The organism is Streptomyces sp. JN8, assembly GCF_055808075.1.
Genome location: NZ_CM147852.1, coordinates 4,599,273 through 4,654,812, shown reverse-complemented (window position 1 = coordinate 4,654,812; position 55,540 = coordinate 4,599,273). Strand labels below are relative to the sequence as shown.

The 55,540-nt window shown below is 73.4% G+C and carries 53 protein-coding genes and 1 pseudogene (2 of these 54 only partly in view); 20 read left to right on the top strand and 34 right to left on the bottom strand.

The features are described 5' to 3' along the window. The 4 genes in view from nadC to ACY0MR_RS20585 are tightly spaced (each overlapping or abutting the next) and all read right to left on the bottom strand, a layout consistent with a single transcriptional unit that may run on beyond the window. Positions 1-422: the 5' end (the start) of a carboxylating nicotinate-nucleotide diphosphorylase gene (gene nadC / locus ACY0MR_RS20600; protein ID WP_361862671.1), read on the bottom strand. 601 nt of this gene lie to the left of the window's left edge; only the first 422 of its 1,023 coding nucleotides appear in the window; its start codon is at positions 420-422; the stop codon falls past the left edge of the window. Continuing rightward, the gene (locus ACY0MR_RS20595; RefSeq protein WP_388801355.1) at positions 423-2,117 is read right to left on the bottom strand and encodes an L-aspartate oxidase; all 1,695 of its coding nucleotides are present in this window, start codon (positions 2,115-2,117) and stop codon (positions 423-425) included. Next, the gene (gene panC / locus ACY0MR_RS20590; RefSeq protein ID WP_388801358.1) at positions 2,114-3,199 is read right to left on the bottom strand and encodes a pantoate--beta-alanine ligase; all 1,086 of its coding nucleotides are present in this window, start codon (positions 3,197-3,199) and stop codon (positions 2,114-2,116) included. Before panC ends, ACY0MR_RS20595 begins: the two co-directional genes overlap by 4 nt. Continuing rightward, complete coding sequence (locus tag ACY0MR_RS20585) at positions 3,196-4,161, bottom strand: Rossmann-like and DUF2520 domain-containing protein (protein ID WP_404085865.1); 966 nt, start codon at positions 4,159-4,161, stop codon at positions 3,196-3,198. The genes panC and ACY0MR_RS20585 overlap by 4 nt, the downstream gene beginning before the upstream one ends. Before the next feature lie 125 nt (positions 4,162-4,286). Between ACY0MR_RS20585 and ACY0MR_RS20580 the strand changes: the two genes are divergently transcribed. Next, entirely contained in the window at positions 4,287-5,477 is a 1,191-nt protein-coding gene (locus ACY0MR_RS20580; protein ID WP_388801362.1) for a threonine aldolase family protein, read from the top strand. A 147-nt stretch (positions 5,478-5,624) separates the two neighbouring features. On the opposite strand, the gene ACY0MR_RS20575 is transcribed toward ACY0MR_RS20580, so the two are convergent. Further along, entirely contained in the window at positions 5,625-5,837 is a 213-nt protein-coding gene (locus tag ACY0MR_RS20575; protein WP_388801365.1) for a hypothetical protein, read from the bottom strand. A 142-nt stretch (positions 5,838-5,979) separates the two neighbouring features. Here ACY0MR_RS20575 and ACY0MR_RS20570 point away from each other — a divergent pair. Then, positions 5,980-7,003 (top strand): annotated as a pseudogene (locus ACY0MR_RS20570) (DUF5937 family protein). A gap of 80 nt (positions 7,004-7,083) precedes the next feature. Here the strand turns inward: ACY0MR_RS20570 and ACY0MR_RS20565 are convergent. Both ACY0MR_RS20565 and ACY0MR_RS20560 read right to left on the bottom strand, forming a co-directional pair. Next, the gene (locus tag ACY0MR_RS20565; RefSeq protein ID WP_328944035.1) at positions 7,084-7,761 is read right to left on the bottom strand and encodes a response regulator transcription factor; all 678 of its coding nucleotides are present in this window, start codon (positions 7,759-7,761) and stop codon (positions 7,084-7,086) included. Between the two features lie 18 nt (positions 7,762-7,779). Beyond that, entirely contained in the window at positions 7,780-8,988 is a 1,209-nt protein-coding gene (locus ACY0MR_RS20560) for a sensor histidine kinase (protein WP_473554601.1), read from the bottom strand. Positions 8,989-9,085: 97 nt separating this feature from the next. Here ACY0MR_RS20560 and ACY0MR_RS20555 point away from each other — a divergent pair, with 97 nt between their 5' ends. Beyond that, positions 9,086-10,222 carry an SAM-dependent methyltransferase gene (locus ACY0MR_RS20555; RefSeq protein ID WP_473554598.1) on the top strand — a complete coding sequence of 379 codons (1,137 nt, stop codon included), beginning with the start codon at positions 9,086-9,088 and terminating at the stop codon, positions 10,220-10,222. 4 nt (positions 10,223-10,226) lie between these two features. Then, complete coding sequence (locus ACY0MR_RS20550) at positions 10,227-11,369, top strand: NADH-quinone oxidoreductase subunit D (protein ID WP_388801375.1); 1,143 nt, start codon at positions 10,227-10,229, stop codon at positions 11,367-11,369. Positions 11,370-11,520: 151 nt separating this feature from the next. Here the strand turns inward: ACY0MR_RS20550 and ACY0MR_RS20545 are convergent, their stop codons facing one another. From ACY0MR_RS20545 to ACY0MR_RS20525, 5 genes are all read right to left on the bottom strand, one after another. Then, positions 11,521-12,042, bottom strand: coding sequence for a GNAT family N-acetyltransferase (locus ACY0MR_RS20545; protein WP_388801378.1), 522 nt, complete (start codon positions 12,040-12,042; stop codon positions 11,521-11,523). Continuing rightward, entirely contained in the window at positions 12,039-13,112 is a 1,074-nt protein-coding gene (locus tag ACY0MR_RS20540) for a hypothetical protein (RefSeq protein ID WP_361853694.1), read from the bottom strand. Before ACY0MR_RS20540 ends, ACY0MR_RS20545 begins: the two co-directional genes overlap by 4 nt. 130 nt (positions 13,113-13,242) lie before the next feature. Then, the gene (locus ACY0MR_RS20535) at positions 13,243-14,247 is read right to left on the bottom strand and encodes an ABC transporter substrate-binding protein (protein WP_361853697.1); all 1,005 of its coding nucleotides are present in this window, start codon (positions 14,245-14,247) and stop codon (positions 13,243-13,245) included. A gap of 17 nt (positions 14,248-14,264) precedes the next feature. Next, the gene (locus tag ACY0MR_RS20530) at positions 14,265-15,017 is read right to left on the bottom strand and encodes an ABC transporter permease (protein ID WP_473554594.1); all 753 of its coding nucleotides are present in this window, start codon (positions 15,015-15,017) and stop codon (positions 14,265-14,267) included. Between the two features lies 1 nt (position 15,018). Further along, positions 15,019-15,705, bottom strand: coding sequence for an ABC transporter permease (locus tag ACY0MR_RS20525; RefSeq protein ID WP_388801390.1), 687 nt, complete (start codon positions 15,703-15,705; stop codon positions 15,019-15,021). 143 nt (positions 15,706-15,848) lie between these two features. Between ACY0MR_RS20525 and ACY0MR_RS20520 the strand changes: the two genes are divergently transcribed. Continuing rightward, a complete protein-coding gene (locus ACY0MR_RS20520; protein ID WP_473554592.1) occupies positions 15,849-16,850 on the top strand; it encodes an ABC transporter ATP-binding protein in 1,002 nt (333 codons plus the stop codon). Between the two features lie 6 nt (positions 16,851-16,856). Here the strand turns inward: ACY0MR_RS20520 and ACY0MR_RS20515 are convergent, their stop codons facing one another. Then, the gene (locus tag ACY0MR_RS20515) at positions 16,857-17,969 is read right to left on the bottom strand and encodes an alpha/beta hydrolase (RefSeq protein ID WP_388801396.1); all 1,113 of its coding nucleotides are present in this window, start codon (positions 17,967-17,969) and stop codon (positions 16,857-16,859) included. 165 nt (positions 17,970-18,134) lie between these two features. Between ACY0MR_RS20515 and ACY0MR_RS20510 the strand changes: the two genes are divergently transcribed. The 6 genes from ACY0MR_RS20510 to ACY0MR_RS20485 all read left to right on the top strand — a co-directional run bounded on the left by ACY0MR_RS20510 (position 18,135) and on the right by ACY0MR_RS20485 (position 22,988). After that, positions 18,135-19,979, top strand: a complete 1,845-nt coding sequence (locus ACY0MR_RS20510; RefSeq protein ID WP_473554590.1) for a phosphatidylglycerol lysyltransferase domain-containing protein — start codon at positions 18,135-18,137, stop codon at positions 19,977-19,979. Between the two features lie 28 nt (positions 19,980-20,007). Next, entirely contained in the window at positions 20,008-20,868 is an 861-nt protein-coding gene (gene folP / locus ACY0MR_RS20505; RefSeq protein WP_388801402.1) for a dihydropteroate synthase, read from the top strand. Further along, a complete protein-coding gene (locus ACY0MR_RS20500; RefSeq protein WP_388801405.1) occupies positions 20,865-21,341 on the top strand; it encodes a nuclear transport factor 2 family protein in 477 nt (158 codons plus the stop codon). Before folP ends, ACY0MR_RS20500 begins: the two co-directional genes overlap by 4 nt. 144 nt (positions 21,342-21,485) lie before the next feature. Continuing rightward, positions 21,486-21,845 (top strand): dihydroneopterin aldolase, encoded by a 360-nt coding sequence (gene folB / locus ACY0MR_RS20495; protein WP_015034453.1) that lies wholly within the window; start codon positions 21,486-21,488, stop codon positions 21,843-21,845. Next, positions 21,842-22,441 carry a 2-amino-4-hydroxy-6-hydroxymethyldihydropteridine diphosphokinase gene (gene folK / locus ACY0MR_RS20490; RefSeq protein WP_361853721.1) on the top strand — a complete coding sequence of 200 codons (600 nt, stop codon included), beginning with the start codon at positions 21,842-21,844 and terminating at the stop codon, positions 22,439-22,441. The genes folB and folK overlap by 4 nt, the downstream gene beginning before the upstream one ends. 61 nt (positions 22,442-22,502) lie before the next feature. After that, complete coding sequence (locus tag ACY0MR_RS20485; protein ID WP_388801410.1) at positions 22,503-22,988, top strand: DUF3180 domain-containing protein; 486 nt, start codon at positions 22,503-22,505, stop codon at positions 22,986-22,988. Between the two features lie 27 nt (positions 22,989-23,015). Here the strand turns inward: ACY0MR_RS20485 and ACY0MR_RS20480 are convergent, their stop codons facing one another. The 7 genes from ACY0MR_RS20480 to dacB form a co-directional block, all read right to left on the bottom strand. After that, complete coding sequence (locus ACY0MR_RS20480; RefSeq protein WP_404085888.1) at positions 23,016-23,546, bottom strand: SMI1/KNR4 family protein; 531 nt, start codon at positions 23,544-23,546, stop codon at positions 23,016-23,018. Between the two features lie 213 nt (positions 23,547-23,759). Beyond that, positions 23,760-24,365: a GTP cyclohydrolase I FolE gene (gene folE / locus ACY0MR_RS20475; RefSeq protein ID WP_073907919.1), complete on the bottom strand. Its 606-nt coding sequence runs from the start codon at positions 24,363-24,365 to the stop codon at positions 23,760-23,762. Between the two features lie 98 nt (positions 24,366-24,463). Then, positions 24,464-26,482 (bottom strand): ATP-dependent zinc metalloprotease FtsH, encoded by a 2,019-nt coding sequence (gene ftsH / locus ACY0MR_RS20470; RefSeq protein ID WP_388801416.1) that lies wholly within the window; start codon positions 26,480-26,482, stop codon positions 24,464-24,466. 173 nt (positions 26,483-26,655) lie between these two features. Next, positions 26,656-27,195: a hypoxanthine phosphoribosyltransferase gene (hpt, locus tag ACY0MR_RS20465; protein ID WP_043226634.1), complete on the bottom strand. Its 540-nt coding sequence runs from the start codon at positions 27,193-27,195 to the stop codon at positions 26,656-26,658. A gap of 41 nt (positions 27,196-27,236) precedes the next feature. Beyond that, a complete protein-coding gene (tilS, locus tag ACY0MR_RS20460; RefSeq protein WP_388801419.1) occupies positions 27,237-28,256 on the bottom strand; it encodes a tRNA lysidine(34) synthetase TilS in 1,020 nt (339 codons plus the stop codon). 209 nt (positions 28,257-28,465) lie between these two features. Further along, positions 28,466-29,614, bottom strand: coding sequence for a zinc-dependent metalloprotease (locus ACY0MR_RS20455; RefSeq protein WP_388801422.1), 1,149 nt, complete (start codon positions 29,612-29,614; stop codon positions 28,466-28,468). Positions 29,615-29,706: 92 nt separating this feature from the next. Then, entirely contained in the window at positions 29,707-31,110 is a 1,404-nt protein-coding gene (dacB, locus tag ACY0MR_RS20450; RefSeq protein WP_392867528.1) for a D-alanyl-D-alanine carboxypeptidase/D-alanyl-D-alanine endopeptidase, read from the bottom strand. Positions 31,111-31,212: 102 nt separating this feature from the next. Between dacB and ACY0MR_RS20445 the strand changes: the two genes are divergently transcribed. Next, positions 31,213-31,704: an inorganic diphosphatase gene (locus ACY0MR_RS20445; RefSeq protein WP_024758444.1), complete on the top strand. Its 492-nt coding sequence runs from the start codon at positions 31,213-31,215 to the stop codon at positions 31,702-31,704. 248 nt (positions 31,705-31,952) lie between these two features. Continuing rightward, positions 31,953-33,635 carry a threonine/serine exporter family protein gene (locus tag ACY0MR_RS20440; protein ID WP_388801430.1) on the top strand — a complete coding sequence of 561 codons (1,683 nt, stop codon included), beginning with the start codon at positions 31,953-31,955 and terminating at the stop codon, positions 33,633-33,635. A gap of 236 nt (positions 33,636-33,871) precedes the next feature. Here ACY0MR_RS20440 and ACY0MR_RS20435 read toward each other — a convergent pair whose 3' ends face one another. Beyond that, positions 33,872-34,585: a DedA family protein gene (locus ACY0MR_RS20435; protein WP_361857406.1), complete on the bottom strand. Its 714-nt coding sequence runs from the start codon at positions 34,583-34,585 to the stop codon at positions 33,872-33,874. Between the two features lie 151 nt (positions 34,586-34,736). On the opposite strand from ACY0MR_RS20435, the gene ACY0MR_RS20430 reads away from it, so the two are divergent. From ACY0MR_RS20430 to ACY0MR_RS20405, 6 genes are all read left to right on the top strand, one after another. Beyond that, positions 34,737-35,105 (top strand): YbjQ family protein, encoded by a 369-nt coding sequence (locus ACY0MR_RS20430; protein WP_148003620.1) that lies wholly within the window; start codon positions 34,737-34,739, stop codon positions 35,103-35,105. Between the two features lie 425 nt (positions 35,106-35,530). Next, entirely contained in the window at positions 35,531-36,817 is a 1,287-nt protein-coding gene (locus ACY0MR_RS20425) for an ion channel protein (RefSeq protein ID WP_473554582.1), read from the top strand. A 43-nt stretch (positions 36,818-36,860) separates the two neighbouring features. Then, positions 36,861-38,282: a glutamate decarboxylase gene (gene gad / locus ACY0MR_RS20420; protein WP_392206959.1), complete on the top strand. Its 1,422-nt coding sequence runs from the start codon at positions 36,861-36,863 to the stop codon at positions 38,280-38,282. 322 nt (positions 38,283-38,604) lie between these two features. After that, entirely contained in the window at positions 38,605-39,381 is a 777-nt protein-coding gene (locus ACY0MR_RS20415; protein ID WP_473554579.1) for an ATP-binding cassette domain-containing protein, read from the top strand. Beyond that, on the top strand, positions 39,375-40,673 hold the full coding sequence (locus ACY0MR_RS20410; protein ID WP_473554577.1) for a DUF7224 domain-containing protein: 1,299 nt from the start codon (positions 39,375-39,377) through the stop codon (positions 40,671-40,673). The genes ACY0MR_RS20415 and ACY0MR_RS20410 overlap by 7 nt, the downstream gene beginning before the upstream one ends. Further along, entirely contained in the window at positions 40,660-41,271 is a 612-nt protein-coding gene (locus tag ACY0MR_RS20405) for a hypothetical protein (protein WP_473554575.1), read from the top strand. Before ACY0MR_RS20410 ends, ACY0MR_RS20405 begins: the two co-directional genes overlap by 14 nt. A 20-nt stretch (positions 41,272-41,291) precedes the next feature. On the opposite strand, the gene ACY0MR_RS20400 is transcribed toward ACY0MR_RS20405, so the two are convergent. The 7 genes from ACY0MR_RS20400 to ACY0MR_RS20370 form a co-directional block, all read right to left on the bottom strand. Further along, a complete protein-coding gene (locus ACY0MR_RS20400) occupies positions 41,292-42,668 on the bottom strand; it encodes an exo-alpha-sialidase (protein ID WP_473554572.1) in 1,377 nt (458 codons plus the stop codon). 91 nt (positions 42,669-42,759) lie between these two features. Then, positions 42,760-43,524 carry an ABC transporter permease gene (locus tag ACY0MR_RS20395; protein ID WP_361857387.1) on the bottom strand — a complete coding sequence of 255 codons (765 nt, stop codon included), beginning with the start codon at positions 43,522-43,524 and terminating at the stop codon, positions 42,760-42,762. Beyond that, positions 43,521-44,501: an ATP-binding cassette domain-containing protein gene (locus ACY0MR_RS20390; RefSeq protein WP_404085900.1), complete on the bottom strand. Its 981-nt coding sequence runs from the start codon at positions 44,499-44,501 to the stop codon at positions 43,521-43,523. Before ACY0MR_RS20390 ends, ACY0MR_RS20395 begins: the two co-directional genes overlap by 4 nt. A 153-nt stretch (positions 44,502-44,654) precedes the next feature. Then, complete coding sequence (locus ACY0MR_RS20385; protein WP_392867540.1) at positions 44,655-45,269, bottom strand: PadR family transcriptional regulator; 615 nt, start codon at positions 45,267-45,269, stop codon at positions 44,655-44,657. A gap of 78 nt (positions 45,270-45,347) precedes the next feature. After that, on the bottom strand, positions 45,348-45,890 hold the full coding sequence (locus ACY0MR_RS20380; RefSeq protein ID WP_361861789.1) for a DinB family protein: 543 nt from the start codon (positions 45,888-45,890) through the stop codon (positions 45,348-45,350). Between the two features lie 104 nt (positions 45,891-45,994). After that, the gene (locus ACY0MR_RS20375; protein WP_388801450.1) at positions 45,995-47,452 is read right to left on the bottom strand and encodes an aldehyde dehydrogenase family protein; all 1,458 of its coding nucleotides are present in this window, start codon (positions 47,450-47,452) and stop codon (positions 45,995-45,997) included. A 101-nt stretch (positions 47,453-47,553) separates the two neighbouring features. Continuing rightward, positions 47,554-48,426 (bottom strand): helix-turn-helix domain-containing protein, encoded by an 873-nt coding sequence (locus ACY0MR_RS20370; protein WP_148003630.1) that lies wholly within the window; start codon positions 48,424-48,426, stop codon positions 47,554-47,556. A 306-nt stretch (positions 48,427-48,732) separates the two neighbouring features. Between ACY0MR_RS20370 and ACY0MR_RS20365 the strand changes: the two genes are divergently transcribed. Continuing rightward, the gene (locus ACY0MR_RS20365; protein WP_392206954.1) at positions 48,733-49,230 is read left to right on the top strand and encodes an ATP-binding protein; all 498 of its coding nucleotides are present in this window, start codon (positions 48,733-48,735) and stop codon (positions 49,228-49,230) included. 94 nt (positions 49,231-49,324) lie between these two features. Here the strand turns inward: ACY0MR_RS20365 and ACY0MR_RS20360 are convergent, their stop codons facing one another. The 6 genes from ACY0MR_RS20360 to ACY0MR_RS20335 all read right to left on the bottom strand — a co-directional run. Beyond that, positions 49,325-49,537 carry a DUF397 domain-containing protein gene (locus ACY0MR_RS20360; protein WP_173861569.1) on the bottom strand — a complete coding sequence of 71 codons (213 nt, stop codon included), beginning with the start codon at positions 49,535-49,537 and terminating at the stop codon, positions 49,325-49,327. Positions 49,538-49,769: 232 nt separating this feature from the next. Continuing rightward, on the bottom strand, positions 49,770-50,546 hold the full coding sequence (locus ACY0MR_RS20355) for a hypothetical protein (RefSeq protein WP_473554567.1): 777 nt from the start codon (positions 50,544-50,546) through the stop codon (positions 49,770-49,772). Continuing rightward, a complete protein-coding gene (locus ACY0MR_RS20350) occupies positions 50,543-51,292 on the bottom strand; it encodes a SigE family RNA polymerase sigma factor (RefSeq protein ID WP_473554565.1) in 750 nt (249 codons plus the stop codon). Before ACY0MR_RS20350 ends, ACY0MR_RS20355 begins: the two co-directional genes overlap by 4 nt. A gap of 142 nt (positions 51,293-51,434) precedes the next feature. Beyond that, positions 51,435-52,097 carry a hypothetical protein gene (locus ACY0MR_RS20345; protein WP_473554563.1) on the bottom strand — a complete coding sequence of 221 codons (663 nt, stop codon included), beginning with the start codon at positions 52,095-52,097 and terminating at the stop codon, positions 51,435-51,437. Between the two features lie 204 nt (positions 52,098-52,301). Further along, the gene (locus tag ACY0MR_RS20340) at positions 52,302-54,371 is read right to left on the bottom strand and encodes an FUSC family protein (protein WP_388801466.1); all 2,070 of its coding nucleotides are present in this window, start codon (positions 54,369-54,371) and stop codon (positions 52,302-52,304) included. Positions 54,372-54,554: 183 nt separating this feature from the next. Then, on the bottom strand, positions 54,555-55,540 hold the 3' portion of the coding sequence (locus tag ACY0MR_RS20335; protein ID WP_473554561.1) for a DUF2786 domain-containing protein. Its footprint extends 271 nt past the window's final position; the window shows 986 of its 1,257 coding nt (coding positions 272-1,257); its start codon lies beyond the right edge, outside the window; its stop codon occupies positions 54,555-54,557.

Here is a 55,540-nt window from a genome sequence, read left to right as displayed (position 1 = left end):
GCCCCGGCCTCGACGCGCTCGCCGTCCTCGACGTGCCGCTCGACCTCGAACGCGTCGTCGCAGACGATCGACAGGACGGCCTCGGCGACGCGCAGGCCGGCCACGACACCGGCCTCGCGGGCGGTGAAGTCGGCGGTGGCGACGGCGTCCTCGGGGACGGTCGCCACGGTCGTCACGTCGACGCCCCCGTCGAGGTCCTCGGCGATCGCGAGGTGGGCGATGTCCTCGACCTGCACGGGGTCCAGGCCGGCCGCCGCCAGGAGTTCGGCGAGCGCCGGGTCGAGCCCGCACTCGAACTCCTCGCCGCCGCCGCAGCCGCAGCCGTCGCCGCAGCCGCCTGCCTCCTCCTCGGAGGACACCGAGTTGATCTGGATGAGAGGGACGTCCACGGGCTGCGGACGGGCTTCCTCGGGCGTGCTCACTTACGGCTCCCTGGGTGCATCGGAGGTGGGGGGAAAGTCGTGCGTGCCGGTCGTCCGGACGTCGAGGGCCCGCTCCGGGGTGAGGCGGACGACGAGGTGCCGGCGCCAGTGCGGGTCGTCGCGGTCGGGGCGGTCCTCGCGCCAGTGGCAGCCGCGGGTCTCCTCGCGGCGGCGGGCGGCGGCGACCAGGACGCGGGAGACGCACAGCAGGTTGGTGGTCTCCCAGGCGTCGACGCCGGGCTCGCCGGCCTTGGTGTCGTCGCTGCCGCCCGCGAGGGCGTCGCTGTGCAGGGCGTCGAGGGCCTCGGCGGCCTCCCGCAGGCTGGCCTCGGAGCGCAGGACCCCGGCCCCGGCCGTCATGATCCGCTGGATACGGGTCCGGGCGCCGGCCACCGGCAGCGGCAGCGTCACCGGGGCCGCGTGCGGCACCGGGTCGCCCGCGGCGCGGGGGGCGGCCGCGGTGATGTCGTCGGCGATCCGCTCGGCGAAGACCAGTCCCTCCAGGAGCGAGTTCGAGGCGAGCCGGTTGGCGCCGTGGACGCCCGTACAGGCCACCTCGCCGCACGCGTACAGGCCGGGCACGGTCGTCCGGCCCCGCAGGTCGGTACGGACGCCGCCGGAGGCGTAGTGGGCGGCGGGGGCGACCGGGATCGGCTCCGTGACGGGGTCGATGCCGTGCGAGCGGCAGGCCGCGAGGATCGTGGGGAAGCGCTCCTCCCACATCTCGGCGCCGAAGTGGCGGGCGTCGAGGTACATGTTCTCGGTGCCGCGCTCCTGCATCCGGCGGGTGATCGCCTTGGCGACGATGTCCCGGGGCGCCAGCTCGGCGAGCTCGTGCTGCCCGACCATGAAGCGGACGCCGTCGGCGTCGACCAGGTGGGCGCCCTCGCCGCGCACGGCCTCGGAGACCAGCGGCTGCTGGCCCTCGGAGCCGGCGCCGAGGAAGAGCACCGTCGGGTGGAACTGGACGAACTCCAGGTCGGAGACCTCGGCGCCGGCGCGCAGCGCGAGTGCGACGCCGTCCCCGGTGGAGACCGCCGGGTTGGTGGTCGCGGAGAACACCTGGCCCATGCCGCCGGTGGCGAGGACCACCGCGGGCGCGTGGACGGCGCCGACGCCGTCGTGCTGGCCCTCGCCCATGACGTGCAGGGTCACGCCCGCCGTGCGGCCCTCGGCGTCGGTGAGGAGGTCCAGGACGAGGGCGTGCTCGATGGTGCGCACGCCCCGGTCGCGTATCGCCTCGACCAGGGCGCGGGAGATCTCGGCGCCGGTCGCGTCGCCGCCCGCGTGCGCGATGCGGCGGCGGTGGTGGCCGCCCTCGCGGGTCAGCGCGATCTCGCCGTCGGCGGTCTTGTCGAAGTCGGCGCCGGTCGCGATCAGCCGGCGGACGGCGTCGGGGCCCTCGGTGACGAGGGCGCGGACGGCCCGCTCGTCGCAGAGTCCGGCGCCGGCGACCAGGGTGTCGTCCAGGTGCTGCTCGGGGGTGTCGCCGTCGCCGAGGGCGGCGGCGATGCCGCCCTGGGCCCAGCGGGTGGAGCCGTCGTCGAGCCGGGCCTTGGTGACGACGACCGTGCGCAGCCCGGCGGCGGTGCAGCGCAGGGCGGCGGTGAGGCCGGCGACGCCGGAGCCGACCACGACGACGTCGGCTTCGATGGCCCAGCCGGGCGCGGGGGCGTGCAGCCGTATTCCGGTCACTGGGCGGCTCCGAACGTGGTGGACATGGGGGCTCCGAGGAGGAGGGGGGTGTTGTCGATCAGCCGCGTGGCGCCGACGCGCGCGGCGACGGCGAGGACGGCCTCCCCGTCGTGGTCGTCGGGCACCTCGGTGAAGTCGGCCGGGTCGACCAGGGCCAGGTAGTCGAGGACGAGCGGCGGCCGGGCCCGCGACGCGTCGTCGAGGACGGCGCGGGCCGCGGCCCGCACGGCGTCGGCGCCGCAGCCGTCGGCGGCCTGCGCCACCGCGTGGGCGTCGGCGGCGGCCCGGGCCTCGCCGAGCCGGGAGAGGGCGTCGGCGCGGCTCTGGGCGCCGGGCAGGGCCTCGGCACGCGCGCGGAGCGCCTCCTGGGCGGCGAGCCGGTCGCGGGCGGCGAACAGCGCGCCGGACAGCGCCAGGGCGGTGCGGCGCTCGTCGGCCGACAGGTAGCGGTTGCGGCTGGAGAGGGCGAGCCCGTCGGTCTCGCGGACCGTCGGCACGCCGACGATCTCGACCGGGAAGTTCAGGTCGCGGACCATCCGGCGGATCAGGGCCAGCTGCTGGGCGTCCTTCTGGCCGAAGAAGGCCAGGTCGGGGGCGGTGAGGTGGAGCAGCTTGGCGACGACGGTCAGCATCCCGTCGAAGTGGCCGGGCCGGGAGGCGCCTTCGAGGAGCTCGCCCATGGGGCCCGCGGTGATCCGGACCTGGGGCTCCCCGCCCGGGTAGACCTCGTCGACGGAGGGCGCGAAGACGGCGCTCGCGCCCGCGGCGAAGGCGACGTCGAGGTCGGCGTCGAGGGTGCGGGGGTAGCGGTCGAGGTCCTCGCCCGCGCCGAACTGGAGCGGGTTGACGAACACGGTGACGACGACGAAGCCCTGGTCGCCGACCCGCTCGCGGGCGGCCCTGACCAGGGAGGCGTGGCCCTCGTGGAGTGCGCCCATGGTCATGACGACGGCGTTCCCGCCGGGGGTCCCGAAGCGGGCCGCGGCGGCGTGGAGCTCCTCGGCGGTGCGGAGGAGCTCGGCCGGCTGGTGGCGGCGGTCGGGCCGGGCGCTCGCGGCGCGGTCGCGGTCGAGCGGGCTCATCGGTCGTCTCCTTGCGGCCCGTCGGCCGCTCCCGCGGCCCCGGTGGTGCCGGCCGGGGGCTCGGCGAGCACGCCCAGCAGGTCCTCGGCCAGCTCGGGCTTGAGCAGGCCGTGCGCGAGCGCGCGGTCGGCGGTCGTGCGGGCCATCGCCAGATAGCCGGCGACCGTGCCGGGGGCGTGCTTGCGCAGCTCGGTGACGTGGGCGGCGACCGTGCCGGCGTCGCCGCGCGCGACGGGGCCGGTGAGGGCCGCGTCCCCGGACCGCAGCGCGTTGTCGAGGGCGGCGCCGAGCAGCGGGCCGAGCATCCGGTCCGGGGCGGCGACGCCGGCCTTGTGCAGCAGTTCCATCGACTGGGCCACCAGGGTGACCAGGTGGTTCGCGCCGAGCGCCAGGGCCGCGTGGTAGAGCGGGCGGGCGTCCTCCGCGATCCACTCGGGCTCGCCGCCCATCTCGATCACCAGGGCCTCGGCCGCCAGCCGCAGCTCGTCCGGCGCGGTGACCCCGAAGGAGCAGCCGGCCAGGCGCTGGACGTCGACGGGGGTGCCGGTGAAGGTCATCGCGGGGTGCAGGGCGAGCGGCAGGGCGCCCGCGCGCCGGACCGGGTCCAGGACCCGGGTCCCGTACCGCCCGGAGGTGTGTGCGATCAGCTGTCCCGGCCGTACGGCCCCGGTGTCGGCGAGGCCCTCGGCCAGGCCGGTCAGTGCGTCGTCCGGCACGGTCAGCAGGACCAGGTCGGCGAGGGCGAGGACGCGGGCGGGCTCCACGACGGGGACGTCGGGCAGGAGCTCCGCGGCGCGGCGCCGGGAGGCGTCGGAGACCGCCGAGACGGCGACGGGCCGGTGCCCGGCGAGCCGGAGGGCGGCGGCGAGGGCGGGGCCCACGCGGCCCGCGCCGACGACGCCGACGGTCAGCCGGGCGGGTCGGTCCTCGGCTCGGGGCTCTGGCGCTGCGGGTGCGTTCACGGTGGGGGTGGCCTTCCGTTCCAGTCCTCGGCGGGTACCGGACGATTTCTGGTCATGCTACGCCAGCGTTTCGCGGCGCTCCGTGGCTGTCCACAGGGTGTGGGCGGTGGTGTGATGATCGGTCCATGGAACCTGTGGACGATGGGGGCACCGTGGACCCGGCGAACTCGGCGGAGGCGGACGAGGAAGCGGCCCGGCTGTACCGGGCGAAGGTCTGGGGCGGCGCCCGGCGGAAGCTGTGGCACACGTCGGTGGACGGCACCGTCGGCACGCGCCTGCGTGAGCTGGCCGACTGGGCCGAGGCCGGCGGCCGGGCCGACGGGCCGGTCGACACGTACGGGAACGGCCCGGTGGAGGAGCTGGAGGAGCGCGTCGCCGCGGAGCTCGGCCTCTCCGCCGCCGTGTTCTTCCCCACCGGGACGATGGCCCAGCAGGTGGCGCTGCGCTGCTGGGCCGGGCGGACCGGCAGCCCCGTCGTCGCGCTCCACCCGCTCGGCCACCCCGAGGTCCACGAGGGCGGCGCGCTCGGAGCCGTGTCCGGGCTCCGCACCGTCCACCCGACCGACGCCCCGCGGCTGCCGACGGCCGAGGAGGTGCGGGACCATCCGGAGCCGTTCGGGACGCTGATGCTGGAGCTGCCGCTGCGGGACGCCGGCTTCGTGCTGCCGTCGTGGGAGGAGCTGACCGCGGTGGTGGAGGCGGCCCGCGAGCGGGACGCCGTGGTCCACTTCGACGGGGCGCGGCTCTGGGAGTGCCCGACGCACTTCGGCCGCCCGCTCGCGGAGATCGCGGGGCTCGCCGACAGCGTCTACGTCTCGTTCTACAAGTCGCTCGGCGGGCAGTCCGGCGCCGTGCTCGCCGGACCCGAGGACGTCATGGCCGAGGCGCGGGTGTGGCGGCACCGGTACGGGGGCCTGGTCTTCCAGCAGTACCCGGCGGCGCTCTCCGCGCTCCGGGGCCTGGACGAGGAACTGCCCAGGCTGCCCTCGTACGTGGCCCACGCGCGCGTGGTGGCCGCGGCGGTCCGGGAGGCGCTCGCGGAGGCGGGCACCGGATGGTTCCGGGTCCACCCGGAGACCCCGCACACCCACCAGTTCCAGGTCTGGCTGCCGTACGGGGCCGAGGCCCTGACGGCGGCGGCCCTGGCCCAGACGGAGGAGACGGGCACGGTCCTCTTCCGCCGCTGGTTCGCCCCGGGCGCGGGCGGCCCGCCGGGGGTCGCCCTGACGGAGCTGACGGTGGGGGAAGCGGGCCTGGAGTGGACGGCGGAGGACGTCCGGGAGGCGGTGCGGGAGTTCGTGTCGCGGGTCGGGTAGCGGCCCACCGCGGTCCCGCGCCCGGCGGTCTGGGGCGCCCCAGGGCGGCGCGGCCGGTCCGTCAGCGGCCCCGGCGGCGCGGACGGACCGGCCGCGCCCCCGGCGGCGCGGCCGGTCCGTCAGCGCCCCCGGGGGCGCGTCGAGCCGTCAGCAGGCCCGGGCCCGGAGGCGCAGCAGTCGGCGCAGGGCGGTCCGGAGGCCGCCCCGGGCCGGCCGGCCCGCCAGGACCCGCTCGAAGCGGCGCCGGTCGCGGACCGCCCGCAGCACGGCGACGTCGTGGGTGCCGGGCGCCGGCGGGGCCGGCTCGCCGAGCTGCTCGGCGCGGTACGTGTCGAAGAGGTACTGGTGCAGCGCGTTCATGGCCCCACCGTGCGCCGCGGCCCGGCGCCGTGGCCCGTCGTTTGACGGGGGCGGTCAAACGGCGCCCGGGAACGCGCCGTCGATTGACGGGGGCCGTCAAACGACACGACAGCTCCGCCGGGCCACCCCGCACCATAGGGGGGTGAGCGTGACCATCGACATCACCGGACTGCCGCACGAGCGGATCGCCTTCTGCCCCTCGCCGCTGGCGGAGCTCGGCAACGCCCTGCACGCCCTCGCCGAGCCCGCGCACCACGCCCGGCTGCACGCCTGGACGACCGCCACCTCCGCGGCCCTGAAGCCCGAACTGGCGGACCGGCTGCACGAGGCCGACTTCATGTGGCGATCCAGCCGGTCCGACATCCTGCTGCCCGCCCGGCCCCGCGCGACCCTCGCCGAGGAGCTGGACGACCTCGACCGCATGGACGACGAGAAGTACGTGGGCTCGGCCCTGGAGATCTCCTGCGCGAGCCGCTACTCCGACGGCGCTCCCTCGCCCCTCGTCGACGAGGGGACGCGGCGGCGGGCGCTCGAACTGGCCACCGCGCGCGGTCCGCGCCAGGCCGCGTTCGTGGAGCGGATGCTCGCCGACCCGCCCGGTACGCGCGCGTGGATCCGGCGCCTCCTGGAGGACTGCGACGAGGCCTTCTTCGCCGACACCTGGCGCCGGGTCCGGGTCCAGCTCGCCGCCGACGCCCGCCACAAGACGGAGCTGATGCGCCGCAAGGGCCTGGCCGAGGCCGTCGCCGACGCGTCCTCCGCGATGGTCCTGGAGGAGGACGCGGAGGGCTCCCGGATCGTCGTCGACAAGCTGGCCCAGGCCCGTACCAGCGCGGAGGGCACCGGGGTGACGTTCCTGCCGACCGCCTTCGGCTGGCCGCACCTGTTCGCCCTGCACACCCCCGGCTGGCAGCCCGTGATCCAGTACCCGGTGCCCGCCCGCGACCTCGGGGGCGGCGCCCCCGTCGACACGGTCAAGCTGCGCCTGGAGGCGGTCGCCCACCCGATGCGGATGCGGCTGAGCCGCAGCCTGGCCCGCGGCTCGTACTCCGCGGAAGGCCGGTCTGATCACCACCCAGCGGCGCGGCCGGTACGTCCTGCACCAGCTGGACGTCGCCGTCGTCGCCCGCCTCGGCAGCGACTTCCTGGAGAGCGTCCTCCGCTAGCGGCCGCCCGACGGGGTCCCCGGGCGGTCCCCGGCGGGCTCCGGCCGGCCGGCTCAGCCGGAGCGGGGCGCCCCGTCCGCTCAGCCCGCCGCGCCGCCGCCCGCGCGGACCAGGCCCGTCTCGTACGCCAGGACGACGACCTGGACCCGGTCGCGCAGGCCCAGCTTGGTCAGGATGCGGCCCACGTGGGTCTTCACCGTCGCCTCGGACAGGACGAGACGGGCGGCGATCTCGCCGTTCGACAGGCCCTGCGCGACCAGCATCATCACCTCGCGCTCCCGGTCCGTGAGCCGGCCCAGCTCCTTGTGCTCGGGCTCCTTGCCCGAGGACGGCAGCATCGGCGAGAAGCGGTCCAGGAGCCGCCGGGTGGTCGAGGGGGCCACCACCGCGTCGCCGCTGTGCACCGAGCGGATCGCGCCGAGCAGCTCCGCCGGCGGCACGTCCTTCAGCATGAAGCCGCTCGCCCCCGCCTTCAGCCCCGAGAACGCGTACTCGTCGAGGTCGAACGTGGTCAGGATCAGCACCTTCGGCGCGTCCGGCTGCGAGCAGATCCGCCGGGTCGTCTCCACCCCGTCCAGCTTGGGCATGCGGACGTCCATCAGCACCACGTCGACCGCCGTCGCGCGCAGCACCTCCAGCGCCTCGACCCCGTCGCCCGCCTCCGCGACGACCTCCATGTCCGGCTGGGCGGCCAGCACCATGCGGAAGCCGGTGCGCAGCAGCACCTGGTCGTCGACAAGCATCACGCGGATGGACATCAGTTTCCTTCGGGGTCGTCAGTGAGCGGGCTTGAGAGGGAGCAGGGCGCTGATGCGGAAGCCTCCACCGGGGCGCGGTCCCGCGTCCAGCGTGCCGCCGACCATGCCGACCCGCTCCCGCATGCCGATCAGGCCGTGGCCGCGGCCGTCGGCTCCCCCGTCCTCGTACATCTCCTGCGGCGCTCCCCGGCCGTCGTCCTCGACGAGCAGGCCGAGGCCGTCGTCGAAGTACACCAGCCGGACGCTGGCGCCGACGTCGGGACCGCCGTGCTTGCGCGTGTTGGTCAGGGCCTCCTGCACGATCCGGTACGCGGTGAGCTCGACGCCGCTGGGCAGCGGACGGGGGCTCCCCTCGACCGCGAAGTCGACGGTCAGCCCGGCCCCCCTCACCTGCTCGACCAGGTCCTCGATCTGCTTCACGTCGGGCTGCGGCACGTACTCCCCGGCCTCCTGGTGCTCCCCGGTCCGCAGGATGCCGAGGAGCCGGCGCATCTCCGCGAGGGCCTGCCGGCCGGTGGTGGAGATGGTGTCCAGGGCCTGCTTGGCCGTCTCCGGGGAGGAGTCCATGACGTACGCCGCGCCGTCGGCCTGCACCACCATCACCGACACGTTGTGCGCGACGACGTCGTGCAGCTCGCGGGCGATCCGGGCCCGCTCGGCGGCGACCGCGACCTTGGCCTGGGCCTCGCGCTCCTGCTCCAACCGGGAGGCCCGCTCCTCCAGCTGCGCGAAGTAGGCGCGGCGGGTGCGGAGCGAGTCGCCGAGGACCCAGGCGAGCGCGAACGGCACGGTCATGATGACGGTGAAGAAGACCTGGGCGAGGCCCGACTGCGGGCCCTCCGCCGGCCATCTCAGCTGGGAGAGCGTCGCGGCGCAGAGCCCGCCGGCCAGCGCGAGCCGGGACGCCCAGCGCGGTCCGTCGTGCGCGGCGACGGTGTAGATGATCACGAGCATGGCGAAGTCGGCCGGGAAGGGCTGGAGGCCGAAGGCGAGCTGCGCCAGACCGAGGCCGACCGAGAGGAGGAGCATCTTCTCCGGGGCGCGTCGCCGCAGGGCGACGACCAGCGGGAAGAGCACCGCCACGAGGGCGTACCCGGCGGGGTGTCCCCCCATCGAGGTGCCCCCTGACGACACCACCCACAGCATGGAGAACCCCAGGAGGACGACCGCCCAGAAGGTGTCGACGCCCGTGGGGTGTCTGCGGATGAAGTCGTAAAGGCGCTGCACGTCACCCAGAGTAGGGAAGGGAGAAAGGTGCAGGGATCAACCGTGGGGTCGATCCTTGGCGCGGGACCCGTACTCCCCGAGGTGGAGACTGGGGCGCGTGACGGATGAGACGTGTCAGTGGCAGGGGTGGCGGCAGGCCACGGAACGGGCGCTGTACGGCCCGGGGGGCTTCTATCTGCGGCCCGAGGGGCCCGCGGGGCACTTCCGCACCTCGGTGCACGCCTCCCCGCTGTTCGCGGGGGCGGTGGCCCGGCTGCTCGCGGAGGTCGCCGAGGAGCTGGGGACGTCCGAGGTCGACCTCGTCGACGTGGGCGCCGGGCGCGGGGAGCTGCTGACCGGGGTCCTCGCCGCGGTCGCGGGCGGCGACGACACTCCGGGCGGCGCCCGGCGCGGCCCGCACGACCGCGTCCCGGGCGACACCCCGGCCGGCGTCGCCAGCGCCCCCGGCCGCGTCCCCGCGGGCACGCCCGGCATCGTCCCCGGCGGCCTCACGGTGCGGGCGTACGCCGTCGAGCGGGCGCCGCGGCCCGCCGGGCTCGATCCGCGCGTCGTCTGGACCGATCGGCTGCCCCGCGGCGTGCGCGGGCTGGTCTTCGCGAACGAGTGGCTCGACAACGTGCCGGTGGACGTGGCCGAGGCGGACTCCGCGGGCACGGCCCGGTACGTGGAGGTGCGCGAGGACGGCGCGGAGCGGCTCGGCGGTCCGGTCTCGGGCGCGGACGCGGAGTGGCTGGCCCGCTGGTGGCCGCTGGCGGAGCCGGGGGCGCGGGCCGAGATCGGCCGGCCGCGCGACGAGGCGTGGGCGTCGGCGGTGGCCTCGCTGGCGGCGGGCCGCGCGGTCGCCGTGGACTACGCGCACGTACGGGAGACCCGGCCGCCCTTCGGGTCACTGACCGGCTTCCGGTCGGGCCGCGAGGTCCCGCCGGTCCCGGACGGCGGCGGCGACGTGACGGCGCACGTGGCGCTCGACGCGTGCGCGGCGGCCGGCGGCGGGGACGGGCGGCACCCGGCCGAGCTGGTCACGCAGCGGGAGGCGCTCGGCCGGCTCGGGGTGTCCGGCGGCCGGCCGCCGCTCTCGCTCGCCTCCGCGGATCCCGCCGCCTACGTCCGCGCCCTCTCCTCCGCCGGGGAGGCCGCCGAGCTCACGGCCCGCGGCGGTCTCGGCGACTTCCTGTGGCTGACCCAGCGCGTCCCGGGCGGGGCGACGGAGCCGCCGGGGCAGGGGGGATACTGACCGCATGACGGAGACGACGGTCGGCATCGGCGGCGCGGCGGAGAGCACCGACATGGTGCTGAACATCGGGCCGCAGCACCCCTCGACGCACGGCGTGCTCCGGCTCCGGCTCGTGCTCGACGGAGAGGTCGTGCGGGAGGCCGAGCCGGTCGTCGGCTACATGCACCGCGGTGCCGAGAAGCTCTTCGAGGCCCGGGACTACCGGCAGATCATCATGCTGGCCAACCGGCACGACTGGCTCTCCGCCTTCTCGAACGAGCTCGGCGTGGTCATGGCCGTCGAGCGGATGCTGGGCATGGAGGTCCCGGAGCGCGCGGTGTGGACCCGTACGCTCCTCGCCGAGCTGAACCGGGTCCTGAACCATCTGATGTTCCTCGGCTCCTACCCCCTCGAACTGGGCGGCATCACCCCGGTCTTCCACGCCTTCCGGGAGCGCGAGGAGCTCCAGGCCGTGATGGAGGAGGTCTCCGGCGGCCGGATGCACTACATGTTCAACCGGGTCGGCGGCCTCAAGGAGGACCTGCCCGCCGGCTGGCTCGGCCGGGCCCGCCAGGCCGTCGCCGACGTCCGCTCGCGGATGGACGTGTACGACCGGCTCGTCCTCGGCAACGAGATCTTCCGGGGCCGTACCCGCGGGGTCGGCGTGCTGTCGCCCGCGTCGGTCCACGCGTACGGGGTCTCGGGGCCCATCGCGCGCGCCTCGGGCGTCGACTTCGACCTGCGCCGCGACGAGCCGTACCTGGCCTACGGGGAGCTGCGGGACACCCTGCGGGTCCCGGTCCGCCAGGAGGGCGACTGCCTGGCCCGCTTCGAGTGCCTGCTGGAGCAGACGCACAACGCGCTGGACCTCGCGGACGCCTGCCTGGACCGGATGGCCGAGCTGCCGCCGGGGCCCATCAACCAGCGGCTGCCGAAGGTGCTCAAGGCGCCGGAGGGCCACACGTACGCGTGGACCGAGAACCCGCTCGGCGTCAACGGCTACTACCTGGTGTCCAAGGGCGAGAAGACCCCCTACCGGCTGAAGCTCCGGTCGGCGTCCTTCAACAACATCCAGGCACTGGTGGAACTGCTGCCGGGAACGCTGGTCGCGGACATGGTGGCGATCCTGGGGTCGCTCTTCTTCGTCGTCGGCGACATCGACAAGTAGCGGGAACCCCCGGACGGGTCCCGGGCGGCGGCCCGGCCCGGCGGAGAGCCCGGGCGCGGGTGCGGGTGCGGCCCCGATCGCAGGTCCGTTCCCGGGCACGGGTCCGGGCCGCGGTCCCGTGCCCGGTCCCGGGCACGGGCACGGGCACGGGTCACCCGGGAGGCGGCCCTGCATCCGGCCGGGGCCGGTGCTCCCGGCGCATCACGACGTACTCACGCTCCTCCCGGCCGGGGCGGCGCCGGTCGGCCACCGTCCACCCCCAGCGGCCGTACCGGCCCGTCAGTTCCGGTACGTCGAGGGTCATCAGGAGGGCCGGTCCGGGCGCGGCGGCCGCGAGGAGCGCATCGTGGAGGCCGCGGCCGATGCCGAGGCCCTGGTGTCCGGGGGCGACGACGAGTTCGGCGAGTTCGAAGGCGGGCTCGGCGCCGGTCAGCACGGTGTCGGTCCAGCCGGCCGCGAACCCGAGGAGGGCGCCGTCGGCGTCGAGCGCGGCCACCGCGGTGAAGTCGTCCCGGCGGGCCGCCGAGTCGAGCAGCCGGTCCACGGTGCGCACCGCGCCCCGCGGCGGCTCGTGCCAGGGGGCGCCGCAGAAGGCCTGGGCGCACAGGGCGAGCAGTTCGTCGCGGTGGCCCGCGGCCTCACCGGCCGGGAGGTCGGTGAGGCGGTGGGTCACGAGTTCACCGCTCCGCGCAGCTCGGCCACGTCGAGCTGCTCGGTCTCGTCGTGCGCGGTCAGGTCGATGACCTGGCCGACCGCCTGCGCCGGGGCCTGCGGGGTGCCCGTGGGGCCGATCGGGGTGAGGAGCGGGGCGCCGAGCGCGGCCTGCGCCGCCAGCGCCTCCTCCAGGACCTCCTCGCCCACGACGTCGGCGAGGTCGGTGTGCTGCACGGCCTCGATCGCGGCGGCCGCCTTCTGCGTACCGAAGAAGTCGAAGCCGCCCTCGGGGCGGGCGACGGGCCTGCGGGCCGCGTACGGGACGATCGCGGACGCCGTCGGCACCGCCGGGACCCGCGGGGAGGCGGGCGCGGCCGGCGGGAGCGCGAGGGCGGAGGCGGCCGGGCGGCTGTGCTCGGTTCCGGCGGCCGCCGCGTGCTTCCCCTGCGGTTCCTCCGTCTCCCGGGCCCGCTCGGCGAGGTCCCGCGCGCGGGCGGCCTCGGCGGTACGGCGGGCGTGCTGCGCGGCGGCGTTGCGCGGCAGGTCGCGCAGGGCCAGGGCGGCGCGCCGGTAGGCCTCGGGTGTGGGCGCGGAGCTGCCGGCGGGCAGCGCCTTGACGTCCTCGGCGGCCGCGCCGGACTCCAGCGCCAGGACGCGGGCGCCCTCCAGGGCGCTGGCCCGCTCGGTCTCGGCCGTGGCGTACCGGCGGAGCAGGTCGGCGTGCTCGCCGCGCAGCCCGGCCAGCTCGACCCGCTTGGCGCGCAGCTTCGTGTCGAGCCGGGAGCGGAGCGCGCGGGCCTCTTCGAGGTCGGACTCCAGCTCGGCGACCCGCTCCTCGGCCTTCCACTGGTCGGCGGTGCGGGCGCGGTCGAGCTCGGCGACCCGCAGTCCGGCGCTCCGGTCCCAACTGCGCATGAGGACGGCACCGGTGACGGCGGCCGCGGCCGCCGCGGCGGCGAGCAGCCGGACGACGACCAGGTCACCGGGCAGCCAGGCGGCCGCGGCGCACACGACCGCGGCGCCGGCGACCGCGGAGGGCGGCAGCAGCTTGTGCAGAGGCGGGGAATGGCGGTGGCGTCCACGTGGCATGGCCTGAAATTTACCGTGCGTAGGCGGGGTGTGGGGCGTCGGCCCGGTAATCTCTTGGCCACTTCTCGCCACCGGAAGTGGATATCCGTCGTTCCGGTTCCGTTTCGAGCCGACGCCCCCCGCCCGAGGGCTACTTGTTGAGCAGCCCCTTCGTCTCCAGATACGCCTTGGCGACGTCCTCCGGCTTCGCCCGCTCGGCGTCGACCTTGCGGTTCAGTTCGGCGAGATCCGCTGTGGTGAGCACCTTGGTGATCTTGTCCAGGGCGGCGGCTATCTCGGGGGAGCCGGCGTCCTCGGCGTTGACCACGGGCAGCACGTTGTCGGCGTTCTGCAGCTTCTTGTCGTCCTCCAGGAAGACCAGCCCGTAGCTCTCGACGGTGGCGTCCGTGGTGGTCGTCAGGACCAGCTGGTCGACCCCGTCCTTCACGGCCTGCTTGGCCTGCGGGGTGCCGACGCCCTTGGGGTCGACCCCGGTCACGTCGATCCCGTACGTCTTCTTCAGGCCCGGGGCGCAGAAGGGCCGTACGGCGCATTCGTCACCGGCGGCGATCTTCACCTTGAGCTTCGAGGCGCCGAGATCGGAAAGCGTCTTCAGCTTGTTCTTCTCGGCGAATTCCTTGGTCACCGCGAAGGCGTTCTGATCGACCGCCCCGCCGACCGCGAGCACCTTCAGACCGCGCGGTTCGGCGAGCTTCCGCAGCGCCTCGACGGTGGCCGCCGCATCCCCGGAGGCGACCGGCTTCTCCTCGGGCGCCTTCGGCCCGTTCACCTTCGCGTTGAGGAATTCCGCGATGGTCGCCGCGTATTCGGGGACGACGTCGATCTCGCCCTTCTCCAGCGACGGCTCGTACAGCTCGCGATTCTTCACGGTGGTGATGGACACGGAGTATCCGGCGTCCCGCAGCGCCTGGGCGTACAGCTCGGCGAGCACCTTGGCCTCGGTGAAGGCGGCGGCGCCGACCACCAGCGAGCCCTTCCCGCCGCCGGAGGCGTCCGCGTCCCCGGCGCCCCCCGAGCCCTTCTTCTTGCCCTCCTCCAGGCTGTCACCGCCGCACGCGGCCAGTGCGACGGTCAGTGCCGCCGTCCCCAGCACCGCGCCCGCGATACGCGAGACCCTGTTCACGAGATCACCCATCCCCAGTCAGCTCTTGCTCAGTTGCTCGGTTGCCCGGTTGCTCTTGCCCGGTTGCCCGGTTGCCCGGTTGCCCGGTTGCCAAGCCGCTCGGATCGTTGGTCGAGCCGTCGCTCGACGCGCGGGAAGAACAGCCGGTCGGCGCCGACGAGGACGCCCTCCACCAGGAGGGCGAGCAGGGCCACGAGGACCGCTCCCGCGACGACCTGCGCCGTGTCGTAGGTGGCGAAGCCGGCCGTGATGATCCGGCCGAGGCCGCCCTGGCCGACCATCGCCGCGATCGTCGCCGTGGCCACCACCTGGACCGCGGCCGACCGGACCCCGGTCATCACCACCGGGCGCGCCAGCGGCAGTTCGACCTGCCGGAACAGCTGCCCGCCGGTCATCCCCATGCCCCGCGCGGCCCGCACCGCGGCCGGGTCCACCTCCCGCATCCCCACGTAGGCGTTGGTGAGCAGCGGGGGTATCGCGAAGAGCACGAGGGCCACGACGGTCGGCACGTACCCGGCGTTCCGCAGGGGGGACACCATGAACAGGGCGAGGACGGCGAAGACCGGGATCGCCCGCCCGACGTTCGACACGTTCACCGCGAGGGTCCCGCCCCGGCCGAGGTGGCCCAGCCAGAGGCCCAGCGGCAGCGCGATCGCGGCGGCGATCAGCAGCGCGGCCCCGCTCACGTACACGTGCTCGGCGAGGCGCTGCCCGACACCCTCCTCGCCCGTCCAGTGCGCGCCGGTGGTGAGCCAGCCCCAGGCGTCCGTCACCACGCCCATCTCACCCACCTCCCGGCGCGGTCCGTATCCGGGTCCACGGCGTCAGCAGCCGCTGGAGTCCCAGGAGAAGCAGGTCGGCGAGGACGGCGAGGAGCACGCACAGCACCGAGGCGGCGAGCATCTGCGCCTTGAAGAACGTGGGCAGGGCGTCCTCGATGAGGTTGCCGAGGCCGCCGCGGCCGACGACCGAGCCGACCGTCGTCAGCGCGATCGTGGAGACCGTCGCCATCCGTATCCCCGCCATCAGCACGGGCAGCGCCAGGGGGAGTTCGACCTCCCACAGCAGGCGCAGCGAGCCGTACCCCATGCCCCGCGCGGCCTCCCGGGTCTCGGCCGGCACGGCGGCGAGCCCCGCGAGCGTGTTCCGCACGAGGATCGTCAGCGCGTAGAGCACGAGGCCGGTCACCACCAGCGCCGAGGACAGCCCGAAGAAGGGCAGCAGCAGCGAGAACATGGCGAGCGACGGCACCGTGTAGAGCAGGGTGGTCAGTCCGAGGACGGGGCCCGCGAGGCGGGGTCTGGCCCGGACGAGCAGCGCGAGGGGCACGGCGACGGCGAGCGCGATCAGCACGGAGGCGACCGTGATTCCCACATGCTGGAGCGTGGCGTCGGTCAACTCCGCGGTGCGCGACCGCAGGTACTCGCCGCAGATCCAGTCGTTCGTGACCAGACAGTTCGGTGCGCTCATCCGTCCCTCCCCCCGGGTCGCCGATCTTCCGAACGCGTGTCTGACGACCCTAACCCCCGGCACCGACAATCCCCGAGACCCGCCACAATGCGGCAACACGCCCTTCACACACCCCCGGCATCCAGGGGCCAGAATGGGGAACCATGATCCGGTTCGAGCACGTGACCAAGCGGTATCCGGACGGCACGACCGCCGTCGACGACCTCTCGTTCGAGGTGGCGGAGGGCGAACTCGTCACCCTGGTCGGGCCGTCCGGCTGCGGCAAGACGACCACGATGATGATGGTGAACCGGCTCGTCGAGCCGACCGCCGGGCGCGTCCTCGTCGACGGCGAGGACATCGCCGGCGTCGACCCCGTCGGCCTGCGCCGCAAGATCGGCTACGTCATCCAGCAGGTCGGGCTCTTCCCCCACCGCACGGTCCTGGACAACACCGCGACCGTCCCCGCCCTCCTCGGCTGGAAGAAGGCCGCCGCACGCGCGCGTGCCGCCGAACTCCTCGACCTCGTCGGGCTCGACCCGGCCGTCTACGGCTCCCGCTACCCCGCGCAGCTCTCCGGCGGGCAGCGCCAGCGGGTCGGCGTGGCCCGCGCGCTCGCCGCCGACCCGCCGGTCCTCCTCATGGACGAACCCTTCGGCGCCGTCGACCCGGTGGTCCGCGAGCGCCTCCAGAACGAGTTCCTCGCGCTCCAGGCCACCGTCCGCAAGACCGTCCTCCTCGTCACCCACGACATCGAGGAGGCCGTCCGCATGGGCGACCGCATGGCCGTCTACGGACAGGGCCGCATCGAGCAGTTCGACACCCCGGCGACCGTCCTCGGCGCCCCCGCCACCCCGTACGTCGCGGACTTCGTCGGCAGCGACCGCGGGCTCAAGCGGCTCGCCGTCACCCCCGTCACGGAGGCCGACCTCGAACCCGTACCGGCGAAGGCCCCCGCGGCGGCCGGCGGGCCCGGGAGCGCGGACGGCGCCCCCGACCCCGTACCGCTCGGCACCTCCCTCAAGGACGCCCTCGCCGTCCTCCTCCAGCACGACACCGGCCGCCTCACGGTCACCGGCGCGGACGGCCGCCCCCTCGGCGTCCTCACCCCCGAGGGCGTCCACCGCGCCCTGCGCCGCGCGTCGGCCCCCGCCCCGGCCCCCTGAGCGGGCTCAGGTCGCGCTGAGCTTGCCGCTCATCCAGACCAGACCCGGCGGGATCTCGCGGTTCCAGGTGTTGAAGTTGTGGCCGCCGCTCTCCAGCGTGATCGACGAGACCCTCGCCGGGCTCTTCACCCGCTTGACGAACTCCAGCGTGCCCCGCCGGTTGCCCTCGCCCTGCTTCGACGTCGTCACCAGGAACGACGAGGCGCCCGGCGGCCGGTGGTCCAGGCTCCACAGCAGGTCGCCCCGCTTGCGCAGCCGGTCGTCCCCGTGGAACAGGTCGCCGGTCGTCACGTCCTCCGCCGCCCGGTAGTACGCCGAGAAGCCCGCCCCCGCGGCGAACCGGTCGGGGTGGTGCAGCGCGATCTTCAGCGCGCAGTACCCGCCCGTGGAGTTCCCCATGAACCCCCAGTTGCGGGGCTTCGTGCCCACCCGGTACGCCTCCGAGACCGCCTTCGGCAGGTCCTCGGCGAAGAAGGTCTCCGTCTGCGGGCCGCCCGGCACGTCCACGCACTCGGTGTCCCGCGGCGGCGCCACCGTCGGACGCAGCATCACCAGGATCATCGGCTGCATCCGGCCCTCCTTCGCCTGGAGGTACGCCGTCTTCGGGTACTTCAGCCCCTTGATCAGGTTCTCCGCCGTGCCCGGATACCCCGTCAGCACCACCGAGGCCGGGAAGGTGCGCTTCGCGTACGCGGGCTGGAAGTACTCCGGCGGCAGGTACACGTACGCCGGCGAGACGATCCCCGAGCGCTCCCCCGCCACCACGACCTTCTGTATCTGCCCGGCCGTCGCCGGCCGGCCGCCGCCCGGCACGTCGAGCCCCTGCCTCCCCACCACCCGCAGGTCCTTCGAACCGGCCGCGTGGTCGACCACCACGCCCATGTCCTGCTCCTGGCCGAACAGGTCCGCCCACGAGCCGTAGAACAGGAAGGAACGGTTCGCCGCGAGGCCCACCGCGGCGAACAGCGCGACCTGCGTCACCAGCAGCAGCCCTACCCGCCCCACCACCGCACGCCAGCCGCGACGCGCGAGCCGCGGCCACCACCAGACCGTGACGAGGAACAGCACCACGGCGAGCACGACCGCCACCACGAGAACTTTGTTGCTGGTGAGACCCATGGGACGACCGAGCCCTCTTTCCGAGATTTTCCTGTGAACCGATGAACCCGACCCCGTACGGCTCCGTCCTAGAAGGCGCACCAACCGGAACGGCCCGCCCCACGCGCCGCAGGGCCCGACCGGAGTCAAGGACCCTTCGCAGGACCACGGGAAGCACGGGAAGCCATGTCTGTCACAGTAGATGGGGACAAATCAGGATTGGTTCCGGTTCGGGTACGCCGGATTCTCCGCGGCCCCCGCCCCGAGAACGTCCCCGCCCTCGTCGGCACCGCCTGCACCCTGATCGGCCTCATCGACATCGCGGCCGGCGTCTTCCCCCGCTTCCGCGCCAGCCGCATGCACGCCGTCGCCGAAGTCCTCCCCGGCACCCTCGGCCCCCTCTCCGCCGCCCTCTCCCTCAGCGCCGGCGTCCTCCTCCTGCTCCTCGCCCACGGCCTCAAGCGCCACAAACGCCGCGCCTGGCGCGCCGCCGTCGTCCTGCTCCCCCTCGGCGCCACCGCCCAGTTCATCTGGCGCCACTCCGTCCTCGGCGTCCTCCTCTCCCTCGCCCTGCTCGCCCTCCTGCTCCGCCACCGCGGCGAGTTCGCCGCCCTGCCCGACCCCCGCAGCCGCTGGCGCGCCCTCGCCAACTTCGTCGTCATGGGGGCCGGCTCCCTCGCCCTCGGCCTCGTCATCGTCAGCGCCCACCCCCGCCGCGTCATCGGCAGCCCCAGCCTCACCGACCGCCTCGAACACGTCCTGTACGGACTCTTCGGCGTCGAAGGCCCCGTCGGCTACAGCAACGGCGTCGACTGGACCGTCGGCTACTCCCTCGGCGCCCTCGGCATGCTCACCGCACTCACCACCATCTACCTCGCCTTCCGCCCCGAGCACCCCGCCGCCCGCCTCACCGACGAGGACGAGGTCCGCCTGCGCGCCCTCCTCGACCAGCACGGCGGCCGCGACTCCCTCGGCCACTTCGCGCTCCGCCGCGACAAGGGCGTCGTCTTCTCCCCCAGCGGCAAAGCCGCCGTCTGCTACCGCGTCGTCTCCGGCGTCATGCTCGCCAGCGGCGACCCCATCGGCGACGTCGAAGCCTGGCCCGGCGCCATCGAACGCTTCATGGACGAGGCCAAAGCCCACTCCTGGACCCCCGCCGTCATGGGCTGCTCCGAGACCGGCGGCCAGGTCTGGACCCGCGAGACCGGCCTCGACGCCCTCGAACTCGGCGACGAGGCGGTCGTCGACGTCGCGGATTTCTCCCTCTCCGGACGAGCCATGCGCAACGTCCGCCAGATGGTCAAGCGCATCGAACGCAACGGCTACACCACCCGCGTCCGACGCGTCCGTGACCTCGACCCCGACGAGCTCGAAGCCGTCCGCCACGCCGCCGCCGACTGGCGCGGCACCGACACCGAACGCGGCTTCTCCATGGCCCTCGGCCGCATCGGCGCCCCCGGCGACGGCGACGCCGTCATAGCGACCGCCCACAAGACCGACCCCGACGGCACCCCCGACTCCCCCTACGGCGACCTCAAGGCGATCATCCACTTCGTCCCCTGGGGCCCCGACGGCATGTCCCTCGAACTCATGCGCCGCGACCGCTCCGCCGACCCCGGCATGAACGAGCTCCTCATCGTCGCCGCCCTCCAGGCCGCCCCCGCCCTCGGCATCGCCCGCGTGTCCCTCAACTTCGCCATGTTCCGCGCGGCCCTCGCCCGCGGCGAGAAGATCGGCGCCGGCCCCGTCCTGCGCGTCTGGCGCGGCCTCCTCGTCTTCCTCTCCCGCTGGTTCCAGATCGAATCGCTGTACAAGTTCAACGCCAAGTTCCGCCCCCGCTGGGAACCCCGCTTCGTCGTCTACCGCACCAGCCGCGACCTCCCCCGCATCGGCTTCGCCGCCATGCAGGCCGAAGGATTCGTGAACCTCGCACTCCCCCGCCCCTTCACCCGCAGGCGCCCCGCCCCGGCCCCCCGCCCCTGCGCCCACATCGTCCCCACCCCCTCCGAGCGCGAGGTCCGAGCGGCCTGACCCGGCCGCCGGGCCCTACGCTGGACACATGAGTACGACGATCGACCGGGGAACCGTCCGAGGCCTGCCGGAGTGGGACCGCTGCGCGGTCATGGGCGTGGTCAACGTGACCCCCGACTCCTTCTCCGACGGCGGCCGCTGGTTCGACACCACGGCCGCCGTCAAACACGGCCTCGACCTCGTCGCCCAGGGCGCCGACCTCGTCGACGTCGGCGGCGAGTCCACCCGGCCCGGCGCCAGCCGCGTCGACGAGGACGAGGAACTCCGCCGCGTCGTCCCCGTGGTCCGCGGCCTCGCCGCCGAAGGCGTCACCGTCTCCGTCGACACCATGCGCGCCCGCGTCGCCGCCCGCGCCGTCGACGCCGGCGCCGTCCTCGTCAACGACGTCAGCGGTGGCCTCGCCGACCCCGGCATGGTCCCCGCCGTCGCCGCCGCCGAGGTCCCCTTCGTCGTCATGCACTGGCGCGGATTCAGCCAGGACATGAACAGCCTCGCCGTGTACGACGACGTCGTCACCGAGGTCGTCGGCGAACTCCGCACCCGCCTGGAGGCCGTCGTCGACGGCGGCGTCGACCCCGACCGCATCGTCGTCGACCCCGGCCTCGGCTTCGCCAAACTGGCCCCCCACGACCTCGCCCTCGTCGCCCGCCTCCCCGCACTCCGCGCCCTCGGCCGCCCCCTCCTCGTCGCCGCCTCCCGCAAGCGCTTCCTCGGCCACGTCCTCACCCGTGAGGGCTCCGCACCGCCCCCCGCCCGCGAACGCGACGCCGCCACCGCCGCCGTCTCCGCCCTCGCCGCCCACGCGGGCGCCTGGGCCGTCCGCGTCCACGAGGTCCGGGCCACCGCCGACGCCGTACGGGTCGCCCGCGCCGTCGAGGGAGCCGCGTGACCCGCACCCCCGACGAAGCCGCCGTCGAAGCCGCCAACACCGCCTTCTACGAGGCGATGGAGACCGGCGACTTCGAGGGCGTCTCCGCCCTCTGGCTCGACGACGGCGCCACCCCCGTCACCTGCGTCCACCCCGGCTGGCCCGTCCTCACCGGCCGCGGCGAGGTCCTCCGCTCCTACGCCCTGATCATGGCGAACACCGAGTACATCCAGTTCTTCCTCACCGACCTGGAGATCTCCCTCGCCGGCCCCACCGCCGTCGTCACCTGCACCGAGAACATCCTCAGCGGCGGACCCGCCGAGGACGGCGCCGAACTGGGCCCCCTCGTCGGACAGCTCGTCGTCGCCACCAATGTGTTCCGCCACACACCCGAAGGCTGGCGGATCTGGTCCCACCACGCCTCCCCCGTCCTCGCCGACACCACCGACACCGCCGGGACAACGGACGAGGAGCCCGACGGCGACACCCCGTGACCCCTCCGCCACACCCGCCCACCGCGCCGCCCACGCCCCCGCAGGCAAGCCCTGTCGGCCCCCGCAGGTAGATTCGAGACCGGACACCCGGCCGTCCGCACCCGGCTGCGTGCCCACCGAACTACGACAGCAGGAGTGATTCGCGTGGATCGTGTCGCGCTGCGCGGCCTCAAGGCCCGGGGCCACCATGGCGTCTTCCCCAAGGAGCGCGAGGAGGGCCAGACCTTCATCGTGGACCTGGTCCTCGGCCTGGACACCCGCCCGGCGGCCGCCGACGACGACCTGACGAAGACCGTGCACTACGGCGTCGTCGCCGAAGAGGTCGTCGACGTCGTCCAGGGCGAGCCCGTCGACCTCATCGAGACGCTGGCCGAGCGCATCGCCCAGCAATGCCTCAGCCACGCCGGGGTACAAGAGGTGGAGGTCGTCGTCCACAAACCGGACGCGCCCATCACCGTGCCGTTCGACGACGTGACCATCACGATCACCCGGAGCCGACGATGAAGCCGATGCAGAGCGACCCCACCGTCCAGCCCGTACCGGCATCCGTCGTCGCCACCGTCGACGCCGCCGACTCGACGCTGTCCAACCCCCGCTGGGCCGTCGTGGCCCTCGGCTCCAACCTGGGCAACCGCCTGGAGACCCTCCAGGGGGCCGTCGACGCCCTCGCGGACACCCCCGGCCTCCGGGTCAAGGCCGTCTCCCCCGTGTACGAGACGGAGCCCTGGGGCGTCGACCCCGACACCCAGCCCTCGTACTTCAACGCCGTCGCCCTCGTGAAGACGACCCTGCCGCCCTCCTCCCTCCTGGAGCGCGCCCACGCCGTCGAGGAGGCCTTCCACCGCGTCCGCGAGGAGCGCTGGGGCGCCCGCACCATCGACGTCGACATCGTCGCCTACGCGGACGTCGTCTCCGAGGACCCCGTCCTCACCCTCCCGCACCCCCGCGCCCACCAGCGCGCCTTCGTGCTCGCCCCCTGGCACGACGTCGACCCCGAGGCCCAGCTCCCCGGCCACGGCACCGTCGCCGCCCTCCTCACCACCCTCGGCCACGACGGCGTCGCCCGCCGCACCGACCTGGAACTCCGTCTGCCCGAGTAGTCGTTACGCTCGGGGCAGACCGCCCCGCGGATCACGACCGACGACCAGGAGAAGGACACCGGTGAAACAACTGCGGCTGAAGGTGCTCGCCGGACTGTTCCTCGTCGCCGGCATCCTCTCCTGGGGTGCGGCCCGGCTCTGGGACTCGGTCGGCACCCTGCCCAGCGTGCCCATCGCGGCGCCGATCGTCCTGGCCGTGATCGCGGTCGTCCTCACCGCGACGGCCCTGTCGATCCGGGCCCGCCTCAAGGCCCAGCGCGAGCGCCGCCCCGGCGCGAAGGGCGTGGAGCCCCTGATGGCGGCCCGCGCGGTGGTCTTCGGCCAGGCGAGCGCCTTGGTCGCCGCCCTCGTCGCCGGCATGTACGGCGGCACGGGCGTCTTCCTCCTCGGCTCCCTCGACGTCCCCGCCCGCCGCGACCAGGCCCTCTACGCGGCCCTCTCGGTCGCGGCGGGCATCGCCGTCATCGCCGCCGCCCTCTTCCTGGAGCGGGTCTGCAGGCTCCCCGAGGACGACGACGAGAACGGCCCGGGCAAGGCCCGGGTCTAGCTCCCCGACCGGCGGGAACACCCGCGCTCAGCGGCAGAGCGCGTCGATACCCGCCGAGAATCCCGCGAACTCGGCCTGCGCCTCTCCGACGATCTCCCGAGCACCCCGGCGCGGCGTCGTCGCGAACCGCCCGGCCAACTCGGCCAGGTCCGCATCCGGGCGCGGCTCCCGCTCCACGTACAGAGCGGCCTCCATCGGCCCGTAGCCGTCGGCGAGCACCCACAGGAAGTCGGACAGGTTCCCGGCGACGACACCGCGCTCGCCCTCCGACCCCATGAACACCACGGGCTGCTCGGCAAGCGGCTGCCCGGGCCGCACACACCAGACCGCCGCGAGACCCCCAGTCCCGTCCTGCCCGAAGACCCGGAAGGCGTCCCCGTCGAGCGCGTGGTTGCCGGTCCAGTGCCGGAGCCAGTCGGTGGTCTCCTCGGCGGAGTCGAAGGCGCTGTACGGCTCGAAGTCGACGCCCTCGCCCTCGTCGCCGTAGTCGAACTCGATCCGGGCGACGGCGGCCAACGCGTCAGGAAAGCGGCGGTCGCCGCCGAACGTCTCGATCATGGCCGCAGGCTAGCCGCCCCCACTGACACCACCGGGCGCCGGCCCTTCACCGGGGCCCTACTCGTACCCGGGCCTGATCGTCAGCCGCTCCCGGCACAGCTTCCGCGCGTACGTCCATCTTGCCGGTCAGCCCGTACCCCATACCGGTCCCCCTTGATCAGCGATCCACTCCACTGATCGGGGACGGTATGGAGCAAGGGGGACAGCCCGCTACTAACGGGCCAATATCAGGGACATGGCCTCAGCACGGGTAGTAGCGTCACGAAGTTGACCACGTACCGCCGAGGTCGTCGTCTTGGCGCCGGGCTTGCGGATGCCTCGTACCGACATGCACATGTGCTCGGCCTCGATCACGACGATCGCGCCGCGCGCCTCGAGAATCCGCATCAGCGAATCGGCGATCTGCGTCGTCAGACGCTCCTGGACCTGCGGGCGCCGTGCGAAGACGTCGACCAGCCGCGCCAGCTTCGACAGGCCCGTGATCTTGCCGGTCTCCGCCGGTATGTAGCCCACATGGGCCACGCCGTGGAACGGGAGCAAATGATGTTCGCAGAAGCTAACGAGTTCGATGTCCTTCACGAGCACCATTTCGTCGTGCCCGAGATCGAAAGTCGTGGTCAGGACATCCTCGGGCTCCTGGCGCATCCCGGCCAGCAGTTCGCGATACGCGCGCGCAACGCGTGCAGGCGTCTTCTGCAGCCCCTCGCGGTCCGGGTCCTCGCCGACCGCGATGAGGAGCTCGCGTACGGCCGCCTCGGCGCGCTTCTCGTCGAACTCGCCGATCGTGCCCTCGCCGTCCAGCGTCACCGGGTCGGTCATCTCTGTGCCTCGTTCCGTCTGACTGATGTGCGCGAAATGCCGCGCCCCCACAGGCTAAAACCTGTGGGGGCGCGGCAGCCATTCCGGATCCGGAGGGGTCAGTCCTCCGGGTTGTCCACGGGGGCGATCTCGATGCCCTTCGTGGTGTCGACCGCGGGGGCCGCCGAGCCGTTCGCCGTGTTCGTCAGGGCGAGCTCCTTGGGGGAGAGCACCGGCGGACGCGTGGACGGGGTACGGCGGGAGGAGCCGGTCCAGGCCGGGCGGGCCGGGCGCTTGACGATGGGGGTGAAGATCTCGGCGATCTCCTCCTTGCCCAGCGTCTCCTTCTCCAGGAGGGCGAGGACCAGGTTGTCGAGGACGTCGCGGTTCTCGACGAGGATCTCCCAGGCCTCGTTGTGCGCGGTCTCGATGAGCTTCTTGACCTCTTCGTCGACCAGCGCCGCGACCTCTTCCGAGTAGTCGCGCTGGTGCGCCATCTCGCGGCCGAGGAAGGGCTCGGTGTTGTCCCCACCGAACTTGATCGCGCCGAGGCGCTCGGTCATGCCGTACTGGGTGACCATCGCGCGGGCCGTGGCGGTGGCCTTCTCGATGTCGTTGGCGGCGCCGGTGGTCGGGTCGTGGAAGACCAGCTCCTCCGCCGCACGGCCGCCCAGCATGTAGGCCAGCTGGTCGAGCATCTCGTTGCGCGTGGTCGAGTACTTGTCCTCGTCCGGCAGGACCATCGTGTAGCCCAGGGCGCGGCCGCGGGACAGGATGGTGATCTTGTGGACGGGGTCGGAGTTCGGCGAGGCCGCCGCGACGAGGGCGTGGCCGCCCTCGTGGTACGCGGTGATCTTCTTCTCCTTGTCCGACATGATCCGGGTCCGCTTCTGCGGGCCCGCGACCACTCGGTCGATCGCCTCGTCCAGTGCCGCGTTGTCGATCAGCTTCTGGTCGCTGCGGGCGGTGAGGAGCGCCGCCTCGTTGAGGACGTTGGAGAGGTCCGCGCCGGTGAAGCCGGGGGTGCGTCGGGCGACGGCGCCGAGGTCGACGTCCGGTGCGACCGGCTTGCCCTTCTGGTGGACCTTGAGGATCTCCAGTCGGCCCTGCATGTCGGGGCGGTCGACGGCGATCTGCCGGTCGAAGCGTCCGGGGCGCAGGAGCGCGGGGTCGAGGATGTCCGGCCGGTTGGTGGCGGCGATCAGGATGACGCCGCCCTTGACGTCGAAGCCGTCCATCTCGACGAGGAGCTGGTTGAGCGTCTGCTCGCGCTCGTCGTGACCGCCGCCGAGGCCGGCGCCGCGGTGGCGTCCGACGGCGTCGATCTCGTCGACGAAGACGATGGCCGGCGCGTTGGCCTTGGCCTGCTCGAAGAGGTCGCGGACCCGGGAGGCGCCGACGCCGACGAACATCTCGACGAAGTCGGAGCCGGAGATCGAGTAGAACGGGACCCCGGCCTCGCCGGCGACGGCGCGCGCGAGGAGCGTCTTGCCGGTTCCGGGGGGGCCGTAGAGCAGGACGCCCTTGGGGATCTTGGCGCCGACGGCCTGGAACTTGGCCGGCTCCTGGAGGAACTCCTTGATCTCGTGGAGTTCCTCGACGGCCTCGTCCGAGCCCGCGACGTCGGCGAAGGTGGTCTTCGGCGTGTCCTTGGTGATGAGCTTGGCCTTGGACTTCCCGAACTGCATGACGCGGGAGCCGCCGCCCTGCATCTGGTTCATCAGGAAGAGGAAGACGACCACGATGAGGACGAAGGGGAGGAGGGAGAGCAGGATCGAGACGAAGGGCGACTGCTTCGTCGGGGAGACGGTGTAGCCCTTCTCGATCTGCCCGGCCTCGAACTTCTCCTGCAGCTTGTCGGCCAGGTCGGCGCCCTGGGTGCCGATGTAGCTGGCCTGGACCTTGCTGCTGTTGTCGATCTTCTGGCCGTCGACGAGCTCGATCTTGACGATCTGCTCGTCACCGGTGGTGATCTTTGCCTGCTTGACCTGGTTCTTGTCGATCGCCTGGACGACCTTGCCGGTGTCCACCGTCTTGTAGCCCTCGGACGAGCCGACGACCTGCATCAGCACGACCACGGCGAGGACGGCCAGCACGATCCACATGACCGGCCCACGGAAGTATCGCTTCACGTCCATCCATACGGAGCGAGATCGCTCCGTCCCTCCTGCCCGTAGGAAAATGCTGCTGTGGGAGCTGCTAGGTGAAAAAGCTGTTCTTCGGACGGTACCTCAGCATCGTCGCCCGCGACCGCCTTCCCGTGGTTCAACGGGGGGGAAGGCGGTGCGGGTTCCCCGAACGGCCCTGGCGTTCAGCCGCCGTAGACGTGCGGGGCGAGCGTGCCGACGAACGGAAGGTTCCGGTACTTCTCGGCGTAGTCGAGGCCGTAGCCGACGACGAACTCGTTGGGGATGTCGAAACCGATCCACTTGACGTCGATCGCGACCTTGGCGGCCTCGGGCTTGCGCAGGAGCGTGCAGACCTCCAGGGAGGCGGGCTCGCGCGAGCCGAGGTTCGACAGGAGCCAGGACAGGGTCAGGCCGGAGTCGATGATGTCCTCGACGATCAGGACGTGCTTGCCCTTGATGTCGGTGTCGAGGTCCTTGAGGATCCTGACGACGCCGGAGGACTGGGTGCCCGCGCCGTACGAGGACACGGCCATCCAGTCCATGGTGACGGGGGTGGACAGGGCGCGAGCCAGGTCCGCCATCACCATCACGGCGCCCTTGAGGACGCCGACGATGAGCAGGTCCTTGCCCGCGTACTCCGCGTCGATCTTCGCGGCCAGCTCTGCCAGCTTGGCGTCGATCTCTTGCTTGGTGATGAGCACCGACTGGAGGTCGGTGCCCATGTCCTTCTCGTTCACCCGGGTCACTTTCGTTGCAGCGTGCGTCAGCCTTGCCGGATGACCAGTCTGCCACCCTGGCGGCGGGCTTCGACGCGGCCGGGCAGGTTGATGGCCCCCTGGCCGCGCCAGCCGGTGATGAGCCGGTCGACTTCCTCGATGTGGCGGGCGAAGAGCGAGCCGGCGGGCGCGCCCTCGGCGATGACGGCGCGGCGCAGGACGCGGCGGCGTACGGCGGGGGGCAGGCCGTGGAGTTTGGCGCATTCCAGGGCGCCCGCCTCGTCGCGCACGCGGGTCTCGGCGTCGGCGGCCCAGGTGTCGAGGGCGTCGGCGTCGTCGCGGGAGAGCTGGGCCGTTCGGGCGAGGGCTTCGACGACGCCCTTGCCGAGGGCCTTCTCGAGGGCGGGGAGGCCTTCGTGGCGGAGCCTGGAGCGGGTGTAGGCGGGGTCGCTGTTGTGGGGGTCGTCCCAGACGGCGAGTTCCTGTGCGACGCAGGCCTTGCGGACGGTCTGGCGGTCGAGCTGGAGGAAGGGGCGGCGGTAGCGGCCGGAGGCGCCGGAGATGGCGGCCATGCCGGAGAGCGAGCGGATGCCGGAGCCTCGGGCGAGCCCGAGCAGGACGGTTTCCGCTTGGTCGTCGCGGGTGTGGCCGAGCAGGATCGCGGCGGCTCCGTGGCGCTCCGCGGCGTCGTCGAGGGCCGCGTACCGCGCGTCGCGTGCGGCGGCCTCGGGGCCTCCTTCGCGGCCGACGGTGACGGCGACGGCCTCGGAGGGGGTGAGGCCGAGGGCGGTCATGCGTCCGACGACTTCGTCCGCGCGGGTGGCGGAGCCGTCCTGGAGTCCGTGGTCGACGGTGATGCCGCCGGCGCGGACGGGGAGTTTGCGGGCCTCGAAGGCGAGGGCGGAGGCGAGCGCCATGGAGTCGGCGCCTCCGGAGCAGGCGACGAGCACGAGGGGGGTGTGTGCGTCGCGTGCGGGGGCGGGGTCGGTCTGGTGCTCGGTGAGGACGTCGTGGAGTACGCGGCGGACCGCCAGGCGTATCGCCGCGACCGCAGGATGGGGACCCATGTCCGGTGCCCTTCGTGAATGGGGTTGGGGTGCCTCGGTCGGAGTCTTAACGGTCGGAAAGGGGGGTTCGGTCACTCAGAGTGCGTCGATGGTGACAGAAACCCGGCCGTTACCCGAGCATTGCACGCCTCACCCTTGGTCCAGGGTCCCTCGGATGGGTGATTGGCCGGGCGTTCCGACGTGTTCCTGCGTCGTGTGCCGCTCCAGTCTCACGAGTCTGCCTTACGGTGCACCCTCGCGATCCAGTCGGCGGGTGCGGCGATCTCGCTCTTGGTGGGGAGTGTGTTGGGGGAGGTCCAGACGCGGTTGAAGCCGTCCATGCCGACCTGGTCGACGACGGCGCGGACGAAGCGCTCTCCGTCGCGGTACTGGCGGAGCTTGGCGTCGAGGCCGAGGAGCTTGCGCAGGGCGAGGTCGAGGCGGGAGGCGCCGCGGGCGCGGCGCTGCTGGAACTTCTCGCGGATCTCGGCGACGGAGGGCACGACCTGGGGTCCGACCCCGTCCATGACGTAGTCGGCGTGTCCTTCGAGGAGGGACATGACGGCGGTGAGGCGGCCGAGGATCTCGCGCTGCTCGGGGGTCTGGACGAGTTCGACGAGGGAGGGGGCGGGTTCGCCCTCCTCGCCCTCGGGGCGTCCGCCGGCGAGGGTCTGGGCGGCCTCGCGGAGGCGTTCGACGACGGTGCCGGGGTCGACGTCGGTGGCGGCGAGGAACGACTGGATTTCGCCCTGGAGGTGGTCGCGGAGCCAGGGGACGGCGGTGAACTGGGTGCGGTGGGTCTCCTCGTGGAGGCAGACCCAGAGCCGGAAGTCGTGCGGGGAGACGTCGAGTTCCCGTTCGACGTGGACGATGTTGGGGGCGACCAGGAGGAGGCGTCCGCCGCCGTTGGCGCCGGCGGGGAGGTCGCGGGTGGCGGGGGCGAAGGTCTCGTACTGGCCGAGGATGCGGGAGGCGAGGAAGGACAGCAGCATGCCGAGTTCGACGCCGGTGACCTTGCCGCCGACGGCGCCGAGGACGGCGTTGCCGGGGGTGGTGGAGCGGCGGTCCTGCATCTTCCCGAGGAGGGGGGTGAGGAGTTCGCGGAAGCCGGCGACGTTGGCCTTGATCCAGCCCGCCCGGTCGACGACGAGGACGGGCGTGTCGGCGATGCCGGCGGGGTCGGTGCCCTCGGGGAACATCCGGGTGTAGGCGCGGACGTGTTCCTCGGAGGCCTTGGCGTGCCTGCGGAGTTCGGCGACGACCTCGCGGGCCTCGTCGCGTCCGACGTCGGGTCCGGGCCGCACGAGGCGGGTCGCGGTCGCGACCGCGAGGTTCCAGTCGACCATCCCTGATGTGCCTGCGCCACCGATGCTCGTCATGCGTCAACCGTACGGTCTCGAAGCCTGTTCGGGGTGGGTTCGGGACGGCTTCGGTGCGGGTCGGGCGGGGGCCGCGCGGGGGCGGGGGACGGTCAGTCCCGTGCGGCGAGGGCGGCGGAGAGCCGGTCGAGGGCGGGCTGCGCCTCGTAGGGGGAGGGGGTGCCGCCGGCGAGGAACGCGAAGGCGAGGAGGCGTCCGTCGGCGGTGACGACGGTTCCGGCGAGGGTGTTGACGCCGGTGAGGGTTCCGGTCTTGGCGCGGACGAGTCCGGCGCCCTCGGTGGCGGGCGCGGTGTCGAAGCGGCCGGCGAGGGTGCCGGTGAAGCCGCCGACGGGCAGTCCGGTGAGGAGGGGGCGCAGGGCGGGGCGGGCCGGGTCGGCCGCGCGGGTGAGGAGTCCGGTGAGGAGGGCGGCGGAGACGCGGTCGCGGCGGTCGAGTCCGCTGCCGTCGGCGAAGCGTGCTCCGGTGACGGGGAGGCCGAGGCGGGCGAGTTCCTCGCGGACGGCCGTGGCGGCGCCGTCGAAGCCGGCGGGCTTCTTGCGTGCGAGGGCGGTCTGGCGGGCGAGGGCCTCGGCGAGGTCGTTGTCGCTGTGGGTGAGGGTGCGCTCGACGAGGTCCGCGAGGGGGGCGGAGAGGGTGCGGGCGAGGGGGGCGGTCTCGGGGGTGCGGCCGGGGGCGGGGGTGCCGGTGACCTTGACGCCCGCGCGGGTGAGGAGGTCGGCGAAGGCGGCGGCGGTGTCGCCGGCGGGGTCGGCGGTGCGGGGGGCGGGACCGCTGTCGCTGCCGTCGAGGCGTCCTTCGTCGGTCATGAGGGCGACGACGGGGGCGATGTTCTCGTTGGGGCCGATGGGGTGGATGGCGGGGCCCTGGTAGAGGTGCGTGTCGTAGGTGAGGCGTACGGAGGTGTGGCCGCGGGCGGTGAGGGCGCGGGCGGTGGCGGTGGCGAGGGCCGTGAGGCGGGGCCGGTCGAGGGTGGGGTCGCCGCCGCCGGTGAGGGTGACGGTGCGGCCGTCGGGGGTGGCGGTGGCCGTGGTGGCGATGCGGTGGTCGGGGCCGAGGGCGGAGAGCGCGGCGGCCGCGGTGGCGATCTTGACGGTGGAGGCGGGGGTCATGGGGGTGGCGGCGCCCGCGCCGTAGAGCTGCTTGCCGGTGGCGGTGTCGACGACGGAGGCGGTGCGCAGCGGGCCGAGGCCGGGGTCGGCGAGGAGGGGGCCGAGGCGGGCGGCGAGGTCCGCGGGGGGTGCGGCGGGGGCCGGGGCGTGCAGGGCGGCGAGGACGCCGGGGGCGCTGGGGGCCGGGGCGGGGCGGCGGGGCGGGGCGGGTGCGGGGGCGGGGGCGTGATGTGCGCCACCCGCCGCCGGGGCGGCGGCGCGGGCCCGCTCCGCCGTACGCTGGCCCGAGTCCCACGGACCGGCTGCTGCCACCGCCACGGCGGCCAGGGCCAGTCCGAGGGCGGCGGAGCCCGCCGTGAGCTGCCACATCCTCGGCTCGGGCATTGCTGACCAGCCCCTTTCGCGATCACACACGTGCGTGAGGGACACTTAATCACCGCGCGTCGTCGCGAGCATTCACTTGTGTTGATTCAGGAGGAGCCACCCGTGGAGTTCGACGTTCTCATCGAGATCCCCAAGGGATCGCGTAACAAGTACGAGGTCGACCACGAGACGGGTCGCATCCGTCTGGACCGTCGTCTGTTCACGTCGACGGCCTACCCGACCGACTACGGCTACGTCGAGAACACCCTGGGTGAGGACGGCGACCCGCTGGACGCGCTCGTCATCCTCGACGAGCCCACCTTCCCGGGCTGCCTGATCAAGTGCCGCGCGATCGGCATGTTCCGCATGACGGACGAGGCCGGCGGCGACGACAAGCTGCTGTGCGTGCCGGCGACGGACCCGCGCATGGAGCACCTGCGGGACATCCACCACGTGGCCGAGTTCGACCGCCTGGAGATCCAGCACTTCTTCGAGGTCTACAAGGACCTGGAGCCGGGCAAGTCGGTCGAGGGCGCGGACTGGGTCGGTCGCGCCGAGGCCGAGGAAGAGATCGAGAAGTCGTACGCGCGGGCCAAGGAGCAGGGCGGCCACTGAGCCGGTCGCCCAGCCGGGCACGGGCCGGTCGCCGGGCCGGTGGCAAGCCGGGCACGAGCCGGTCGTTGGGCCGGTGACGAGCCGGTCGCCGGGCCGGTGACGAGCCGGCCGCTGAGCCCGTCTCCGGCCGAACCGGTCCTGTAGTGAACGCGTGAAGGCGGTGCACCCCTTGGGTGCACCGCCTTTCGCACATCCGCCGCACACTCATACTGGAATCCAAGATTCCCGGAGAAGGCGAGGCGGACAGAGTGGTGGCGGAGCCGGACGGCTCGAAGAACGGTGCGCGGAGGGTCGCCGAGGGGGCCCCTGAGGACCGGAAACCGCAGTCGGACGAGGCACGGAGCGCGTTCGTGCCACCGGCGGGGGTGGAACAGCCCGCCCCGCCGGAGGAGGAGCATCCGACCTCCGAGTTCGCCCTCCCCTCGGGCTTGTCGCCGGAGCCGCCGGCGGAGCAGGAGGGTTCCGCGTTCGCCACGCCGGCCACCTATTCGGCGAAGAACTCGCCGCCGGCCTTCACCCCGGCGTACGGGGTGCCCCTGGTGCGGTTGTCGCAGGACGCGCCGTGGCAGGACCGGATGCGGACCATGCTGCGGCTGCCGGTGGGTGAGCGGCCGGTCCCCGACGCGGCCCGCAAGGAGGACGAGAGCGGTCCCTCGGTGCCGCGCGTGCTCGACCTGACGCTGCGTATCGGCGAGCTGTTGCTGGCGGGCGGGGAGGGCGCGGAGGACGTCGAGGCGGCGATGTTCGCGATCTGCCGCTCGTACGGTCTGGACCGGGTCGAGCCGACGGTGACGTTCACCCTGTTGTCCGTCACGTACCAGCCGTCGCTGGTGGACGACCCGATCACGGCGAACCGGACGGTACGGCGCCGGGGCACGGACTACACGCGGCTGGCGGCGGTGTACACGCTGCTCGCGGACATCAACGCGCAGGCGCACGAGGTGACGCCCGAGGAGGCGTACAGGCGGCTCGCGGAGATACGGCGCAACCGGCACCCGTACCCGGGCTGGGTGCTGACGGGTGCGGCGGGCGTGCTCGCGGGCGCGGCGTCGGTGCTGCTGGGCGGTGGTCCGACGGTGTTCTTCGTGGCGGCGCTGGGCGCGGTGCTCGGCGACCGGCTCGCGTGGCTGTTCGCGGGGCGCGGCATGCCGGAGTTCTACCAGTTCCTGGTGGCGGCGATGCCGCCGGCGGCGATGGGCGTGCTGCTGACGATGCTGCACGCGGACCTGAAGCCGTCGGCGGTGATCACCGGTGGCCTGTTCGCGCTGATCCCGGGGCGGGCGCTGGTGGCGGCCGTGCAGGACGGTCTGACCGGTTTCTACATCACGGCCTCGGCCCGGCTCCTGGAGGTCGCCTACTTCTTCGTCGCGATCGTGGTCGGCGTGCTGTCGGTGCTGTACGTGGCCGTGCAGTTCGACGCGCAGCTGAACCCCGAGGGGGTGCTGCAGGCGGAGGAGCGACCGGTGACGCAGATCCTGGCGTCGATGGTGCTGTGCGCGACGTTCGCGGTCCTGCTGCAGCAGTCGCGGGCGACGGTGCTGTTCGCGACGCTGAACGGCGGTGTGGCGTGGGTGATCTACGCGTCGATAGCGGTGACCGCGGACGGGTCGACGGTGATGGCGACGGCGGTGGCGGCCGGTCTGGTGGGCCTGTTCGGGCAGCTGATCGCCCGCTACGAGCACACCTCGTCGCTGCCGTACGTGACGGCGGCGATCGGTCCGCTGCTGCCCGGTTCGGCGACGTACTTCGGGGTGCTGGCGATCGCCCAGAACAACCTGGACCAGGGGTTCGCGTCCCTGGCGAAGGCGGCGGCGCTGGCCCTGGCGATCGCGATCGGGGTGAACCTGGGAGGCGAGCTGGCGCGTCTCTTCATGCAGGCTCCGGCCACGGCCGCGGCCCGTCGGGCGGCCAAGCGGACCAGGGGCTTCTAGGGTCCGGGGCGGTGGCGGGTCCGGGGCGGCGGTCCGGGGTGGCGACGGTCCCTGGGCCGCGGGTCCGGGGCGGTGGCGGGTCCGGGGTGGCGACGGTCCCTGGGCCGCGGGTCCGGGCCGTTGGCGGGTCCGGGCCGGCGGCGGGTGCTCCGTTGCGCGGGCCGGGCTTCCGGACAGAGGAAGGGCCCCGCACCTCGTGCGGGGCCCTTCTTTCGTCCGGTCGGTGCGGTCCCGGGTCAGCGCTTGGCGTGCCGGCCGCGGGGCGGGTTGGGGGTGCCGGGGGCGTCGTGGTCACCGGGGCTGCCCTGCTCGCCCGCGGCCTGGCTCTTCTTCGACTGGGAGCGGGCCCGGAGGAACTCGATCACGATCGGGACCACCGAGATCAGGACGATGCCGACGAGGATCATCTCGATGTGCTCGTGCACGAAGTCGATCTTGCCGAGGGAGGCGCCGAGCAGGGTCACACCGGCGCCCCAGAGCACGCCGCCGATGATGTTGAACGTGATGAACGAGCGGTAGTTCATCCGGCTGACGCCGGCGATGATCGGCGTGAACGTCCGGACGATGGGCACGAAACGGGCCAGGACCAGGGACTTCGGGCCGTGCTTCTCGAAGAACTCGTGCGCCTTGGTGACGTTCTCCTGCTTGAAGAGCTTGGAGTCCGGCCGGGTGAAGAGCGCCGGGCCCACCTTGCGGCCGAAGAGGTAGCCGACCTGGTCTCCTATGATCGCGGCGGCCACGATCAGCGTGCACACCAGCCAGAGCGGGGTGTCGAGCTTCCCTGTGGTCACGAGGAGGCCGGTGGTGAAGAGCAGCGAGTCGCCGGGGAGGAAGAACCCGATGAGGAGTCCGGACTCGGCGAAGACGATGACGAGGACACCGATCAGACCGAACTCTCCGATCAGATAGTCCGGGTCCAACCAGCTCGGTCCGAGGGCAAGCGTGTTCACGGGTTCCGGGCTCCTGCGATCGGTGGGGGCATGGGGGACGGCTGGCCCCAAGCTATCAACGCGGGTCGGACGCGGCCGGTTCCACCCGGGGCCCACGGGATGCGAAGAAGTCCCGCGCCCCCGAGGCTGGGGGGCCAGGAGGTGTATGCCGATGGGCATCGAGGAGTACGGAGGCGGCCAGGGGTCGCACCCCGACGTACTGGTCGTGACGACGAACGACGTGCCGGGTTTCGAGGTGCGTCAGGTGATCGGTGAGGTCTTCGGGCTCACCGTCCGCTCCCGCCATCTGGGCAGCCAGATCGGTGCGGGGCTCAAGTCGATGGTCGGCGGGGAGCTGAAGGGTCTGACGAAGACCCTCGTGCAGACCCGCAACCAGGCCATGGAGCGGCTGGTCGAGCAGGCGCGGGCGCGGGGCGCCAACGCGGTGCTGATGTTCCGCTTCGACGTGACGGACGCGGCGGACGTGGGCACGGAGGTCTGCGCGTACGGCACGGCGGTGGTCATCGCCCCGCGCGGCTGAGCCCCGCGGCCGGGGCCGCGCCGGAACCCCCCGGCCGGCCCCGCGGGGGCGGCCGGGCCCGGCTGGGTCCGCGCCGGGCGCACGGGCGTGGACACACCATCCGGAGTACGCCGGTCCGACCGGAGGCGCGGGCGGCTCCACCGGCGTACGCGCCTCCGGTCATCGACGCGGGCGCCCCGACCGGCCCACGCCCCTCCAGTCATCGGCGCGGGCACCCCGACCGGCCTACCCGCCTCCGGCCATCGGCGCGGGCACCCCGACCGGCCTACCCGCCTCCGGCCATCGGCGCGGGCGCCCCGGTCGGCGGCGGGCCCGTCCGGCCCGGGTCGCGGAGGTCCACCGGTGGGTGACGCGCAGCGAGCTGTACGTCCGTTCGACCCGAATTTCGGGATGTTCTGCGGCATTTGCTCACTTATGGTGGGTCGGTGGCCACCGATCACGCTTCGCCCACTCCCCCCGCCGCCGACCCGACCCCGCTGCGGATCCTGCTCCCCCAGGTGCTTCCCGCGCTGGTGGTCGGCGTCATGGCGGCCCTGGTGTTCCTGGGGATCAGCGCCCTGGCGGACCAGCTGAAGGACGTCCTCTGGGACGACCTGCCGAGCGCGCTCGGGATCGGTGACTACTCCGCCCTCTGGATCATCGTCATGCTCACGGCGGCCGGCATCCTCTCCGGGCTCCTCATCTGGAAGTTCCCCGGACACGCCGGGCCGGACCCGGCGGCCGAGGGCCTCGGCGGGAAACCCCTGGCCCCCGGGATCGTCCCCGGTCTCCTGATCGCGGCCACGATCACGCTCGCCGGCGGGGTCAGCCTCGGCCCCGAGAACCCGATCATCGCGTCCAACATCGCCCTCACCTACTGGCTCGGCCGGAAGGCCGCCCCCGCCGTCCCGGGCGCCGCCTGGGTCGTCCTCGCCTCGTCCGCCACCATCGGCGCCCTCTTCGGCACCCCGGTGGCCGCCGCCCTCGTCATCTCCGAGGCCCTCGCCGGCACCCCGGGGCCCGGCTCGCTCTGGGACCGGCTCTTCGCCCCGCTCGTCGCCGCCGGCGCCGGGTCCATGACCACCCAGCTGCTCGCCGAGCCCACCTTCGACATGGGGCTCCCGCCGCTCACCGACCCCGGCTGGGGCGATCTGCTCTCCTCCCTGGTGATCGCCTCCGCCGCGGCCGCCTTCGGCCTCGCCGCCTGCTACCTCTTCCCCTACGTCCACGCCGCCTTCCGGCGCCTGCGCCACCCCCTGCTGATGCTGCCGCTCGGCGGACTCGTCCTCGGCCTGCTGGGCGCCGTCGGCGGGCAGCTGACCCTCTTCAAGGGCCTGGACGAGGTCAAGGAGCTCGCCTCCTCGATCGGCGGATGGTCCTCCGGCGAGCTCGCCAAGCTGGCCGTGGTCAAACTCCTCGCCCTCCTCGTCGCCTCCTCGTGCGGCTTCCGGGGCGGCCGGATCTTCCCCGCCGTCTTCATCGGCGCCGCCTTCGGGCTGCTCGCCCAGGCCCTCGTCCCCGAGGTCAGCCCGACGGTGGCCGTCTCCGCCGGGGTCCTCGGCGTGCTGCTCGCGACCACCCGGCAGGGCTGGATCAGTCTGTTCACCGGGGCGGTCATCGCCGGCTCCCCCGCCGTGATCGCCCTCCTCTGCCTGGCCTCCCTCCCGGCCTGGCTGATCGTCACCGGCCGTCCCCAGCTGCAACTCGACCAGCAGGGGCACGCCCTGCGCTGACCCGGCCCCTCTCGACGCGTCCCACCGCACAGAAGGAGTCCCCATGCCGCTCCACCAGGGTCCCGCCGCCTCCCCCGCCGAGCCCACCCGCCGCCTGGCTCTGAACCCCTTCTTCGGGGAGGCCGCCAACCCGGTCGGCGGCATGACCGAGGCCCCGCCCCACCACCGGCTCCCGGAGAACCCGCTGCCCCCGGCCAGCGCGTACCAGCTCGTCCACGACGAGCTGATGCTCGACGGCAACTCCCGGCTCAACCTCGCCACCTTCGTCACCACCTGGATGGAACCCCAGGCGGGCGTCCTGATGGCCGAGTGCCGCGACAAGAACATGATCGACAAGGACGAGTACCCGCGCACCGCCGAACTGGAGCGCCGCTGCGTCGCCATGCTCGCCCAGCTGTGGCACGCGCCCGACCCGTCCTCCGCCGTCGGCTGCTCCACCACCGGCTCCAGCGAGGCCTGCATGCTCGCCGGCATGGCCCTCAAGCGCCGCTGGGCCAAGCGGAACGCCGACCGCTACCCCGGCACGGCCCGCCCCAACCTGGTCATGGGCGTCAACGTCCAGGTCTGCTGGGAGAAGTTCTGCAACTTCTGGGAGGTCGAGGCGCGGCTGGTCCCCATGGAGGGCGACCGCTTCCACCTCGACGCCGAGTCCGCCGCGGCGCTCTGCGACGAGAACACGATCGGCGTCGTCGCCGTCCTCGGCTCGACCTTCGACGGGTCCTACGAGCCCGTCGCCGAGATCTGCGCCGCCCTCGACGCCCTCCAGGAGCGCACCGGTCTGGACATCCCCGTCCACGTCGACGGCGCCTCGGGGGCCATGGTCGCCCCTTTCGTCGACGAGGACCTGGTCTGGGACTTCCGGCTCCCCCGCGTCTCCTCCATCAACACCTCCGGTCACAAGTACGGCCTGGTCTACCCGGGCGTCGGCTGGGCCCTGTGGCGCTCCTCCGCCGAACTCCCCGAGGACCTCGTCTTCCGCGTCAACTACCTGGGCGGCGACATGCCCACCTTCGCCCTCAACTTCTCCCGGCCGGGCGCCCAGGTCGTCGCGCAGTACTACACGTTCCTCAGGCTGGGCCGGGAGGGCTACCGGGCGGTGCAGCAGACCTCCCGCGACATCGCCCGCGGCCTCGCCGAACGGATCGAGGCGATGGGCGACTTCCAGCTCCTCACCCACGGCGACGAACTCCCCGTCTTCGCCTTCACCACCGCCCCCGACGTCACCTCCTTCAACGTCTTCGACGTCTCCCGGAGACTGCGCGAACAGGGCTGGCTGGTCCCCGCGTACACCTTCCCCGCCAACCGCGAGGATCTGTCCGTCCTGCGGGTGGTCTGCCGCAACGGCTTCTCGGCCGACCTCGCGGGACTCCTCATCGAGGACCTGAACCGCCTGCTCCCCGAACTCCGCAGCCAGTCCGAACCGTTCACCCAGGACCTGGCCGCGGCGACGTCCTTCCATCACTAGAGACGACACGAACGTGACGGACTCCGCGCCGGTCGCGCGGTGAGATCACCGTGCGACCGGTAGCGGAGAACCACCCAAGCGGCGCATACGGACGCTCTTGATTCGACCTTTTAGGGGCGAATGACCCTCTCGACAGTGCCGGGACCTCCCAGCATTCCGCGACGCCCCTTCCCTCTCTGTGGACGCGCCGGACCGCGACCGCCGGTACGGCGAGAATCGCGGCTGCCGCAGTTCTGTCGCTTGCGGCCACCGGCATCGCCGCTCCGCGTACCAGTAGCCCGACTGGTACGGCGGGTGCCGCGGACATCAGAGAGAAGTTCCCATGGGGCCTGTTCCTGTCGCCCGACTGACCGCTCTCAGTCAGGGATACGGCGGTCAACGCGTGATCGAAGACCTCAGCCTGTCCATCCAGCCGGGCGTCACCGGCCTGCTCGGCCCCAACGGGGCCGGGAAGACCACGCTGTTCCGGACCCTCGCCACGATCGCGCCGCCGCAGAGCGGAGCGCTGGAGCTGTTCGGTGAGTCCGTCGACAGCGAGCGGCGCGCCCGAAGGGTTCGCCGGCGCATCGGCTACCTGCCGCAGGACTTCGGCTACTATCCGGCGTTCTCCATCACGGACTTCGTCCGATACTGCGCGTGGCTCCGTGAGGTCCCCCCGAAGGACGTCGCCTCGGCCACCGACAAGGCGCTCGCGGCGGTCCGCCTCTCCGACAGGTCGCGCGACCGCATGAAGTCCCTGTCCGGCGGAATGCTGCGGCGCGCCGGAATCGCCGCGGCGATCGTCGGCTCGCCTGCCCTGCTCCTGCTGGACGAGCCCACCGTCGGCCTGGACCCGGCGCAGCGTCTCGACTTCCGCGACCTCATCCGTTCGCTCGCCCGTGCGGGAACGGCCGTGGTGCTCAGCACGCACCTCGTGGAGGACGTGGGTGCCGCCTGCGACACCGTTCTCGTGCTGAACCAGGGCCGGGTGGTGCACCGCGGCACGCCGCGGCAACTGGCGGACCTGGCCGCACCTGCGGCCCCGGGCGACAGCCCGCTGGAGCGCGGCTACATGACCGTCCTCGGCGCCGGCCGGCCGACGAAGGAGACCGCGTGCTGAACACCTACCTCATCGAGCTGCGACGCTCCCCCCTCCTCACCGCCTTTCCCGTGATGATCGCCGTGGACCTCGCGGTCCTCTTCGGACGGTCCCAGTACTGGATCGGGGTGTGGCCGGAGGCAAGCGTGGCGGCGCAGATCGTCACGCTGTTCCTCGGGCCCGTGCTCGCCGGTGTTTCCGCCTGGCAGGCAGGACGGTCCTCACGCGCGGGGATGGCCGAGCTGCTGCGCGCGGCCGCACAGCCCGGCTGGCGCGTCGAGACCGCGCGACTGGGCGCCACGCTCACCCTGGGCTTCCTCGCCTACGGAGTGGGGTGCCTCACCGCGGCAGCCGTCTCGTTCGGTGATGCGGGGCCAGGCTTCCTGTGGCCTTCCTACATATCGCTGGGTGCGGCGACCCTCATCATCTTCGCCTCGGTCGGACACCTGGCCGGCCGATGGTGGCCCTCACCCGCGTTCACGCCGGTGGTCTGTGCCCTGGGCTGCTTCATCAGCATGCTCGCCCTGCCGTTCAAGTTCAACGTCCTCGCCGGGCCACCGGACACCCACGTCCGCCCCCTGCCCGTGGCCGTCCGTCTTCTGCTCGCCCTCGCGCTCGCCGTCCTCGCGGTCACCGCCCCGCCGCGGGCGAACAGGGTCGAGCGCCAGATGCCCCGCCGCCGTCTGCCGCTTCCCACGCGTGCCATCGCCCTCGGTTCGGCCGTGGCGGCCCTCGCCGCACTGGCCGCCGCACCCGCCGCCGGCGAACTGCGCGTGGAACGCCCGGCGTCGTCCGCCACACCCGTGTGCGAGCGCGCCGGCGGGTCCGCACCAGAGGTATGCGTCTGGCCCGAGCATCGAAAGTACCTGCCGGAGCTGACCAGGATGGCTCAGCGTCTCGCCCAGCCCACTCAGCCATGGGTCAAGACTCCTGAGGACTTCTACGAAGTCGGTCTCCGACGCGGCGAGCTGGGCGACCGCGGATTCGACATCGCCGAAGGGCATACGCGCACCGCGGCGATCGCCATGGCCGACCAGGTGTTCACCACCTCTCTCGGCCGATGCCGACCTCCTCTGAAGGAGCGTCGGGCCTGGCAGGCCATCGACAACCTTCACATGTGGCTGGAGTACCAGGCTGTGGGCCAGGATCCAGCCGTAGCAGACGAAGGCCTCCATCTCACCGGCATCGGAACCGCTCAGCACGAGGCCGGAGAGGCGGTCAGGCTCTCGCCCGCCGAACAGCGGAAGTGGATCGCGCAGGAGCGCAGCCATCTCGGCGAGAAGGCGTGGTGCGCCCCTGATGACTGGCAGTGATCTGCTCCGCTACGCGCGAGTGCACCGGGCCGCTGGAGTCGTCGCCGCAGCAGTGGCGGTCGCCCTCCTCTCGGCGCTCTTCGGGAACACCCGTATCGCGCTGCCCTCCATCGGGAGCGCGAGCCTCTCGTCCGGTGTCCCTTACCGTCAGGAGCTGCCGCTCCTCTCCGCCGTCTTCATCACGGCTGCCTTCGGCGGATCGATGGCTGCTCATGAGGCGTGCGGAGCGCCGGTGCTCCATCGCCTTCGGAGGGCCTATCTCGTCGCCTTGACCATGCTGGTCTGCCTGCTCTCCTTCGCCACCGAGTCACTGGCGGCCGGATCGGAGCAGGGCGTGGTCTTCGTCCGGTCCATCCTCATCTGGCTGGGCCTCGCACTCCTCTCCGTCAGCCTCTTCGGCGAGCAACTCGGCTGGGTCCTTCCCACCGCATCGGCTTTCGCCCTCATCTGGTATCCGCTGCACTGGTGGGACTGGACGGCCAATCCCGCGTTTGATCCGACGAGTTGGTGCATCGCCGGCCTGTCTCTTGCATGGGGTGCCGCTGCCACAGCCGCGACGCCCTGGCGGCGAAGATCCCTTCTCCGCGCACGAGCCTGACGCCCCGCCGCCCCCGCTCGTCAGTCGTCCGGCCGGGTGTCGCAGGCCAGGTGGAACGTCGACCAGCGGGCCCCGTCCTCGGTCAGCGCGTAGCCGCAGGGTGAGTCCTCGCGCAGGAGGCCCAGGGGGGTGCGGCGGGTGTGGTGGGAGCCGTCGGCGAGCCGGGCGAACGTCCGGCCGCCGTCGGTGCTCCGGTACCCGGAGTGCTCCGCACCGATCTCCACCCGGGCGCCGGGTCCGGGGACCGGCAGGCCGAGCAGCGTGCGGGGCTGCTCGCTCGGTCCCGTCGTCCACATCCGCAGCCAGGTCCTGCCGCCGTCCACCGAGCGGTGCAGCGCCCTCATCGGGTTCTTGACGGGCTCCCCGCCCCTCAACTCCCCCATCTCCGCCGCGTACACCGCGTCCCTGCCCACCGCCACCGCCGTGTACCGGCCGGGATCCGCGGTCGGGCCGGGCAGCCGGGTGACCGTCCAGCCGCGGCCCCCGTCCCGGGAGACGGCGACCGCCGCCCGCCCCGACCGCGGGTCCGTGCCCGAGACCCACCAGGAGCCGTCGGGCTCCGGCTGCTCCTGGGGGCGGGGGCGGTCGCCGAGCAGGGGCACCCGGGCCAGCGCCCGCCTCCTGCCGTCCTCCGGGGAGACCACCACGAGCCGGTGCCGCCGGCAGTCGTCCGGCAGGGCCCCGGACGGCTCGGCGCAGTCCGTGCCGAGCACCGCCCCGGCGGGTATCCCCTGGATGGTCCCGACCGTACGGGTGTCGCCCGCCCGCCAGGTCCGTCCGCCGTCCCTCGTGAACCACGTCCGGTCCCGGGGTCCGGCGCCGCCCTCCTCGACGAGCGCCCGGCCGGGGCCCAGGGCCGTCAGCTGCGAGGAGACGCCGTCGGTCCCCGTCACCCGGGGCAGCGGGGACCGCCGCAGCACCCATTCCCCCGCTCCGGCGTCCAGGACGGCCACGTGCTGCCGGCAGAAGCCGTTCTCCGGGGCCGCCGGGTCGCCGACGCAGGAGGCGAGCAGGGCGAACCCGCTGCCGTCCCGGGCGAAGCCCAGACTGTGCGCCCGCCCGGGCAGCCCCTCCGTCGAGGGGATCCTGGGCGGCGCCCCGAACAGCCCCGGATCCGGCTCTCCCGGCGGCCGCCCGCCGGCCGTTCCCGAGGAGCCCGGGCCCCCGGGGGAGACGGGCCCCGCCGAAGACCCCGCCCCCTCCGCAGAGTCCCGGCCCTCCGGGGAGGCCGGGTCCGACGCGGCGCCCGCTCCCTCCGGTGACCCCCGCCCCGCCGCGGCCCCCGGCCTCCCCGAACCCCCCTCCTCCCCTCCCGAGTTCGCTCCCGTGCACCCGCTCAGCACCGCCAGCACCAGCGCCACGACGGCGCCGACCGCTCCTCCCACGCCCCTGCGCATCGCACGTCCCCCTGTCCTCCCCGGGCGGTCCGCGGTGAACCGCTGCCTTCAATACACCGCTCACCGCCTCCGGGTTCCCACCTGTGCGCCGCTACTTCCCCAGCCGGCCGAACCTCCGTACCGCCAGCGGGAAGAAGACGGCGACCAGCGCCAGCGGCCACACCACCGCCGCCCAGACGTGGCCCGGCTCCCCGCCGGGGCCGCCGAAGAGGTCGCGGACCGCCGTCGCGGTCGCCGACATCGGGTTCCACTGCACCAAGGTGCCGAGCCAGCCCGGCATCGAGTCGGGCGAGGCGAAGGCGTTGGACAGGAAGCCGATGGGCCAGACCAGGATCTGCACCGCCTGCACCAGTTCGGCGCGCCCCGCGACCAGTCCGAGGAAGATCCCGATCCACAGCATCGCGAAGCGCAGCAGGAGCAGCAGTCCCAGCGCACCCAGGGTGTTCCCGAGGCCGCGGTCGGCCCGCCAGCCGATCGCGTAGCCGACGCCGACCATCACGAGCAGTCCCACCGCCGACTGGAGCATGTCGGCCGCCGCCCGCCCGACGAGGACCGCCCCGTCGGTCATCGGCATGGCCCGGAAGCGGTCGATGACGCCCTTGTTGAGGTCCTGCGTGACCGCCGTCATGGTGCCTTCGAGCCCGAAGACCATGGTCAGCGTGAGCATGCCGGGCACCAGGAAGTCGACGTAGTCCCCGTCGACGCTCCGGCCGCCGCCGACCAGGTAGCCGAACATCAGCAGCATCATCACCGGGAACACGAGCCCGACCAAGACCTGCACGGGCTGGCGCGCCCAGTGCGCCAGCTCCCGGCGGGTCATGGTCCAGCAGTCGCCCACCACGTACGCGGCGCTCATGCCGTCACCTCCTGTGCCACGGCCCGTCGCGGGGCCTCGTCCCGGTCCGTCAGGTGCAGGAAGACCTCGTCCAGGGTCGGTCGCCGCAGGGCGATGTCCTCCGCCTCGATCCCGGCCTCCCCCAGGGCCCGCACGGTCTCGGTGAGCGAGGCCATCCGGTCCGTCACCGGCGCGCTGAGCAGCCGCCGGTCGGCGTCCACGCGCACCCCCGCGCGTGGGACGGGCAGCAGCGCGGCCGCCTCGTCGAGCCGGGCCCCGTCCCGTACGACCACGTCGATGCGGTCCGCGCCGACCAGCGCCTTGAGCTCGCCGGGCGTGCCGTCGGCCACGACCCTCCCCTGGTCCACCACCGAGATGCGGTCGGCGAGCTGGTCGGCCTCCTCCAGGTACTGCGTGGTCAGCAGCACCGTCGTGCCCCCGCCGACGAGCGAGCGGACCGACTCCCAGACCTCACCGCGCCCGCGTGGGTCGAGTCCGGTCGTGGGCTCGTCGAGGAAGAGCACCTCGGGTTCCGTGATGAGCGAGGCCGCCAGGTCGAGGCGCCGCCGCATGCCGCCGCTGAACTGCTTGACCGGCTTGCGGCCGGTGTCGGTGAGGCCGAAGCGCTCCAGGAGCTCGTCGGCCCGGGTGCCCGCGCGCCGCGCGCCCAGGTGGTGGAGCCGCCCGAACATCTCCAGGTTCTGCCGGCCGCCCAGTTCCTCGTCGAGGGCCGCGTGCTGCCCGAGCAGCCCGATCCGCCGCCGCACCTCCCGGGCCTCGGTCCGTACGTCGTGCCCCGCCACCCGCACCAGCCCCTCGTCGTGGCGCAGGAGGGTGGCCAGGATCCGTACGGTCGTCGTCTTGCCCGCGCCGTTGGGCCCGAGCAGGCCGTGGACGGTGCCGCGCCGGACCGTGAGGTCGAGGCCGGCCAGGGCTTCCTTCTCGCCGTACCGCTTGCGCGCGCCCTCCACGAGGATCGCGTCCCCGGTCGTTCCCATGTCGTTTCCTCCCTGAATCGACTTAGTCAAATTTGATCAGTCGCCATCGCCGGAGCAAGGTATGCCCTGCGGGAGAGTTAGTCAAACTTGATTAGTTGGAGTCTCCGGTCAGTCCTTCTCGCCGGTCCCCGGTCCCGACCGCGCCGCGCCCGGTCAGGTCGCGTAGGGGTTCTCCTCGCCCTCCGCGAGGACCCCCACGAAGGGGTCGCCCTCCCCGGCGAACACGTACGCCCCGGCCTCGATCCGCTCGATCAGCCCGAGCGTCCACTCCTTGCCGGCGTCCGCCGAGTGGACCCACATGTGCATGATCTCGCCGATGTGCCCGAGCTGGCCGGGGCCGCCCTCCGGCGTGTAGTACTCGGTCACCGCGGCCCGCCACTCGTCCAGCGCCCGCACCCGCTGCCGCAGCAGCTCCGCGGCCTCCTCCCGGGGCAGGTCCACGATGAAGCCGATGCCCGCCGACAGGACGTCCATCTTCTGGTCGTACGTGGTCAGCGCCTCCCGCAGCAGCGCGAAGTACTCGTCGAGCCCCTGTTCCGTCAGCTCGTACTCGACGCGGGGCGGCCCGCCCACCGCGCTCGGCGCCACCTCGTGCGCGTGCAGCAGCCCCTGCTTCGCCATCTGCTTGAGCGCGTGGTAGATCGAGCCGGGTTTGGCGTGGGACCACTCGTGCGCGCCCCAGAACTCCAGGTCGTTGCGGACCTGGTAGCCGTGGGCGCGCCCGTGCTGCTTCACCGCGCCCAGGACCAGCAGCCGGATCGCCGACATCGCCGTACCTCCTAGTCAATTTTGACCAGGGTACGCGCGCGGTGGCGCCGGGCGGCGGCGCCGACCGCGCCGAGGGCCTCAGCCCCGGCCCTGCTCCGCCGCGATCAGTTCGAAGGACCCCTTGCCGTCCAGGGACTCGCGGATGACGTCCGCGTGCCCGGCGTGCCGGCCCGCCTCCTGGACCAGGTGGAGCAGCATCCAGCGGATCGAGACCCGTCCGCCCGCGGGGAACCACGGCGCCTCGGGCAGCGGGAAGGTGTCGTCCAGGCTCGGCACCGAACGGACGAACTCCTCGGTCTCCTTGGCCACGCCCGCCCAGAACTCCACGATCTCCGGGACGGTCTCCCCCTCCACCAGCCGGAAGCCCTCGCTCCAGGTCTCCTGGCTGCGCTGCCGCTCGTTCGGCTTCTGCTGCGCCAGCCGGAGCCAGTTCAGCTCGACCTCGGCGACGTGCTTGAGCAGCCCGGAGAGGCTGAGCTCGCTGGCGCTGGGCCGGCCGGCCGCCTGCTCCTCGGTGAGGCCGAGGAGCGAGCGGCGGATCGCGGCACGCTGGGCCTCGACGAAGTTGAGGAGCGCTCCGCACTCGTCGCCGTGGGTCTCCGTGGGAACGAGAGCCACCATGATGTCCGCCTTCCGTCGCCGAATCCTCGATGCCGTCCGGCCCGGGTGGCCCCGGACCTTCTCGACACCCCTCACGCTACGGACCCTTGCGGACAACTACTGTCCTAGAAGGGGAACCGGCTCCGGCCGTGCTGGATCGAGATCCACTTCTGGGTGGTGAAGCTCTCCACCATCGCCTCGCCGTTGAGCCGCCCGATGCCCGAGTGCTTCTCACCGCCGAAGGGCACGATCGGCTCGTCGTGCACGGTGCCGTCGTTGATGTGGATCATGCCGGTGTGGATGCGCTTGGCCACCCGCACACCCCGCTCGACGTCTCCCGTGTGGACGGCGCCGCTGAGGCCGTACGGGGTGTCGTTGGCGATGCGGACGGCCTCCTCCTCGCCGTCGAAGGGGACGATCAGGGCGACCGGCCCGAAGATCTCCTGGCCCAGGACCGCCGCGTCCGGGGCGAAGCCGGTGAGGACGGACGGGGAGACGAGGTTGCCGTCGACCGTGCCGTGCAGCAGGGCCGTCGCGCCGCCCGCGACCGTCTGGTCGACGAGCGTGGAGACGGCCTCGGCCTGCTGGGAGTTGATGAGCGGGCCGATGTGGGTGGCGGGGTCGGCCGGGTCGCCGACGCGCAGGGTCTTCACCTTCGCCACGAACTTCTCGGTGAACTCCTCCTCGACCGTCCGGTCGACGAGGATGCGGTTGGCCGCCATGCAGACCTGGCCCTGGTGCACGAAGCGGCTGAAGACGGCCGCGTCGACCGCGTAGTCGACGTCGGCGTCGTCGAGGACGATGAGGGCGCTGTTGCCGCCGAGTTCGAGGACGGCGTGCTTGAAGTTCTGCGCGCAGACCGTGGCGACGTGCCGGCCGACCTTGTCGGAGCCGGTGAAGGAGATGACCTTCGGGACCGGGTGGGTCAGGAGCGCGTCGCCGATCTCGGCGATGTCGGTGACGACGACGTTCAGCAGCCCGGCCGGCAGACCGGCCTCCTCCAGGACCTTCGCGACGAGGGTGCCGCCGCAGATCGGGGTGTTCTGGTGCGGCTTGAGGACGACGGCGTTGCCGAGGGCCAGCGCGGGGGCGACCGACTTGATCGACAGCAGGAAGGGGAAGTTGAACGGGGAGATCACGCCGACGACGCCGACCGGGACGCGGTAGACGCGGTTCTCCTTGCCGTCGACCGGGGACGGCAGGATGCGGCCCTCGGGGCGCAGTGCGAGCTGCACCGCCTCGCGCAGGAACTCCTTGGCGAGGTGCAGCTCGAAGGCGGCCTTGAGGCGGGTGCCGCCGAGCTCGGCGACGATCGTCTCGGCGATCTCCTCCTCGCGGTCCTCGACGATCCGCAGAGCCCGCTCGAAGACGAGCCGGCGGGTGTACGGGTTGGTCTCGGCCCACTCCGTCTGGGCGCGCTCCGCCGCGCGGTAGGCGCGGTCGACCTCACCGGCGGTGGCGACCGTGATCGACGCGAGCTTCTCCCCGGTGTACGGGTTGAAGTCGATGATGTCCCAGGAGCCGCTGCCGGGCTTCCACTCGCCGTCGATGTACTGGTGGGCCAGGTCGGTGAAGTGCGACATGGATCGAGACCCCTCTACCCGCTCTACTTCCGCACGGATGACAGAAGTGACGTCGAAACGCCGAATCGTCGGAACTGATGTCACGTCATCGTACTGATGTGTCAGATGAGTTGGAGGAGTCCGCGCAGAAGATCACGGCTTTCGGCCGGATCGGGCCCTTCCTTCTGCAGTCGCTCCATCACCCGCTGGTACTGGCCGACCTCCTCGCGCTTGTCGAGGTAGAGGGCGCTGGTGAGCTGCTCCAGGTAGACGATGTCGGAGAGGTCGGACTCGGGGAAGCTCAGCATCGTGAAGGCGCCGCTCTCGCCGGCGTGCCCGCCGAAGCTGAAGGGCATCACCTGGAGCGTGACGCCCGGGTGCTCGGAGACCTCGATGAGGTGCCTCAACTGGCCGCGCATCACGGACCGGTCGCCGTAGGGGCGGCGCAGCGCGGCCTCGTCGAGGACCGCGTGGAACTGCGGGGCGCGCTCGGAGACGAGGACCTTCTGGCGTTCGAGGCGGAGCGCGACGCGGCGGTCGATCTCGGCGGCGGGGGCGTCGGGCATGCCCCGGGTGACGACGGCCTGGGCGTAGGCCTCGGTCTGCAACAGGCCGTGGACGAACTGCACTTCGTAGACGCGGATGAGGGAGGCGGCGCCCTCCAGGCCGACGTAGGTCTGGAACCAGCCGGGCAGGACGTCGCCGAAGCTGTGCCACCAGCCGGCCACGTTGGCCTCGCGGGCGAGCCCGAGGAGCGAGCCGCGCTCGGCCTCGTCCCCGACCCCGTACAGCGTGAGCAGGTCCTCGACGTCCCGTGCCTTGAAGCTCACCCGACCCAACTCCATACGGCTGATCTTGGATTCGGACGCGCGGATCGAGTAGCCGGCCGCCTCGCGGGTGATCCCGCGCGACTCGCGCAACCGCCTCAGCTGTGAGCCCAGCAGGATGCGCCGCACCACACTCCCGCTCGCTCCGCCCGATTCGCCTGCGGTCACGGCTCCCAGCCTCCCCTTACGGTGTCGAGCCCCCGTCGAGCCCCGGATTCTGCCACCAAACGCTTCAGCGCGTACACATTCGATTACGGAAAGACGGCGAGTTCCGGGCAGTCGCGGAAAGTTCCCCTCCGGCACCGGACGACTTATGCACAGATTAGGCACGTGGACGGACAGGTCCGGCGCGTGCACGTGCATCTGCCCTTGCATCCAGTGGTCGCATTCGGAACCATGGACCCCGCGCAGCCGCGTACTCGTTCGTGTTGTCGTGTTGTCGCACCACAGTCGCGATTCCCGGGAGTGCCTCGCATGGGGACGAATGGATCGACCGTGCTCGAGCCGTTACGGCAGGGCCTTCCGCCGATCGATCCCGGCGCCGTCTCCACCTCCGCCTCCTGCGCTCTGCCCGCGCGGTACGAAGCCGTCCGCGGGGCCCGCAAGTTCACCAGCGCCACGCTCGACCGCTGGGAGCTGACCGAGCGCTTCGACGACGTGGCCCTGGTCGTCTCCGAGCTCGTCACCAACGCGCTGCGCCACGCGGTGCCCTCCGACGCGCCGCAGGAGGAAGGCCAGAATCCGCCGGTTCGCCTGCATTTGATGCGCTGGTCCTCGCGCCTGGTGTGCGCCGTGCGCGACCCCAGCCGGGAGAGCCCGGAGGCGCGCGGCGGCGAGGAGGACTTCTCCGCCGAGTCCGGCCGGGGGCTGTTCCTCGTGGACTCGTTCAGCGACAGCTGGGGGTGGCACCCCCTGGCCGGCACGCTACGGGGCAAGGTCGTGTGGGCGCTGTTCCGGGTCGGCCCGGAGTAGCCGCACGCGCACGCGTACCGACGCGAAAGGGCCCCGGCGGCGACCGCCGGGGCCCTTTCCGTGCGGGTACGTGGTCCGCGCACCCGCGACGCACTCACACCAGGTGGTCGAACTCCCCGTCCTTGACGCCGAGGAGGAGAGCCTCGATCTCCGCGGGCGTGTAGACGAGGGCGGGTCCTTCGGGGTGGCGCGAGTTGCGTACGGCAACGTTTCCCCCGGGCAGTTTCGCGAACTCCACGCAGGATCCCTGGGAGTTGCTGTGCCTGCTCTTCTGCCACACGACGCCCCGCAGCTCCGTGGCCGCCATGCCGTTGTACGCACGATGCGCATGATGCACTGGTAGCTCCCCGAGTTGCTTGGTGCAGGTGTCAACTTCCTCGGATCATAGCTGTGTTCATATGCCGGTGCATGAGCAGATGCACGTGCACGGGGGGTGGCGTAGCGGCTACGCGACAGAGCGTGCTACCAGCGGGTACGTCGTCCCGGCCGCCCCTCACCCTACGGGTCGCGGCCTCCCGCCGGACGCCCCGCCGTGCCGGTCAGGGCCCGTCGCCCCGCGGCAGCAGGGGCAGCTCGGAGAGGACCCTGCCCGCGCGGTCGTACAGCACCGTGGCGACCTCGCCCATCCCCGGCCCGGTGTGCGCGTACCAGACCCCCCAGCCCGGCCGGCCCGGCAGTTCGAGCAGGGTCGCGACGGCCGTGCGGCCCTCGGCGTTCCTCAGCTCGACGCGGCCCGCGGAACGGGTGCCGTAGTAGAGCCCCGAGTGGAAGGCGCCCTTCGGGCCCCCCTCGCTCTGGTGGCTGACGCCCGGAGCGCCCAGGTCGACGTTCCCGTCGGTGACGCTGCGCGTGTTCTCGTAGCCGTCCGGCCCGGTCCAGTGCTTGCCCGCCGCCGTCAGCCAGACCCGCCAGCCCTTCCCGGCGTCCACCCGCTCGCCGGAGGCGACGGTCCTGACCGGGGTCGGCGCGGGCGGGCGCGGCGTCGCGCTCGTGCGGACGGGCGGCGAGGAGGTCGGGACCACGGCCGGCGGGACGGCGACCCGGGCCGGGCCGCCGGCCTGCGGGGACGGCAGGACGGGGGTCAGGACGACGACGGCCGCCACGGCCGTCGCGACCGCGAGCACCGAGCCCGCCGACAGCGCGGTGGTACGGCGCCGCCGCCGCGCCCGGCCCGCACGCCGGACGGCCGCCAGCGGCAGCGGACCCGGGACGACCTCGGCGGCCGCCCGCGCGAACACCGCGCGGACGTCGGCGTCGGGACGGGGATCGGGGTCCGGACGGGGATCGGGAGGCGTCGTCGGCCGTGCGGGGGTCATCGTCGGGCTCCGGTCGGGGCGGGGAGGGGCGGGGCGGGGGCGGCGGCGAGCCCGGGGTGGGCGCGCAGCGCGGCCAGGCCGCGCCGGGCGTGGATCTTGACCGTGCCGATCGAGCAGTGGAGGACGCTCGCGATCTCCTGCTCGGTCAGGTCCTCCCAGTAGCGGAGCACCATGACCGCGCGCTGGCGGGCGGTCAGGTCCGCTAACGCGGCCAGCAGCGCGGTGCGCTGTTCGACCGCCTCCGCGTGCCCCGCGGAGGTGTGGCGCAGCGACTCCGGCAGGACCGGGGTCAGGAGGTGGACGACCCGCTTCCGGCGGACCCGGCTGAGGTTGTTGTTGATCAGCGCCCGGCGCACGTAGAGGTCGACCTCCCCGCGGGGGATCCGCCGCCACCGCGCGTACACCTTGGCCAGCGTCGTCTGCACCAGGTCCTCGGCCTCGTGGAAGTCACCGGTCAGGAGTCGGGCGGTGCGCACGAGACGCGGCCAGGCGCCGACGGCGAACTCCGTGAAGCCGTCGTCCTCGACGGGGCCGCCGTCGTCGCCCGTACGGCGGGCGGTCCCGGCTCCGGTTCCGGTTCCCATTCCACCGGTCCTGTCGCGCGTCCCGGCGGGCCCGCCGATCCCGGTGGCGCCGGATGCGTCGGAGGCGCCGCGCGCCCCTGCGGCGGCCGGGGTCCCGGTCGGGCCGGTGGCTCCGGGCGTGCCGGTGGCCGCGGTGACCTGGGGGGCGGACTCGTACGGCACGGTGCCGGACCTCGCGATCGGTCGGTGGGCGGTGGACGGTGGGCGGTGGGCGGTGGACGGTGGAGCGGTCGGCCGTCGGACGGCCGGAAGGGGGTGGCGGGGCCCGCCCCGTGCCGGGCCCCGCCACGTCTCGCTGCCGCGGTCAGCCGCGGCCGGTCGGAACGTCGAAGCCCGGGAGCTCGGCCAGGAGCCGGCCCCCGCGGTCGTAGAGGGTGACGCCGAGGCCGCCGCCGCCGTTCCCGGCCGACGGCCCGGTGTGGGCGTACCAGACGCCCCAGTCCGGCCGGCCCGGCAGGGCGACGAGGGTGGCGACGGTCCGGTGACCCTGGGCGTCGCTCAGCTCGACACGGCCCGCCTTCCGGGTGCCGTAGTAGACCCCGGAGTGGAACACGCCGGTCGCGTCGCCCTCGCTCTGGTGGCTGACACCGGGCTCGGAGCGGTCGATGTTGCCGTCGACGACGCTGCGGAAGTTCTCGTAGCCGTCCGGGCCCGTCCAGTGCTTGCCCTCGCGGGTCAGCCAGACGGTGAAGCCCCGTCCCGCGTCCACCCGCTGTCCGGGGCGGACGGTGCGGACCGGGCCCCCGGCCGGCGCGACGGCGGCGGCCGGGGTGGCCGCGGGGGCCGGGGTAGCCGCGGGGGCCGCGGGGCGGACCGCTGCGGAGGCGGTGGCGGCGGCCGTGGAGGCCGCGCGGGTCCCGGTCTCCGCGCGGGTCCCGGTGGGCGCTCCCACGGCCGACGGTGCCGCGATCGCCACGGCGGCCACGACGGCCACGCCGCCGACGACCGCCGGCCAGTGCTTCTTCATGCGGTTGCTCCCCGTGATGCGATGTCGGTGGAGGACCGCGTACGCCGCGCCCCTCTTCCCTCATCAACTCCTCCGCGCCGTATGCCGGATGACATGCTCGCGAAATTCGTACGGGGAGGGCAGGGGCGGCGGGGCGGGTCGGACCGGCGGGGCGGGGGTGGCGGGGCGACCCGGCGGGGCGGGGGGTGGCGGGGCGGACCGGGGCTACCGCGCACGCGCCCGCGTGGAGTCGGTCAGGGCCGTCGTGACCTCGTCCAGGGCCTCCAGGACGAGCACCGCGCCCTTGTGCAGCAGGAAGTGGTCCGGTGCCTCGTCGGACCAGGCGTCGAGCGTCTCGCGCAGTTCGTCCCACTCCGGCGGCCTGCGTTCCCGGACCTGCTTGGCGCCCCGCTCCGTCGCGTGCCGCAGCGCCTCCGCCAGGGTCGCGGCGGCCGGCACGGGCGGGGCGCCCGGCTCCGGCAGGTGCGCCTCCATGAGCATCGCGACCCGCCCGAACTCCGCGAGCGCGTGGTCGGCCTGCTCGGCCGCCGCGTGCGAGAGCCCCCGGTGCCGCACCGGCTCGTGCGTCGCGCGCTCCACCGCCTCCTGCCAGGCGACCCGCGCCGCCCGGGTGTCGAGGAGCGCCTCGCGCACGTCGGGGCTGCCGGGCCCCATCGGGTCGGCGTACCGCGCGACGACGACGGCCGCGTACCGGCCGACCGAGGCCAGCCAGTCCGCGAGCCGGCCGCGCAGCCGGGGCGTCTCCCAGGCCGGGTAGACGGCGTACGCCAGCATCGCGAGGAGCCCGCCGATCAGGGTCAGCGTCACCCGGTCCCGCACGGTCTGGCTGATGCCCACGCCCTCCATGCCGAGCAGGAAGACGACGTACGCGGCGACGAAGACCTGGCCGGCGGCGTATCCCGTGCGGATGAACAGGTACATCCCGAAGGCGCACACGACCGCGAGTGCCGCCGACAGGTACACGCCCGGGTGGGAGGACTGCACGACCGCCGTCGCCAGGGCGACCCCGACGAGGGTGCCGCCGAACCGGGCCACCGAGCGCGCGTACGTCTGGGAGAAGTCCGGGCGCATCACCATCACCGAGGCCATCGGCGCCCAGTAGCCGTGCCCGAGGGGGAGGACCGCGCCCAGCAGGTAGCCGGCGGCCGTGACCGCGGAGACGCGGATCGCGTGGCGCAGGACCGGGGAGTCGCGGCGCAGTTCGGCGCGTGCCTTCACCAGGACGAGCGGCGCGAGGCGGACCAGGGAGGGGCGGGTCCGGGCGGTGGCGCCGGGTCCCGAGGTCTCGGTCCTCGGCTCGGCCGTGTCGACCACGTCGCCGAGGAGCGCGACGAGGCGGATCGCGGCGCGGCGCGGCGGCCCGTGCAGGAGCGAGAGGGTGTCGCGGCTGTGGAGCGCGGCGAGGGCGGGTTCGGGGAGGTCGACCGGCTCGCCGTGCCGGATCGCGTGCGCGGCGGCGTCCAGAACGGAGCCCGTCGCCCCGAGCATCTCCCGCACGCGCGCGCGTGCGGGGCCCTCCTCGGGGACGCCGACGGCCGGGTCGGCGAGCGAGGCGAGGACCGGGCGGATGCGTTCGGCGAGGCCGCGGGCGCCGTGCAGCTCCGCCGGGCGGCGGCGGGCCTGCCCGGGCGTCACGGCGGCCGCGCTGCGGGCGTGCATGAGGGGCAGGGGGTCGAACGGGGCGACCGGGTCGTGGCGGAGGCGGCGGGCGTAGTCCGCCTCCGCGGCGAGCGCGTCCGCGAGGGCGTCGCGCTGGGCGCCCCAGGGGCGGACGGGGAGCAGGACGACCAGGGCCGCCTGGACCACGCCGCCGGCGAAGATCATGGCGGCGTGGCCGGCGGCGGTGGCGACGGAGGAGGGCAGGGTGACGGTCACCAGCATGATCGCCACGTTGGAGGAGGCGATCATGCCGGCGGTGGGGCCTGCGGCCCAGGCGAGCCCCGAGAGGAACGTCCAGAGCATCAGCAGGGCGAGGAAGAGGGGCTCGTGGGAGACGGTGAGGTAGCCGAGGAAGGTCGACACGGCAAGGCTGGCGCCGGAGGCCAGGGCGAGCGTGGGGCGGGGGCGCCAGGAGCGCTGGAAGGTGGCGATGGCCGCCTGGAAGGCGCCGAAGGCGGAGGAGGCGGCGACGGCCGGCCCGAAGACGGCGAGCGAGAAGCCCACGACGAGGGCGAGACCGAGGGCGGCGCGGGCGGCGATGACGGGGTCCAGCCGCTGCCGCTCGACGGTGAGCCCGGAGCGGGCGGTCTCCCTCAACGCCCGGAGCCAGCTCATGCCCCGAGCGTATCCGCGATCGGGTCATAACCGGGCATTCCGCCCGAGCGACGGGGCCGCGCGGGCCCGGGTCCCACTGGATCCCACCGGGTCCCACTGGATCCGCCACGGTCTGCCTGCCGCGCCCGGCCCCTCCCGACCCGTCCGACCCGCCCGGAACGGACCGGACCGGACCGGACCGGTTCAGTCGCGGCCCTCCACCCCCCGGCGTCCCGGGTGGAGGCCCGCCCGGTCCGCCGCCGAGGCTCCGTGGTTCCAGCCCTCCTCGTCCCAGGCCGCACGCACGCGCGTGGCGCGGGTCTCCGGGAAGAGTTCGTCCGTGCGGGTGGTGACCGCCAGGTCCCGGGAGGCGAGCGCGGGCAGCAGGGTCGGGGCCTCGGACGCCACCCGCCGGGACGTCGCCGCGAGCCGCGCGCCGAGCCGGTTCGCGTACGCCAGCAGGAACGACTGCCGGAACGACTTCGTGCGCTTCCGGCCGCCCGCCCGCTGCTCGGCCTCCGCCCTGGTCATCGCCGCCGTCCCCTGCACGAGGAGCGACGTGTACAGCAGCTCCACCGGGTCGAGGTCGGCCTCGAAGCCGACCACCGTCGAGAAGCCGTAGGCCTCGTTCCACACGGCCCGGCAGTGGTTCGCCGTCGCCACCGCGTCGAGCAGGATCGCCTTGGCCTGCTCGTACGGCGGCTCCACCCCGATCCGGACGGCCCCCGGCGTCTCCGGGGAGGGCGCCCCCGCCGCGAGTGTCGCCTCGTCCAGGCTGTGCCGGGCCATCAGCTCCTGGGCCTTGGCGGTGAGCGCCTCCGCCTCCTCCGGGTACCCCGTCGCCTCGGCCTTCGCGAGTAGCGCCCGGATCCGGGTCAGCATCCGCGGTTCTCCGGCCGCCGCCGGCGGCAGCGCCTCCCCCGGCACCGGGCCGACCGCGTCCAGCCGCGGCAGCCGCACCAGGAGCCGGTATACCTCCAGGACCGTCGTCGCGGACGAGAAGCGGTCCGTCGGCCGGCCGGGCGTCCCGTCCAGCTCGTCGAGCTGGGCCCGCCAGCGGTGCGGCAGCGTCTCGTAGCGGGCCGTCTCGGCCAGGACCAGGCCGCTCAGGAACCGGAGGTGCTCGTCGGAGAGGTCGCGGCGGGCGATCCGTACGAGGTCGGCGGGCTGCCAGCCGCGCGTCCAGAGGG

What these genes read in the sequence shown, in the direction of transcription:
- ftsH (WP_388801416.1), bottom strand. Translation starts at nt 26,482, where the DNA reads ATGGACGTGAAGCGATACTTCCGTGGGCCGGTCATGTGGATCGTGCTG.
- ACY0MR_RS20580 (WP_388801362.1), top strand. Translation starts at nt 4,287, where the DNA reads ATGGAACCTGTGGACGATGGGGGCACCGTGGACCCGGCGAACTCGGCG.
- ACY0MR_RS20390 (WP_404085900.1), bottom strand. Translation starts at nt 44,501, where the DNA reads ATGGGAACGACCGGGGACGCGATCCTCGTGGAGGGCGCGCGCAAGCGG.
- ACY0MR_RS20480 (WP_404085888.1), bottom strand. Translation starts at nt 23,546, where the DNA reads ATGATCGAGACGTTCGGCGGCGACCGCCGCTTTCCTGACGCGTTGGCC.
- ACY0MR_RS20340 (WP_388801466.1), bottom strand. Translation starts at nt 54,371, where the DNA reads ATGAGCTGGCTCCGGGCGTTGAGGGAGACCGCCCGCTCCGGGCTCACC.
- ACY0MR_RS20525 (WP_388801390.1), bottom strand. Translation starts at nt 15,705, where the DNA reads ATGAGCGCACCGAACTGTCTGGTCACGAACGACTGGATCTGCGGCGAG.
- ACY0MR_RS20415 (WP_473554579.1), top strand. Translation starts at nt 38,605, where the DNA reads ATGGGGCCTGTTCCTGTCGCCCGACTGACCGCTCTCAGTCAGGGATAC.
- ACY0MR_RS20565 (WP_328944035.1), bottom strand. Translation starts at nt 7,761, where the DNA reads ATGTCCATCCGCGTGATGCTTGTCGACGACCAGGTGCTGCTGCGCACC.
- ACY0MR_RS20345 (WP_473554563.1), bottom strand. Translation starts at nt 52,097, where the DNA reads ATGAAGAAGCACTGGCCGGCGGTCGTCGGCGGCGTGGCCGTCGTGGCC.
- ACY0MR_RS20405 (WP_473554575.1), top strand. Translation starts at nt 40,660, where the DNA reads ATGACTGGCAGTGATCTGCTCCGCTACGCGCGAGTGCACCGGGCCGCT.
- hpt (WP_043226634.1), bottom strand. Translation starts at nt 27,195, where the DNA reads ATGGGCACCGACCTCCAGTCGGTGCTCATCACCAAGCAAGAGATCGAC.
- ACY0MR_RS20395 (WP_361857387.1), bottom strand. Translation starts at nt 43,524, where the DNA reads ATGAGCGCCGCGTACGTGGTGGGCGACTGCTGGACCATGACCCGCCGG.
- folE (WP_073907919.1), bottom strand. Translation starts at nt 24,365, where the DNA reads ATGACCGACCCGGTGACGCTGGACGGCGAGGGCACGATCGGCGAGTTC.
- ACY0MR_RS20550 (WP_388801375.1), top strand. Translation starts at nt 10,227, where the DNA reads ATGACGGAGACGACGGTCGGCATCGGCGGCGCGGCGGAGAGCACCGAC.
- ACY0MR_RS20365 (WP_392206954.1), top strand. Translation starts at nt 48,733, where the DNA reads ATGGGGACGAATGGATCGACCGTGCTCGAGCCGTTACGGCAGGGCCTT.
- ACY0MR_RS20575 (WP_388801365.1), bottom strand. Translation starts at nt 5,837, where the DNA reads ATGAACGCGCTGCACCAGTACCTCTTCGACACGTACCGCGCCGAGCAG.
- ACY0MR_RS20540 (WP_361853694.1), bottom strand. Translation starts at nt 13,112, where the DNA reads ATGCCACGTGGACGCCACCGCCATTCCCCGCCTCTGCACAAGCTGCTG.
- folP (WP_388801402.1), top strand. Translation starts at nt 20,008, where the DNA reads ATGAGTACGACGATCGACCGGGGAACCGTCCGAGGCCTGCCGGAGTGG.
- ACY0MR_RS20535 (WP_361853697.1), bottom strand. Translation starts at nt 14,247, where the DNA reads ATGGGTGATCTCGTGAACAGGGTCTCGCGTATCGCGGGCGCGGTGCTG.
- ACY0MR_RS20510 (WP_473554590.1), top strand. Translation starts at nt 18,135, where the DNA reads ATGTCTGTCACAGTAGATGGGGACAAATCAGGATTGGTTCCGGTTCGG.
- ACY0MR_RS20400 (WP_473554572.1), bottom strand. Translation starts at nt 42,668, where the DNA reads ATGCGCAGGGGCGTGGGAGGAGCGGTCGGCGCCGTCGTGGCGCTGGTG.
- ACY0MR_RS20355 (WP_473554567.1), bottom strand. Translation starts at nt 50,546, where the DNA reads ATGACCCCCGCACGGCCGACGACGCCTCCCGATCCCCGTCCGGACCCC.
- ACY0MR_RS20520 (WP_473554592.1), top strand. Translation starts at nt 15,849, where the DNA reads ATGATCCGGTTCGAGCACGTGACCAAGCGGTATCCGGACGGCACGACC.
- ACY0MR_RS20375 (WP_388801450.1), bottom strand. Translation starts at nt 47,452, where the DNA reads ATGTCGCACTTCACCGACCTGGCCCACCAGTACATCGACGGCGAGTGG.
- ACY0MR_RS20430 (WP_148003620.1), top strand. Translation starts at nt 34,737, where the DNA reads ATGGGCATCGAGGAGTACGGAGGCGGCCAGGGGTCGCACCCCGACGTA.
- ACY0MR_RS20455 (WP_388801422.1), bottom strand. Translation starts at nt 29,614, where the DNA reads ATGACGAGCATCGGTGGCGCAGGCACATCAGGGATGGTCGACTGGAAC.
- ACY0MR_RS20515 (WP_388801396.1), bottom strand. Translation starts at nt 17,969, where the DNA reads ATGGGTCTCACCAGCAACAAAGTTCTCGTGGTGGCGGTCGTGCTCGCC.
- ACY0MR_RS20530 (WP_473554594.1), bottom strand. Translation starts at nt 15,017, where the DNA reads ATGGGCGTGGTGACGGACGCCTGGGGCTGGCTCACCACCGGCGCGCAC.
- dacB (WP_392867528.1), bottom strand. Translation starts at nt 31,110, where the DNA reads ATGCCCGAGCCGAGGATGTGGCAGCTCACGGCGGGCTCCGCCGCCCTC.
- ACY0MR_RS20380 (WP_361861789.1), bottom strand. Translation starts at nt 45,890, where the DNA reads ATGGTGGCTCTCGTTCCCACGGAGACCCACGGCGACGAGTGCGGAGCG.
- gad (WP_392206959.1), top strand. Translation starts at nt 36,861, where the DNA reads ATGCCGCTCCACCAGGGTCCCGCCGCCTCCCCCGCCGAGCCCACCCGC.
- folK (WP_361853721.1), top strand. Translation starts at nt 21,842, where the DNA reads ATGAAGCCGATGCAGAGCGACCCCACCGTCCAGCCCGTACCGGCATCC.
- tilS (WP_388801419.1), bottom strand. Translation starts at nt 28,256, where the DNA reads ATGGGTCCCCATCCTGCGGTCGCGGCGATACGCCTGGCGGTCCGCCGC.
- ACY0MR_RS20385 (WP_392867540.1), bottom strand. Translation starts at nt 45,269, where the DNA reads ATGTCGGCGATCCGGCTGCTGGTCCTGGGCGCGGTGAAGCAGCACGGG.
- ACY0MR_RS20360 (WP_173861569.1), bottom strand. Translation starts at nt 49,537, where the DNA reads ATGGCGGCCACGGAGCTGCGGGGCGTCGTGTGGCAGAAGAGCAGGCAC.
- panC (WP_388801358.1), bottom strand. Translation starts at nt 3,199, where the DNA reads ATGAGCCCGCTCGACCGCGACCGCGCCGCGAGCGCCCGGCCCGACCGC.